This window comes from Pseudomonas sp. CFBP13509 (genome assembly GCF_005233485.1).
In the GTDB taxonomy this organism is placed as follows: Bacteria; Pseudomonadota; Gammaproteobacteria; order Pseudomonadales; family Pseudomonadaceae; genus Aquipseudomonas; species Aquipseudomonas marginalis.
The window spans coordinates 677,436-718,916 of record NZ_QGAA01000001.1; the positions used below are offsets into that span (position 1 = coordinate 677,436).

The 41,481-nt window shown below is 60.7% G+C and carries 42 protein-coding genes, 1 other RNA gene and 1 riboswitch (1 of these 44 cut by a window edge); of the genes, 17 read left to right on the forward strand and 26 right to left on the reverse strand.

The window, feature by feature from the left end; translation table 11 throughout:
- The 7 genes from PspCFBP13509_RS03220 to rsmI form a co-directional block, all read right to left on the reverse strand.
- Nucleotides 1-1,407, reverse strand: the 5' portion of a protein-coding gene (locus PspCFBP13509_RS03220) for a UDP-N-acetylmuramoyl-L-alanyl-D-glutamate--2,6-diaminopimelate ligase (protein ID WP_065924259.1). It extends 57 nt beyond the left edge of the window; 1,407 of the gene's 1,464 nt are visible here — the first part of the coding sequence; its start codon is at nucleotides 1,405-1,407; the stop codon falls past the left edge of the window.
- The gene (locus PspCFBP13509_RS03225; protein WP_162844256.1) at nucleotides 1,407-3,149 is read right to left on the reverse strand and encodes a peptidoglycan D,D-transpeptidase FtsI family protein; all 1,743 of its coding nucleotides are present in this window, start codon (nucleotides 3,147-3,149) and stop codon (nucleotides 1,407-1,409) included. Before PspCFBP13509_RS03225 ends, PspCFBP13509_RS03220 begins: the two co-directional genes overlap by 1 nt.
- Nucleotides 3,149-3,442, reverse strand: a complete 294-nt coding sequence (ftsL, locus tag PspCFBP13509_RS03230) for a cell division protein FtsL (RefSeq protein ID WP_003216203.1) — start codon at nucleotides 3,440-3,442, stop codon at nucleotides 3,149-3,151. The genes PspCFBP13509_RS03225 and ftsL overlap by 1 nt, the downstream gene beginning before the upstream one ends.
- The gene (rsmH, locus tag PspCFBP13509_RS03235) at nucleotides 3,439-4,386 is read right to left on the reverse strand and encodes a 16S rRNA (cytosine(1402)-N(4))-methyltransferase RsmH (RefSeq protein ID WP_010213048.1); all 948 of its coding nucleotides are present in this window, start codon (nucleotides 4,384-4,386) and stop codon (nucleotides 3,439-3,441) included. Before rsmH ends, ftsL begins: the two co-directional genes overlap by 4 nt.
- Nucleotides 4,383-4,838 carry a division/cell wall cluster transcriptional repressor MraZ gene (gene mraZ / locus PspCFBP13509_RS03240; RefSeq protein WP_003171868.1) on the reverse strand — a complete coding sequence of 152 codons (456 nt, stop codon included), beginning with the start codon at nucleotides 4,836-4,838 and terminating at the stop codon, nucleotides 4,383-4,385. The genes rsmH and mraZ overlap by 4 nt, the downstream gene beginning before the upstream one ends.
- 354 nt (nucleotides 4,839-5,192) lie before the next feature.
- Nucleotides 5,193-5,546, reverse strand: an RNA gene (gene rnpB, locus PspCFBP13509_RS03245) — RNase P RNA component class A.
- 96 nt (nucleotides 5,547-5,642) lie between these two features.
- Nucleotides 5,643-6,515, reverse strand: coding sequence for a 16S rRNA (cytidine(1402)-2'-O)-methyltransferase (rsmI, locus tag PspCFBP13509_RS03250; RefSeq protein ID WP_027604767.1), 873 nt, complete (start codon nucleotides 6,513-6,515; stop codon nucleotides 5,643-5,645).
- 209 nt (nucleotides 6,516-6,724) lie between these two features.
- On the opposite strand from rsmI, the gene PspCFBP13509_RS03255 reads away from it, so the two are divergent.
- From PspCFBP13509_RS03255 to PspCFBP13509_RS03270, 4 genes are all read left to right on the forward strand, one after another.
- Nucleotides 6,725-8,536, forward strand: coding sequence for a penicillin-binding protein activator (locus tag PspCFBP13509_RS03255; protein WP_137211549.1), 1,812 nt, complete (start codon nucleotides 6,725-6,727; stop codon nucleotides 8,534-8,536).
- Nucleotides 8,536-8,907, forward strand: a complete 372-nt coding sequence (locus PspCFBP13509_RS03260) for a YraN family protein (RefSeq protein ID WP_137211550.1) — start codon at nucleotides 8,536-8,538, stop codon at nucleotides 8,905-8,907. Before PspCFBP13509_RS03255 ends, PspCFBP13509_RS03260 begins: the two co-directional genes overlap by 1 nt.
- Nucleotides 8,908-8,999: 92 nt before the next feature.
- Complete coding sequence (locus tag PspCFBP13509_RS03265) at nucleotides 9,000-9,593, forward strand: phosphoheptose isomerase (RefSeq protein WP_007904374.1); 594 nt, start codon at nucleotides 9,000-9,002, stop codon at nucleotides 9,591-9,593.
- Entirely contained in the window at nucleotides 9,590-10,171 is a 582-nt protein-coding gene (locus PspCFBP13509_RS03270; protein WP_027604770.1) for a BON domain-containing protein, read from the forward strand. Before PspCFBP13509_RS03265 ends, PspCFBP13509_RS03270 begins: the two co-directional genes overlap by 4 nt.
- A 68-nt stretch (nucleotides 10,172-10,239) precedes the next feature.
- Here PspCFBP13509_RS03270 and PspCFBP13509_RS03275 read toward each other — a convergent pair whose 3' ends face one another.
- The 4 genes from PspCFBP13509_RS03275 to PspCFBP13509_RS03290 form a co-directional block, all read right to left on the reverse strand.
- Nucleotides 10,240-11,013 (reverse strand): OmpA family lipoprotein, encoded by a 774-nt coding sequence (locus PspCFBP13509_RS03275; protein ID WP_027604771.1) that lies wholly within the window; start codon nucleotides 11,011-11,013, stop codon nucleotides 10,240-10,242.
- A gap of 217 nt (nucleotides 11,014-11,230) precedes the next feature.
- On the reverse strand, nucleotides 11,231-11,875 hold the full coding sequence (locus PspCFBP13509_RS03280; RefSeq protein ID WP_065924263.1) for an MBL fold metallo-hydrolase: 645 nt from the start codon (nucleotides 11,873-11,875) through the stop codon (nucleotides 11,231-11,233).
- A gap of 161 nt (nucleotides 11,876-12,036) precedes the next feature.
- A complete protein-coding gene (locus PspCFBP13509_RS03285) occupies nucleotides 12,037-12,816 on the reverse strand; it encodes a hypothetical protein (protein WP_065949005.1) in 780 nt (259 codons plus the stop codon).
- Entirely contained in the window at nucleotides 12,795-13,826 is a 1,032-nt protein-coding gene (locus PspCFBP13509_RS03290; RefSeq protein ID WP_137211551.1) for a hypothetical protein, read from the reverse strand. Before PspCFBP13509_RS03290 ends, PspCFBP13509_RS03285 begins: the two co-directional genes overlap by 22 nt.
- A gap of 345 nt (nucleotides 13,827-14,171) precedes the next feature.
- On the opposite strand from PspCFBP13509_RS03290, the gene PspCFBP13509_RS03295 reads away from it, so the two are divergent.
- The 4 genes from PspCFBP13509_RS03295 to PspCFBP13509_RS03310 are packed head-to-tail and all read left to right on the forward strand — an operon-like array spanning nucleotide 14,172 to nucleotide 17,617.
- Nucleotides 14,172-14,762, forward strand: coding sequence for a paraquat-inducible protein A (locus PspCFBP13509_RS03295; protein WP_027604773.1), 591 nt, complete (start codon nucleotides 14,172-14,174; stop codon nucleotides 14,760-14,762).
- Nucleotides 14,759-15,403, forward strand: a complete 645-nt coding sequence (locus PspCFBP13509_RS03300; RefSeq protein WP_137211552.1) for a paraquat-inducible protein A — start codon at nucleotides 14,759-14,761, stop codon at nucleotides 15,401-15,403. The genes PspCFBP13509_RS03295 and PspCFBP13509_RS03300 overlap by 4 nt, the downstream gene beginning before the upstream one ends.
- A complete protein-coding gene (locus PspCFBP13509_RS03305) occupies nucleotides 15,384-17,039 on the forward strand; it encodes a PqiB family protein (protein WP_137211553.1) in 1,656 nt (551 codons plus the stop codon). The genes PspCFBP13509_RS03300 and PspCFBP13509_RS03305 overlap by 20 nt, the downstream gene beginning before the upstream one ends.
- 17 nt (nucleotides 17,040-17,056) lie before the next feature.
- On the forward strand, nucleotides 17,057-17,617 hold the full coding sequence (locus PspCFBP13509_RS03310; RefSeq protein WP_137211554.1) for a PqiC family protein: 561 nt from the start codon (nucleotides 17,057-17,059) through the stop codon (nucleotides 17,615-17,617).
- Nucleotides 17,618-17,629: 12 nt separating this feature from the next.
- Here the strand turns inward: PspCFBP13509_RS03310 and PspCFBP13509_RS03315 are convergent, their stop codons facing one another.
- The 5 genes from PspCFBP13509_RS03315 to PspCFBP13509_RS03335 all read right to left on the reverse strand — a co-directional run bounded on the left by PspCFBP13509_RS03315 (nucleotide 17,630) and on the right by PspCFBP13509_RS03335 (nucleotide 26,712).
- On the reverse strand, nucleotides 17,630-20,359 hold the full coding sequence (locus PspCFBP13509_RS03315; protein WP_137211555.1) for a LuxR C-terminal-related transcriptional regulator: 2,730 nt from the start codon (nucleotides 20,357-20,359) through the stop codon (nucleotides 17,630-17,632).
- A gap of 241 nt (nucleotides 20,360-20,600) precedes the next feature.
- A complete protein-coding gene (locus PspCFBP13509_RS03320; RefSeq protein WP_065924270.1) occupies nucleotides 20,601-21,965 on the reverse strand; it encodes a DUF1329 domain-containing protein in 1,365 nt (454 codons plus the stop codon).
- 29 nt (nucleotides 21,966-21,994) lie between these two features.
- On the reverse strand, nucleotides 21,995-23,863 hold the full coding sequence (locus PspCFBP13509_RS03325; RefSeq protein ID WP_137211556.1) for a DUF1302 domain-containing protein: 1,869 nt from the start codon (nucleotides 23,861-23,863) through the stop codon (nucleotides 21,995-21,997).
- A gap of 330 nt (nucleotides 23,864-24,193) precedes the next feature.
- Nucleotides 24,194-25,876 (reverse strand): fatty acid--CoA ligase, encoded by a 1,683-nt coding sequence (locus PspCFBP13509_RS03330; protein WP_065947123.1) that lies wholly within the window; start codon nucleotides 25,874-25,876, stop codon nucleotides 24,194-24,196.
- Nucleotides 25,877-26,079: 203 nt separating this feature from the next.
- Complete coding sequence (locus PspCFBP13509_RS03335) at nucleotides 26,080-26,712, reverse strand: LysE family translocator (RefSeq protein WP_065924273.1); 633 nt, start codon at nucleotides 26,710-26,712, stop codon at nucleotides 26,080-26,082.
- A gap of 84 nt (nucleotides 26,713-26,796) precedes the next feature.
- Between PspCFBP13509_RS03335 and PspCFBP13509_RS03340 the strand changes: the two genes are divergently transcribed.
- The 3 genes from PspCFBP13509_RS03340 to PspCFBP13509_RS03350 all read left to right on the forward strand — a co-directional run bounded on the left by PspCFBP13509_RS03340 (nucleotide 26,797) and on the right by PspCFBP13509_RS03350 (nucleotide 29,636).
- Nucleotides 26,797-27,762 (forward strand): 2-hydroxyacid dehydrogenase, encoded by a 966-nt coding sequence (locus tag PspCFBP13509_RS03340; protein ID WP_065947121.1) that lies wholly within the window; start codon nucleotides 26,797-26,799, stop codon nucleotides 27,760-27,762.
- A gap of 30 nt (nucleotides 27,763-27,792) precedes the next feature.
- Nucleotides 27,793-28,791 carry a class I SAM-dependent methyltransferase gene (locus PspCFBP13509_RS03345; RefSeq protein ID WP_065947120.1) on the forward strand — a complete coding sequence of 333 codons (999 nt, stop codon included), beginning with the start codon at nucleotides 27,793-27,795 and terminating at the stop codon, nucleotides 28,789-28,791.
- A 50-nt stretch (nucleotides 28,792-28,841) separates the two neighbouring features.
- Nucleotides 28,842-28,963: riboswitch (yybP-ykoY riboswitch) on the forward strand.
- 88 nt (nucleotides 28,964-29,051) lie between these two features.
- On the forward strand, nucleotides 29,052-29,636 hold the full coding sequence (locus PspCFBP13509_RS03350) for a TMEM165/GDT1 family protein (protein ID WP_005784895.1): 585 nt from the start codon (nucleotides 29,052-29,054) through the stop codon (nucleotides 29,634-29,636).
- Nucleotides 29,637-29,777: 141 nt separating this feature from the next.
- On the opposite strand, the gene PspCFBP13509_RS03355 is transcribed toward PspCFBP13509_RS03350, so the two are convergent.
- From PspCFBP13509_RS03355 to PspCFBP13509_RS03370, 4 genes are all read right to left on the reverse strand, one after another.
- Complete coding sequence (locus tag PspCFBP13509_RS03355) at nucleotides 29,778-30,596, reverse strand: M48 family metallopeptidase (protein ID WP_027604784.1); 819 nt, start codon at nucleotides 30,594-30,596, stop codon at nucleotides 29,778-29,780.
- A gap of 151 nt (nucleotides 30,597-30,747) precedes the next feature.
- Nucleotides 30,748-31,368 carry an SOS response-associated peptidase gene (locus PspCFBP13509_RS03360; protein ID WP_137211557.1) on the reverse strand — a complete coding sequence of 207 codons (621 nt, stop codon included), beginning with the start codon at nucleotides 31,366-31,368 and terminating at the stop codon, nucleotides 30,748-30,750.
- A gap of 36 nt (nucleotides 31,369-31,404) precedes the next feature.
- On the reverse strand, nucleotides 31,405-31,665 hold the full coding sequence (locus PspCFBP13509_RS03365) for a putative signal transducing protein (RefSeq protein WP_027604786.1): 261 nt from the start codon (nucleotides 31,663-31,665) through the stop codon (nucleotides 31,405-31,407).
- Nucleotides 31,666-31,676: 11 nt separating this feature from the next.
- Complete coding sequence (locus PspCFBP13509_RS03370; RefSeq protein WP_027604787.1) at nucleotides 31,677-31,859, reverse strand: CPXCG motif-containing cysteine-rich protein; 183 nt, start codon at nucleotides 31,857-31,859, stop codon at nucleotides 31,677-31,679.
- Nucleotides 31,860-31,991: 132 nt separating this feature from the next.
- Between PspCFBP13509_RS03370 and PspCFBP13509_RS03375 the strand changes: the two genes are divergently transcribed.
- The gene (locus PspCFBP13509_RS03375) at nucleotides 31,992-33,155 is read left to right on the forward strand and encodes a 1-acyl-sn-glycerol-3-phosphate acyltransferase (protein WP_174562722.1); all 1,164 of its coding nucleotides are present in this window, start codon (nucleotides 31,992-31,994) and stop codon (nucleotides 33,153-33,155) included.
- Between the two features lie 60 nt (nucleotides 33,156-33,215).
- Here PspCFBP13509_RS03375 and PspCFBP13509_RS03380 read toward each other — a convergent pair whose 3' ends face one another.
- Nucleotides 33,216-33,473: a hypothetical protein gene (locus tag PspCFBP13509_RS03380; RefSeq protein WP_065924279.1), complete on the reverse strand. Its 258-nt coding sequence runs from the start codon at nucleotides 33,471-33,473 to the stop codon at nucleotides 33,216-33,218.
- A 183-nt stretch (nucleotides 33,474-33,656) separates the two neighbouring features.
- Between PspCFBP13509_RS03380 and PspCFBP13509_RS03385 the strand changes: the two genes are divergently transcribed.
- The gene (locus PspCFBP13509_RS03385; protein WP_027604790.1) at nucleotides 33,657-33,866 is read left to right on the forward strand and encodes a hypothetical protein; all 210 of its coding nucleotides are present in this window, start codon (nucleotides 33,657-33,659) and stop codon (nucleotides 33,864-33,866) included.
- A gap of 58 nt (nucleotides 33,867-33,924) precedes the next feature.
- On the opposite strand, the gene PspCFBP13509_RS03390 is transcribed toward PspCFBP13509_RS03385, so the two are convergent.
- On the reverse strand, nucleotides 33,925-34,512 hold the full coding sequence (locus PspCFBP13509_RS03390) for a YajG family lipoprotein (protein ID WP_065924280.1): 588 nt from the start codon (nucleotides 34,510-34,512) through the stop codon (nucleotides 33,925-33,927).
- Nucleotides 34,513-34,706: 194 nt separating this feature from the next.
- Between PspCFBP13509_RS03390 and PspCFBP13509_RS03395 the strand changes: the two genes are divergently transcribed.
- Both PspCFBP13509_RS03395 and mqo read left to right on the forward strand, forming a co-directional pair.
- Nucleotides 34,707-34,940 carry a hypothetical protein gene (locus PspCFBP13509_RS03395; RefSeq protein WP_065924281.1) on the forward strand — a complete coding sequence of 78 codons (234 nt, stop codon included), beginning with the start codon at nucleotides 34,707-34,709 and terminating at the stop codon, nucleotides 34,938-34,940.
- A gap of 728 nt (nucleotides 34,941-35,668) precedes the next feature.
- Nucleotides 35,669-37,195 carry a malate dehydrogenase (quinone) gene (gene mqo, locus PspCFBP13509_RS03400; protein WP_137211558.1) on the forward strand — a complete coding sequence of 509 codons (1,527 nt, stop codon included), beginning with the start codon at nucleotides 35,669-35,671 and terminating at the stop codon, nucleotides 37,193-37,195.
- Nucleotides 37,196-37,324: 129 nt separating this feature from the next.
- On the opposite strand, the gene PspCFBP13509_RS03405 is transcribed toward mqo, so the two are convergent.
- The 4 genes from PspCFBP13509_RS03405 to PspCFBP13509_RS03420 all read right to left on the reverse strand — a co-directional run bounded on the left by PspCFBP13509_RS03405 (nucleotide 37,325) and on the right by PspCFBP13509_RS03420 (nucleotide 39,291).
- Nucleotides 37,325-37,612, reverse strand: coding sequence for a PA4642 family protein (locus tag PspCFBP13509_RS03405; protein WP_027604794.1), 288 nt, complete (start codon nucleotides 37,610-37,612; stop codon nucleotides 37,325-37,327).
- A 129-nt stretch (nucleotides 37,613-37,741) separates the two neighbouring features.
- Nucleotides 37,742-38,227 carry a hypothetical protein gene (locus PspCFBP13509_RS03410; protein ID WP_065924283.1) on the reverse strand — a complete coding sequence of 162 codons (486 nt, stop codon included), beginning with the start codon at nucleotides 38,225-38,227 and terminating at the stop codon, nucleotides 37,742-37,744.
- Nucleotides 38,228-38,262: 35 nt separating this feature from the next.
- Nucleotides 38,263-38,730, reverse strand: coding sequence for a WbuC family cupin fold metalloprotein (locus PspCFBP13509_RS03415; protein WP_065924284.1), 468 nt, complete (start codon nucleotides 38,728-38,730; stop codon nucleotides 38,263-38,265).
- Between the two features lie 3 nt (nucleotides 38,731-38,733).
- Entirely contained in the window at nucleotides 38,734-39,291 is a 558-nt protein-coding gene (locus PspCFBP13509_RS03420) for a hypoxanthine-guanine phosphoribosyltransferase (protein ID WP_027604797.1), read from the reverse strand.
- A 163-nt stretch (nucleotides 39,292-39,454) separates the two neighbouring features.
- Here PspCFBP13509_RS03420 and upp point away from each other — a divergent pair, with 163 nt between their 5' ends.
- Both upp and PspCFBP13509_RS03430 read left to right on the forward strand, forming a co-directional pair.
- Complete coding sequence (upp, locus tag PspCFBP13509_RS03425; RefSeq protein WP_027604798.1) at nucleotides 39,455-40,093, forward strand: uracil phosphoribosyltransferase; 639 nt, start codon at nucleotides 39,455-39,457, stop codon at nucleotides 40,091-40,093.
- A gap of 2 nt (nucleotides 40,094-40,095) precedes the next feature.
- Nucleotides 40,096-41,370 (forward strand): uracil-xanthine permease family protein, encoded by a 1,275-nt coding sequence (locus tag PspCFBP13509_RS03430; RefSeq protein WP_137211559.1) that lies wholly within the window; start codon nucleotides 40,096-40,098, stop codon nucleotides 41,368-41,370.
- Nucleotides 41,371-41,481 lie beyond the last annotated feature (111 nt).

Genomic DNA, 41,481 nt, shown 5'->3' on the forward strand with positions numbered 1-41,481 from the left:
GAAGGCATGACGCTCGCCGTTGATTTCCTGGTAATCCTCGTGCCCCTTACCAGCCAGCACAACCACGTCGTCAGCGCTGGCGCTGGCGATCAACTGGGCGATTGCCGCGCCGCGACCGGCGACGAAGGTGGCCTTGGATGCGTCTTTGAAGCCGGTGCGAATGTCATCGAAAATCCGGCTCGGGTCTTCGCTGCGCGGGTTGTCGTCGGTGACGAGCACACCATCGGCCAGGCGTTCGACGATCTCGGCCATCAACGGCCGCTTGCCGCGATCACGATCACCGCCACAGCCGAACAGGCAGAGCAACTTGCCCTTGGCGTGAGGGCGCAAGGCTTCGAGGACTTTTTCAAGCGCATCCGGGGTATGGGCGTAGTCAACCACCACCAGCGGCTGCGTACCGCCACCCAGGCGCTGCATGCGACCGGCCGGGCCTTCGAGCTTCGGCAGCACCTTGAGAATCTCGTCCAGTGCGTAATCCAGGCCGAGCAGCGCGCCGATGGCGGCAAGTACATTACTCAGGTTGAAACGCCCGAGCAGGGTGCTGCGCAAGTGGTGCTCGCCCTGAGGCGTGACCAGCGTGGCGCGCACGCCTTCGTCATTGAATTGGGCTTCGCGGCAATACAGGTACGCGCCGGCGTCTTCCAGGCTGTAGGTGATCAGGCGCGCTTCGCTGTCTTGGGCCGCCAGTTGGCGACCAAAAGCGTCGTCCAGGTTGATCACCCGGCACTTGAGGTCATTCCAGGCAAACAGCTTGGCCTTGGCGGCGGCGTACGCCTCCATGGTGCCGTGATAATCCAGGTGATCGCGGGACAGGTTGGTCATCACTGCCACATCAAAGGCCAGGGCGGTAACGCGGCCCTGGTCCAGACCGTGGGACGACACTTCCATGGCAATCGCCTTGGCACCGGCCTTTTTCAGGTCGGCCAGGGTCGCTTGCACGGCGATGGGGTTCGGCGTGGTGTGCAGGCCGCTTTGCAGCGCGCCATAAAAACCGGTACCCAGGGTGCCGACAATGCCGCAGTGCTGGCCCAGCAGGTCAAGGGCCTGGGCGACCAATTGGGTCACGCTGGTCTTGCCGTTGGTACCCGTGACGCCCACCAGATTGAGGTGGCGGCTCGGATCGCCGTAAAAACGCCCGGCAATATCGGACAGTTGCTTGGCCAGTCCCTTGACCGGGATCAGCGGCACGTCGGTGATCGGCAGCACCGTGGCGCCTTCGACTTCATAGGCCACGGCAGCCGCGCCGCGCTGCAGCGCGTCGGCGATGTGCGCACGGCCATCGTACTTGCCGCCCGGCACCGCCAGGAACAGGTCGCCAGCGCGCACGTTACGGCTGTCCAGGGTCAACTCGCGAATCAGCAGATCGCGGCCGGCGTGGGCAAAAATCTTGTTCAGGCTAAGAGACATCAGCCGCGCCCTCCATTGGCTTTTACTGCAGCGGCCGGTGGTCCGGCATTCGCTTGTTGGGTCGGCGGCAGGTTATCCGGGGTGATGTTCATCAGGCGCAGGGTGCCGGACATTACTTTGCTGAACACCGGTGCCGATACCAGGCCACCGAAGTAACCGGCCTTGCTCGGCTCATCGATCACAACGACGATGGCGTAGCGCGGATCGCTCATCGGGCCGAAGCCGGCGAACAGCGAGCGGTAGGAGTTTTCGGCGTAGCCCTTGGTGCCCACCGACGTCTTACGCGCGGTACCGGACTTGCCCGCCACGTGATACGCCGGCACCTGGGCACGGAATACGCCGCGCGGTGCTTCGATCACTTGTTGCAGCATGCCCTGCATGGTCTTGGCGACGTTTTCCGGGATCACCTGGGTGGCTTTCGGCGCTTCATCGACGTGGATCAGGCTCAACGGCACCATGCGTCCGTTATTGGCCAGCACGGAGAAGGCATGGGCCAGCTGGATGGCGGTCACCGACAGGCCGTAGCCGTAGGAAAGCGTGGCGGTCTCGGCTTTTTTCCAGTCGCGGTAGTTGGGCAGGTTGCCGACGCGCTCACCCGGGAAATCCAGGCCGGTGGGTTGCCCCAGGCCGATCTTCTGCGCCAGGTGGTAGATGGTTTCACCACCGATATCGAAGGCGACCTTACTCATGCCCACGTTACTGGAGTTGATCAGGATACCTGTCAAATCCAGCACCGGGCCTTCAGTACGGGACACGTCACGAATGGTGTATTTGCCCAGTTGCAACGTACCCGGATACACCTCGACCTTGTCGCTGGGTTTCCAGCGTCCGGTTTCCAGGGCGGCACTCATGGAGATGGCTTTCATGGTCGAGCCCGGCTCGAACACGTCGATCATCGCGCGGTTACGCATCATCGCCGGTTGCAGGTTGCGTCGGTTGTTCGGGTTGTAGGTCGGTTGGTTGACCATGGCGAGGATCTCGCCGGTCTTCACGTCCATGATCACCAGGCTGCCGGCCTTGGCACCGTTCTCGATGATCGCGTTACGCAGCTCACGGTTGGCCAAATATTGCAGGCGCAGGTCAATCGACAACGCCAAGGGCTTTCCGGCCTTGGCGTTTTTAGTGACTTGGACATCCTTGATCAACCTGCCGCGCCGATCCTTGATGACCTGTCGTTTTCCCGGTACCCCGGCCAGCCATTCATCGTAGGCGAGTTCCACACCTTCACGACCATGATCATCAATGTCGGTAAAGCCGACCATATGGGCAGTGGTTTCACCGGCAGGGTAGAAACGACGGAACTCCTCGATGCCGTAGACACCGGGGACTTTAAGGTCGAGCACCTGCTGGCCTTGTTCGGGGGTAAGGCCGCGAACGAGGTAGATAAATTCTTTATTCGCCTGGGCCTCGAGGCGCTCAGCCAAGGCTTTCGGATCCTGGCCCAGGGCGGCAGCCAGTTGCGGCCACTTGTCCTTGGCAACCTGCAATTCCTTGGCGTTGGCCCACAGGGTGGTCACCGGCGTACTCACCGCCAACGGCTCGCCGTTACGGTCAGTGATCAGGCCACGGTGCGCAGGGATCTGGATATGACGCAGGCTACGGGCATCGCCCTGGCCGATCAGGAAGTCACGGTCGACCACTTGCAGGTCGATGATCCGCCAGGCAATCGCACCCACCATCAATGCCAGCAAGCCGAGCATCAGGCGGAAGCGCCATGGGTAGAGTGCGCCTTCAAGCTTCATCATGGCGCCACCATGCGCACTTCGGCCGCGCCCGGGATGTGCATTTTCAGCTGTTCGGTGGCCAGCACTTCGATACGGCTATGGGCCGTCCAGGTGCTTTGCTCGAGGATCAACCGCCCCCACTCCGCCTGCGCCTTGTCACGCACGCTCAATTCCCCATAGAGGGTATTGAGCAGTTGGCGGTTGTAATGGGCGCTGTAGGACACCGCAATTGCGGACACCAGCACGCCGACAAACAGCAGCAACATAAAGAAGCTGCCGCCCGGGAGGGGCTTGGCGAAAAGCTTGCTCACCGCAGCTTCTCCGCGACGCGCATGACGGCGCTACGGGAACGTGGGTTGGCCTTGAGTTCGGCTTCGGAAGCGAACTGCGCTTTGCCATGGATTTTGATTTTCGGCACAAAGGCTTCGAAACGTACCGGCAGGTTGCGCGGCAGGTTGTCGGACTCGCCCTTGACCAGGCGGCGCATGAACAGCTTGACGATGCGGTCTTCCAGGGAGTGGAAACTGATCACCACCAGGCGACCGCCTACTTCCAGCGCCTCGAGGGCAGCCTCGAGGCCAGCCTCCAGGTCGCCCAATTCGTTGTTGACGTGGATACGCAGGCCCTGGAACGCGCGGGTCGCCGGGTTCTTGCCCTTTTCCCACGCGGGGTTGGCGACTTTCAGCACTTCGGCCAGGTCGGCGGTGCGCTCGAACGGCTGGATTTCGCGACGTTCCACCACGGCACGGGCCATGCGGCCGGCGAAGCGCTCTTCACCGTATTCCTTGAACACACGGGCGATTTCTTCCACCGGCGCAGTGGCAATGAACTGCGCGGCACTGACACCACGGGTAGGGTCCATGCGCATGTCGAGGGGGCCGTCGTTCATGAAGCTGAAGCCGCGCTCCGGGTCATCGAGCTGCGGCGAAGACACGCCCAGGTCGAGCAAAACCCCGGCCACCTTGCCCGCCATGCCGCGCTCGGCGACTTCGGCACCGAGCTCGGCAAAGCTGCGCTGCACAACGACAAAGCGGCCGTCTTCGGCCGCTAGCGCTTGCCCGGTGGCAATCGCTTGGGGGTCTTTGTCGAACCCGAGGAGCTTGCCGTCGGGCCCGAGCTGGCTGAGGATCAACCGGCTATGCCCGCCCCTGCCAAAGGTACCGTCCAGATAGCAGCCATCCGCGCGTACGGCGAGAGCCTCAACGGCTTCGTCAAGCAGTACGGTGATGTGGTTAAAGCCGCTATCAATAGTCACAGGATCAAATCACGCAGTTCATCAGGCATGGCGCCCGGTTGTTGAATAGCAGCCAGGTCAGCTGCAGAAACAGCATCCCAGGCATCTTCGTCCCACAATTGGAACTTGTTCAGTTGGCCGACCAGCATTGCGCGCTTATCCAGCTTGGCGTACTCGCGCAAACGCGGGGGCACCAGGAAACGACCACTGCCATCGAGCTCGAGGTCGACGGCATTACCAATCAGCAAACGCTGCAGACGGCGGTTTTCTTCACGCAATGAAGGCAAGGCACGCAACTTGGTCTCAATCAACTCCCACTCATCGAGGGGGTAAACACATAAACAAGGGTCAACGGCATCGATTGTGATGATCAACTGTCCGGAACTTCGCGAAATCAGCTCGTCACGATACCGGCTCGGCATGGCGAGACGGCCTTTTGCATCGAGACTGATAGCGTTAGCTCCGCGAAACACAGATGCGTTTCTCCAAATTTTAGCGTTTTACGTTCAAAAAACCCACTTTGTGCCACTTTCCGCCACTTGCGCACACTATAGGAATGCGCCCACCACACCGTCAAGGCGCGGATTCAAGGAAAAGCCTTACAGATCGGAGATTTAGGAGCGTAAAAGGAGGAGAAACCAGAGTTCGGCGGTGTTTTTGGCTCGACAAGCACAAATAGCTCAAAGAGCTACAGATCAAAGTTAAAGTGATTTATTAAGAGTAAGATTTTTTTGGTATTACGAAGATGCATCTGCCAATGATTTGGCAGGGAGGGATTCTTGCGTTACTACCGGTTTTCTGCCCGAGATTCGGACAGAAGGAAAAAGGTGGAGAGTCGATCTGTAAGCCGGGTTCTGTCTTGAACAGTCATTCGTCTACGATGGCCATCACTGGACATCTTTAGCAACCTACCCGGTCCCAGCGCGGGCCACGCCTTGGGACCCTATTTGGTCTTGCTCCAAGTGGGGTTTACCTAGCCACGAACTGTTGCCAGTCGTGCGGTGCGCTCTTACCGCACCTTTTCACCCTTACCGGCACCGAAGTACTTAGGCGGTTATTTTCTGTGGCACTTTCCGTAGGCTCACGCCTCCCAGGCATTACCTGGCACTTCGCCCTATGGAGCCCGGACTTTCCTCCCCCCCCTAATTTTCATAGAGGGCAGCGACTGTCCAATCGACTCTCCGCCGCGCAGGTTAACGGCACGACGGCCTCAGGACAAGTATTAAAAGTGCAGCATTGCCATCACGTTCGGACGGAATACCGGTTTACCCCCGGAACTATTCGGCTTTCTGTTTATCCAGCGCGACTTGATACAACACATTCTTGCGTACCCCGGTGATTTCCGCCGCCAACGCCGCAGCGCGCTTGAGGGGCATCTCCTTGAGCAGCAGGTCGAGGATACGCATGGCCTCGCTGCCGACGGCCTCTTCATTTTCCGGCGCGGTCCAGCCCGCCACCAACACCACACACTCGCCGCGCTGCTGATTACTGTCGCCCTCGACGAACGCGCGCAGCGCTTCCAGCGGCAGGCCCTTGAGGGTTTCGAAGGTTTTGGTCAGCTCACGGGCCAGCAGGGCCAGGCGCTCGCCGCCGAACACCAGCTCCATATCCTGCAGGCATTCAAGAATACGATGAGGCGCTTCGTAGAAGATCAGCGTGCGCGGCTCCTCTTTCAATGCCTGTAGACGCGCACGACGCCCCACGGCCTTGGCCGGCAGGAAACCTTCGAAAATAAAACGGTCCGACGGCAGGCCTGCCGCCGACAATGCAGCGATCAGCGCGCACGCTCCAGGAACAGGCACTACATTGATACCTGCGGCACGCGCCTGGCGGACCAGATGGTACCCAGGGTCGGAGATCAGCGGCGTACCCGCGTCCGAGATCAGCGCCACATCGTCGCCCGCCAACAACCGCACGATAAAGCGACTGCCTTCTTCGCGCTCGTTATGCTCGTGACAAGCCGCCAATGGCGTGCTGATACCAAAATGCTGCATCAAACGCTGGGAGTGTCGAGTGTCTTCCGCCGCAATCAATTTAACCTCGCGCAACACTTTCAGCGCCCGGGCACTGATGTCGTCCAGATTGCCAATGGGCGTCGCCACGACAAAAAGCGAGCCTGCCGTGGAATTCAAAGGACCTGGAGCAGTCAAAGCGCACACCTCGATGGTTGGCAAAAGCCATATTGTAGCGCGTAGGCGCCTTGAAAATATGCCATCACGGCCGATGGCTTTTCAGCCGTGCATGGCTGATCGCACCACTTGCACGACCTAAATCGACGGTTTCACGCCAGTAACATCGCGCCTGGGCCAGTGCTTGGGTACAATTCCACGCTAATTTGATCGGTATCAGGAACACTTACATGATCGCTTGCCTGCGGCTGCTCTCCGCCCTCTGCCTCGCTGCCTTACTGGCCGCTTGCGCCAGCTCGCCCTCGTCCAGCCTTGGCGACCTTCCACGGACCCCGGACGCCAGTATCGAGCAACTGCTCGAACAGGCCACCACCGCCAAGACGCCAGAAAAGGCCGCGTTGCTGCGCCTGAGTGCGGCAGACATGGCCTACCGCCAGAACAACCCTGGCCGCTCGTCGCAGATTCTTGCGCAAGTGTCCCTGGATGTCCTCAAGCCAGCCGCGCAAGTCTTTGCCAGCACCCTGGCTGCCGAATTGGCCATGACGCGCAACCAGCCCAAGGCCGCGTTGACCGCCTTGAACCATCCGAGCCTGCAAAGCCTGAAGGAGCTGCCGACCGAACAGCAGATTCGCACTGGCACCGTGCACGCCCGCGCTTATGAAGCCGATGGCCAGACCCTGGCCGCTGCTCGTGAGCGCGTTGCCATGTCGCCACTGCTCAGCGGCGATGCCGCTAAAAGCAATCACGAAACCATCTGGACCTTGATCGCCGCACTGCCTGCAGAACAACTGCAAGCCAGCGGCAACCCAACGCTGGACGGTTGGATCACCCTGGCCCAGGCGGTCAAGGGCGCCGGTACGCTGGAGCAACAACAGGCCGCTATCGACACCTGGCGCGCGCAGAACCCAGGCCACCCGGCCGCCGTGCAACTGCCAACCCCGTTGACCAAGCTCAAGGAGCTGGCCAGCCAGCCCTTGAACAAGATCGCCCTGCTGCTACCGCAGGAAGGCCCACTGGCCTCCGTCGGCAAGGCGCTGCGCGAAGGCTTCATGGCGGCCCACTACCAGGCTGAACAAGCCGGGCAGAAGCCGCCGGTCATCGAGTTCTATGACAGTTCGCGCCTGACCTCCATCGACGACTTCTACGCCAAGGCCCAGGCCGCCGGCGTGCAACTGGTGGTCGGCCCGCTGGAGAAGCCGCTGGTCAAACAACTCAGTGCTCGCCCTCAATTGCCGATCACCACCCTCGCGCTGAACTACAGCGAGACCGACCAGAGCCCGCCGCAACTGTTCCAGTTCGGCCTCGCCGCTGAAGACGAAGCCCGCGAAGTGTCGCGCCGCGCGCGTGCCGACGGCCTGCATCGCGCCGCTGCCATGGTGCCGCGTGGCGAATGGGGCGAGCGTGTCTACAGGGCCTTCCGCCAGGATTGGGAAGCCAACGGTGGCACGGTTGTCGGTGTCGAGTATGTCGACCAGCCGGTCGCCCTTGCCCAGCAAATCGCCGACCTGTTCCAACTGCGTAAAAGCGAAGGCCGCGCCAAGAGCCTGCAAAGCACAGTGGGCACAGACGTAGCGGCACAGCCGTCACGTCGCCAGGACATCGAGTTCATCTTCCTGGCCGTTACCCCGCAATTGGCCCAGCAGATCAAGCCGACCCTGAACTTCCAGTACGCCGGTGATGTGCCGGTGTACGCCACGTCCCACGTATTCAGCGCCAGCGGTGACAAGAACCAATACCTGGACATGACCAACGTGATGTTCTGCGAAACCCCTTGGCTGCTCAACACCACCGACCCGCTGCGTAACCAGGTTGCCGCACAATGGCCGCAAGCCAATGGCAGCCTTGGCCGCCTGTATGCGATGGGCGTCGACGCCTACCGTCTGGCGCCGCGCCTTGGTCAGCTCAAGGCACTGCCGGATACACGGGTTGACGGCCTCTCGGGCAACCTGGGCATCAGCACCAACCAGCGCGTTGATCGTCAGATGCCCTGGGCGAAGTTCGTCGGTGGCGAGATCCAACGCCTGCCGGACACCCCGCGCTGATGCCGGAGCGGTCCACCGCACAAAGCGGCAAGGATGCCGAACTTCAAGCGCTGAAGCACTTGCAACAACAGGGTCTGCGCCTTCTGGCGCAGAACTGGTTGTGTAAACGCGGCGAGCTTGATCTGGTCATGCTTGACGGCGATACAGTAGTATTCGTCGAAGTCCGCTACAGAAAACACGCACAATGGGGTAGCGCGCTCGCCAGTATCGACGGGCGCAAGCGTCAGAAGCTGATACTCGCTGCGCAGTTTTTCCTGCAAAAAGAGCATCGCTGGGCCGACGCCCCCTGCCGTTTCGATGTGGTTGCCATGGAAAGCACACCGTCTGGTCAAGTTGATCTGAACTGGCTGCAAAATGCCTTCGACAGCTGATTCGCCGGACACCTTCATCACACACTTTTGCTCTTTGCTTTGCGGGCTGCACATTCCTGTGCCAAACAGCCGCGCTACTTAAGGTCACACAGATGGACATGCAATCCCGAATTCGCCAGCTTTTCCAGGCCAGCATCGACACCAAGCAACAGGCGATGGACGTACTTGCACCGCACATCGAGCAAGCCAGTCAGGTCATGGTCAATGCCTTGCTCAACGAGGGCAAAATGCTTTCGTGCGGCAACGGCGGTTCGGCCGGCGATGCCCAGCATTTTTCGTCCGAGCTGCTCAACCGCTTCGAGCGTGAGCGCCCGAGTCTGCCGGCTATCGCCTTGACCACCGATTCGTCAACGATCACCTCGATCGCCAACGACTACAGCTACAACGAAATTTTCTCCAAGCAGATCCGCGCACTGGGCCAACCAGGCGATGTGCTGCTGGCGATTTCCACCAGCGGCAACTCGGCGAATATTATTCAAGCGATCCAGGCCGCACATGATCGCGAAATGATTGTCGTAGCATTGACCGGACGCGACGGCGGCGGCATGGCCTCGCTGTTGCTGCCCGAAGATGTGGAGATTCGCGTCCCGGCCAATGTCACCGCACGTATTCAGGAAGTCCACCTGCTGGCGATCCACTGCCTGTGCGATCTGATCGACAGCCAACTGTTTGGGAGTGAAGAATGACCGTTAACCGCCTCGGCCTTTTGGCCATTACGCTGTGCCTCGGCATCAGCGGCTGCAGCACGGCAATCACTGCGACACGTGACACCCCTATTCAGGATGACAAGGGCACCCGCACCTTCGGCAGCAAGATTGACGACTCGCTGATCGAAACCAAGGTCGAAGTCAACATTGCCAAAGCCGCCACGGACCTGGGCAACGGTGCTTCACGCATCGTCGTGACCAGCTTCAACGGCGTGGTACTGCTCGCAGGCCAAACGCCACGCGCCGACCTCAAGGCCCAGGCCGAACAGGCAGCCTCGGCCGTACAGCGGGTCAAGAAGGTCCACAACGAATTGCAGGTCATGGACCCGATCACCCTGCTGGCCATCAGCAACGATGCCCTGCTGACGACCAAGATCAAGGCACAGATGCTGACCGACAACGCGATTCCCGGTTCGCGGATCAAAGTCGTCACCGACAACGGTATCGTTTACCTGATGGGCCTGCTGACCCAGGCGGAAGCCACGCGCGCAGCCAACCTGGTGCAGGGCGTGTCCGGCGTGCAGAAGATCGTCAAGGTGTTCGAATACATCGATTGATGTAAGCGGCAGCCATAAAAAAGGGCGCCATGCATTCACTGCATGGCGCCCTTTTTAGTGGCCAGCGTTTATTGGTATTGCTGGTACGGGTTGCCCTGGAACTGGTTGTTCTGCTGCGGCGCTTGCTGCTGCGCGCCAGGCTGGCCGTACTGCTGGCCGGGGATCGGGCCGAGGTTCACTTCTACGCGACGGTTCTGCGCACGACCGTTCACGTCGGCGTTGCTGGCTATCGGGTTATCCGGGCCGGCACCGCGTGCGCTGAGGTTGGCACCATTAACGCCTTGGGAGGTCAGGTAGTTGGCCACGCTCTGGGCACGGCGCTGCGACAGGTCCATGTTCAGTTGGCGGCTGCCGGTGCTGTCGGTGTAACCCACGATCTGGATGGTGTTCTGGTTGAACTGCTTGAGGGAGTTGGCCAGGTTGTTCAGCGGCTGGTAAAAGCTGCTGGAGATCGCGTCCGAGTTGGTGGCGAAGGTGATGTTACCCGGCATGATCAGCTTGATCTGGTCGCCCTGGCGCTGAACTTCAACCCCGGTATTGGCCATGCTCTCACGCAGTTTCTTTTCCTGCTGGTCGGCGTAGTAGCCGTAACCCGCGGCGCCGGCACCCGCAACCACTGCGCCGATTAGCGCGCCCTTGCCACGGTTGTTATGGTCGATGGCAGCACCCGCCAATGCACCGGCCAGGGCACCCAGGCCACCGTACTTGGCGGTCTTGCTCATACCGCTGGATTCATTATTCGCCTGTCCCTGGCTGCCACCGCCATAAGGATTAGGTGAAGCGCAGCCGGACAACAGGGCTACGGCGGTAGCGACAACAAGCAGACGACGCGGAGTGAACATGAAGGGAGCTCCTACTTTTTTTGCATTCTGTGGTGCAAAGGACATTGGCAATGGACCCGTGCCGAGTTTGGAACGCGACAAACGGTAAAAATTCCGTGGGCGCGCCCAGAGCTGTAACAAAACATTCGGGTCTTGCGTTGCTACAGAAACCGTAGCAGACACATGCTGAACGCGGCCTGAGTTTTTGCTACAGCGGGTTGCCGTTCGAACCATTGCTTCACGCCCGCACAAATGGGTTCTCACGCATCTCGTCACCCAGGCGCGTGTCCGGGCCATGGCCGGTCACCACCGTCGCGCCTTCATCCAGCGTGTAGAGCCGTTGCTTGATCGAACGCACGATCGTCGCCTGGTCCCCACCCCACAAATCCGTACGCCCAACACCGCGCCGAAACAGCGTGTCCCCGGCAATCAGCAGCCTGGCATCGGCAAACCAGAAGCTCATCGAGCCTGGCGTGTGCCCCGGTGTATGGAGCGCCACACCGCACCCACAGGCCAACGCCTCATCATCGGCCAGCCAGCGATCCGGCGACGGCACCGGCGTGTAGGGCACACCAAACATCTGGCACTGCATCTCCAGGTTGTCCCAGAGAAACTGGTCTTCCTTGTGCAGGTGCAGGGTTGCACCGGTCTTTTCCTTCAATTGCCCCGAGGCCAGGAAGTGATCGAGATGGGCATGGGTGTGGATGATGCTCACCACTTTCAGGCCCAGGGCATCGAGGCGCGCCAGGATCAGTTCATGATTGCCACCCGGGTCGACCACGATGGCCTTCTTGGTGATGGGGTCGCCAATGATCGTGCAGTTGCACTGCAACGGGCCGACCGGGAAGGTTTCGCGGATCAGCGTGGGCTTTTCGGCTTCCATGGGTGCTCCTATAAAGCGAATGGCACATTTTTGGCACTGTGTGAAAAGCGATGACGAGTGATGTCACCTGCTTTGTTTGTAAGCATCGAGCGCATGCCCGAGGAATGCGTTCATGTGCTCGCGGTCATGATCGTTGGCTGACAGTTTTTCAGAATGTGTTCCTATTGGATTGGTGGCTGTAATCCGAAGCTCAATGTAAGACGCTCGATATAGTCCCCCAGGGCGCCTTTCAGTCCGATGGACTTGAGATCGATCTCTTCGTTCGCCAAGAGCGCCAGAAACGCCCTCATGTCGGTCTGAATGCTTTCCGGCAGGTCGATGGGGTCATCCGTCAATTGGCCGCTCAGATTCAGTACGTCATTTCGATGTTTTTTGATGTTCTTGCTGTCGACCTGTTCGCCAGCCTCCTTTCGCGCTGACAAATTGAGCCAAGCGTGCGCCTTGAGTGGGATCAGCCGGTCGGCGCCGATGAAGGTCAGAACGTCATTGCGCTGCCGGCCCTCAAGCAGGAAATGGTAGTAGGGGTCATCGAGCAAGATGGCGGACAGGCTTGATACCGATTCGTCTGTAGGAATAGAGGTCAGCGTCGCGTCCGCCGGGAGCGCGACACCCTCGGGAGCACGCGAGAACAATTCGATCTGGACGGGATAGGCCTCGTCCTCGGGGTGCTGGAACCGATAGAAAACAGGCCGCTGACCGTCAATCCCACCAACCTGCCGGATGGCGTACCGTCCGGCACGTATGAAGGCCCAGAACGCCCCGGCAAACTCGGCATTGAGCGCTTCGATAACCAGCACGATATCGAGATCCTTGGTTGCGCGGAACGATTGGCCCGCGGCATCCATCGTGAGCCAGGAGGCAACACCGCCAATCAGCACATACTGATCACGAAAATCGCTGAAGTGTTGTCCGAATACGTCTAGTCCTCTGATTTCAGCCAAGTCACTGCCTCCTTAAGTTCATCTAAAGCCAACTGGACACGTTCGTCCGGGACGTTTTCCAAGCTCAGAAGCAATGACGCTTCATCTGCGATGTTTTTTCCTTCCTTTAGGCTTCGATAAGACCATATCTCCACCCATGCCCGGATCTCATCAACCGAGTCGGTTACCTTGAATGCCAGTTCCTGGACCATGTCGTCGAACTGCTTTTTGGTCATTCCAAAAACCGGTTGTATGGGACCCGCCAGCATCGTGCATTTGGCCAGAGCGGTCTCGCCCGCGAGAAATACGCCGCCGCCTGTATGAAGCACTCGGTCGATCGCAACCTTCCGTTTAACGGGAGAGCGCATAAAGGGGCGAACATTTTTGAAGATGCTGGCCGGAGGTGCACCGAACGAATAGCAATTTTTGAACCCCTGACTTTGTGCAGGATGGACGATGCCCAGCTTCAGCAACTGATCGATCACTTTGGCAAGTGTGACGCGGCTGTATTTGAAACCGTTCATGATGCCGTTGGAGTTGAAGATCGTATCGCTGTCCCATCCCTCATACAGGCGAGCCAAGACCATCGCTTGTGCAGCAGGAAGAAGGGCTGAAACGTCTTCCTCGTTTCGGCGCGTCCGAACGGTTTCGCGCAGGTCCATCGCCAACTCTGGGATGAACATCTGATAGCCAGGCTGGATGAAATTGATGTTGTTGGCGATCAGGCTACGCCGCTCCGGCACCGACAGTGACTGGCATACGTACACAACCACCTTGTCCGTGGTTTTTTGTACCTGAGCGATGTGCTTCCCAAGCGTTACGGCTCCCGGGTACTTATTTTCCACTGGAAGCAGTAGGAGCATCGGTAGCGTTTGTTTCGCCTTCGGCCCGACCATAAGGGCCAGATAGACGAGGTTGTAGGCATCCTTGATATGAAAGGGAACCTTCAGGCCTGAGGCTGCTTGAAGGTGCGCTTCCAAGCCCACAGTGGATTCGAGGTAACCCTTGATATCATCCAGTAAAACCGGCATTTCACGCCACCTTGTTAACCACTTTTTTACACCGTAAACCATGGCGATTAACAAGTCAAAAAAGTGGTTAACACTGCAGGAGGATTACCCACCCGGTCCTCTGTAGATCAACGTGAGGGCCAGTCACTCGTCATTGCAGTTGCACTGCAACGGGCCGACCGGGAAGGTTTCGCGGATCAGCGCGGCTTTTTCAATATTCATCGATGCTCCTGCGGGCGCTATGGCATATTCCGCACAGTATGGTTGACGCGGTGCCAGACCTGAAGAGCAGCGACTGCTAAGCTTGCCCACGCCATCGAAAAACAACCCAGGCCCCCGCCACCGTGCCGCGTTGGAGCGATCCCCATGGCGAATCAACTGATCATCTGCGAGCACTGCGACTGTGTGTACGAAAAAGTCACGCTCGCCAAACATCAAAAAGCCCACTGCATACGTTGCGCAGGCGTGCTCCAGCGCTACAACGGCCTGACCGTGCAACAGCGTCTCGCCCTGACGCTGACGGCTGCGGTGCTGTGGACGTTCGCCAATTTCTATCCCGTGATGAGTATCAGCCTGCAAGGCCTGAAAAGCAGCGCCACGCTATGGGACTCGGTGGTAGCGCTGAGCCTGGGGCCGATCACGTTTATCGCGTTGGTGGCGGCCATTTCCATCATCATCGCGCCAGTGTTCCAGTTACTGCTGCTGATGTGGGTCTTGAGCTTCGCCCTCGCGGGCAAGCGCTCACCGGCGTTCCGATTGTGCATGCGTTGGCTGGAGGCACTCAGGCCCTGGAGCATGCTGGAGGTGTGTCTGCTCGGGGCAATGGTGGCGGTGTTCAAGCTGGCCGGCATGCTTGATGTGATCCCCGGCACCGGCCTGTTTGCCCTGGCCGTGCTCAGCCTGTTGCTGATCCGCATTGCCGGGCGTGATGTGCGCGACCTGTGGGACAGCGTATGAGCACACCGCCGACGGCCAGCGAGCTCGGCCTGTGCCTCTGTCACAGCTGCGGATTGTCCTGCGACATGCGCGACGGGCCGAACGAATGCGAGCGCTGCGGCGCGCCCTTGCACCGGCGCAAGGTCAGTTCCCTGACGCGCACCTGGGCCTACATGCTCACCGCGCTGGCGTTCTATGTGCCGGCCAATCTCCTGCCGGTGATGAACACCACCATGCTCGGCTCGGGGGCGGACAGTACTATCATGAGTGGGGTGTTGGAGTTCTGGCAGCACGGCGCGTGGGACATTGCGCTGATTATTTTCATCGCCAGCATCGCAGTGCCCGGCATCAAGTTTGTGTCCCTGGCCCTGCTGCTGGTCACCGTGCAGCGCAATAGCCTTTGGGCACGCAAGGAACGTTCGAAGCTGTTCCGCTTCGTCGAACTGATTGGCTACTGGTCGATGCTGGATGTCATCGTGGTCGCGCTGGTGGCCGCACTGGTGAAGTTCCAGGCCCTGGGCACCATCGAGCCGCGCCTGGGTATCCTGTTTTTCGGCCTGGTGGTGGTGTTTACCATGCTGGCCGCCATGAGCTTCGACCCGAGGCTGATCTGGGAAACCCCACACAACAAGGAGACCGCGGATGACGTCACATTCCACTGACACCCCGCAAGCCCCAGGATCGCCTGCAATCAAGACACGGCGCTTCAGCGTTTCGCTGGTGTGGATCGTGCCGATCGTCGCGGTGCTGGTGGGGATTTCGCTGGTGGTACACAGCGTCCTCCAACAGGGCCCGACCATCACCCTCAATTTCAAGACCGGCAGCGGTCTGATCGCGAACAAAACCGAGGTCAAGTACCGCAACGTGGTGATCGGCCAGGTGACCGACGTCGCCTTGAGCGACGACCAGAAAAGCGTCAACGCCACGGTTCAACTGGCCAAGCAGGCCGAAAGCTTCACCCGCGCCGATTCGCAGTTCTGGGTGGTACGCCCGCGTATCGGCGCCGGCGGCGTATCCGGCATCGACACCCTGCTCTCCGGCGACTACATAGGTGCCGACATCGGCCAATCGGAGACCCGTGCCAAGCAGTTCAAAGGCCTGGAAAACCCGCCGCCCATCACCTACGGCGAACCGGGCAAGCGTTTCACGCTGCACACGCAGACCCTCGGTTCGCTGGATATCGGCTCACCGGTGTACTACCGCAAAATCGAGGTCGGCCAGGTGGTGGCCTACGAGTTGGATGCCGAAGGCAAGGGTGTCAATGTCGAGGTGTTCGTGCATGCGCCCAATGATGCCTATGTCACCGAAAACACGCGTTTCTGGAATGCCAGCGGGGTTGACCTGAGCGTCGGCGCCAATGGCTTCGCGCTGAAGACCGAATCGCTTTCGTCCATGCTGGTCGGTGGTATCGCCTTTCGGGCGCCGCCGTACAGCCCCAACGACAAACCGGCCGACGAGGCACGTACCTTTGAGCTCTTCGACGACCAGGACAGCGCCCTCGCCCCACCCAATGGCGAGGGGCAATACATGGCCCTGCGCTTCGACCAGGCATTGCGCGGGCTCAAGGTCGGGGCGCCGGTGGAGTTCCTCGGCGTCGAGTTTGGCAAAGTGGTATCGATCAACCTCGACTTCGATGCCAATAAACGCAGCTTCCCACTCAACGTCGGTATCGTGATCTATCCACAGTTGCTCGGACAGGCCCACACCAAACTGCTCAAGGTCATGAACCATGACCCCAACGATGAGGCCGCCGGCGTACGGCTGATCGGCTCGTTCATCGAAAATGGCCTGCGCGCCCAGGCACGCAGCGGCAACCTGTTGACCGGCCAGTTATACATCGCGCTGGACTTCTACCCGAAAGCCGAGAAGGTCAAATTTGACCCCAGCCTGCGCCCGGTCAGCATTCCAACCATTCCCGGCAACCTCGAGCAACTGCAGGAAAAACTCGAGAGCATCGTCAACAAGATCAACCAACTGCCGATCGAACGTATTGCCGGCAACCTCGACAGCAACCTGGTCGAGCTGCGCAAAGGCCTGACCCAATTCAATGCCAAGACCCTGCCCGGCGTGCAGAACACCCTGGCTGACGTGAGCAAGACCCTGCAATCGGCCAGCTCCACCCTGGCCGAGGATTCACCGCAGCGCGAGCAGTTGACCCAGACCCTGGATGAACTGGGGCGCATGTCGCGCTCCCTGCGCGAACTGTCGGACTACCTGGGCCGTCACCCGGAATCGCTGATTCGCGGCCGTCCCGACAACGCCGCGCCCCTGGACCTGCAAGGACCACCGCGCAAATGACCCCTGGAGCAAACGCCATGACGTTTCCGTTGAAAATCACAGTGGTCGGCATGCTGCTGTTGCTGGCGGCGTGCAGCAGTACTCCGATTACCTTTCATACGCTGACACCGGCGCACTGGAATACGGCCACTGGGGCCGACGCGGGCAGCATCCGGATTGAAAGCATCACCGTTCCCCCCCAGGTCGACCGGCCGCAGATTGTGATCCGCCAGGGCGACAGTGGCGTGGCGATCCTGGAAACCCAGTGGTGGGCCGCGAGCCTCGCGGATGAGCTGAGAAGTGCGCTGGTGGACCAACTGGCCAACAGCAACCCTCGACAATCGATGTTGTTGCGTCTTGAAGTGCAGCGCTTTGACTCCGTACCCGGCCAGTACGCGCTGCTCGACGTCAAATGGCGCCTGCGCCCGGCCGGGGGCACCGAGCGCCCACCGCTGACCTGCCGGACCACGTTGCAGTCGCCCGCCGGGCCGAGCATCGACAACGTGGTGCTCGCCCATCAAAACAATCTCAAGCGCTTTGCCGCGCAGGTCAGCCAGGCGGTCGACAGGTCAACCGGCCAGTGCCCGACGGCACCGTAAACCGCCCGGCACTTACGCCAGCAAGCCCATCGCCTTGGCTCGCGCCACGGCCTGGGTGCGTCGCTCGACCCCAAGTTTGCTGTTGATGTGGCTAGCGTGGGTCTTGACGGTGTGCAGGGAGATAAACAGCTGGTTGCTGATTTCCTGGTTGGAGCAGCCTTGGGCGATCAGTTGCAGGACCGCCAGCTCGCGCGTGCTCAGGGTTTCGTGGCCAGTCGTGACCTCGGGCGTCACGACCGCCGGGAGAAGCGCGAGCAGGCTCTGGTGCAACACACCTTGCGGGTCCTTGCCCAATTGCTCACGCATCCAGTCCGGATGCCCGTCCAACAAGCGCTGGAACGGCTGTAACGCGCCCCCGGCGCCCGCCTCGAACGCCTGGGCCAGCACCGGCCGCGCCCTGGCTTCCTGACCGCACTCGAGCAGCAACTGGGTCTGCTGGGTCAGCGCCATCAGGGCAATCATCTGGCGCCCACTGTCGTGGGCCTGTTGCGCCAGTGCTTCGAGCCGCTCCAGCGCCGCCTGGGGCTGATGGCGCACGGCATCGAGGGCGGCTTGTTGCAGCCCGATATGTTGCGGCAAGTGCGGGTGGAATTCCGGTGCAGCGGCGGCCTGTTCGCCGTGGTAAGTCTGCCCCAGGCGCGTCAGCCAGGCATCCGCCAGGTCGGTGCGGCCCTGGGCCAGCCACAGTTCGCATTTGATCAGGGTAATCATCGCCAGGTAGTAGATCGGCGGCACATCCCAGATATGCATCAGGCGCTCGGCTTCGGCGAGTTCGGCGAAGGCTTTGGGAAAGTCATGGCGCCGCCCTTCGAAGCTGGCGATCACGCAATGGCCGATCAGCACGCTGATATCGCGACAGGCTCGCGCCTCGGCCAGGCCTGCGCGCAGGAGGGCAATGCCGGTTTCGGGCTGGTTGCGCATCAACAGCAAATAGCCTTCGTAAAGCGACAGCCGCGCACGCACCGCATACAGTCGCTGCGGTGCCAGGCCGTGCAGGCGCTGCAGGCCCTGGCGCACCTCATCGAGCGCGCGCAGGATTTCGCCACGGGCCTGCAGCACCCGTGCACGGTCGTAATGGGCCAGGGCTTCGAACAGCGGGTTGCCGACCCGCTGCGCCAGTTCCAGGGATTCGCGGTTCAGGCCACGGGCGCGCCACAAATCGCCATCGGCAATGGCCAGGTTGGACAGGGTCGACAGGCACACCAGGCGCTGGCCGTAACGCCGTTGCGGCAGGCTGTCCAACGCCTCGCTGCAATAGCGCTGCGTCAATTCACGGTCGCCGCGACCGCGGGCGATAATCCCGCTCAGCGCCAGCCACTGGGCCAGCATCGAGCGCTGTGCGGTGGCCGAGGGCGCCGGCAGGAAGCGACTGAGGTACGCGGACAGCTCCTGCGCCGCATCCAACTGGCAGGCCAGTGCCAACGCCCAGCTGTACAGCACAATCAGGCGCGGCGTGCTGATCAGCAGGCTGTCGGGCAAGTCCATTTTCCAGCGCAGCAACATGCCGACATTCTGCTCGGCCAGCAGTTGTTCTTCGGACAGGTTCTGCACCAGGTTGGCCGCCACGTCGAGGTGCCCGGCGCGCAATGCCTGCTCCACCGCCTCGTCGATCAAGCCCCGGGCGTTGAACCAGCGGCACGCGCGCAGATGCAGGCTGGCGGCCGGCAAGACATTGCTGCTCGCGCGGCGGGTGCGCAGCAGGTCGGAGAACAAATGGTGATAACGGTACCAGTGCCCCTGCTCGTCCAGGGGCACCAGGAACACTTGGTGGGCTTGCAGGTAGCGCAGGATCTCGGCGCTGTCATGGGCTTCGCGCACGGCATCGCACAGCTCGCTGCAAAAACGCTCCTGGGGCGCGGTGTCGAACAGGAACGCCTGCACTTCGGGTGGCAGGCAGTCGATCACTTCTTCCAGCAGGTAGTCGCGGATCAGCCCTTCCCCACCGTGCAGGCTTTGTGGCAAGGCGTCCTCGCTGCCGGCTTCGGAAGCCGCCAGCAGCCAAAAGCGCAGGCCGGCCACCCAGCCTTCGCTGCGGCGAATGAGATTGTCGAGGGCTTCACCACTCAAGGAGCTGCTGTGGCGATCCAGCAACGCCTGGGATTCGGCATGGGTCAGGCGCAGGTCTTGCTCGTGCAACTCCAGCAAATGCCGTGACAACCGCAATCGCGCCAGATGCCAGTCCGGGCGCTGGCGGCTGGTGACCAGCACCACCAGGCCATCGGGCAAATGGTTGAGGAAGAATTGCAGGCAACGGTCCAGCACCGGTCCCTGGGCCAGATGGTAGTCATCCAGCACCAGTAATAATGGCGCACGGGTGGACAGGTGCACGGTCAGCTCATCGAGCAGGCCGTCGAGCCACTCTTCAAACGCAAAGGGTTGATGGCGCTGGCGCATTTTCAGCAAGCCCAGGGATTGGGTGCCGAGTGCCGGGAAGTAGTGCTGCAACCCTTCGAGCAGGCGCTCAAGAAAACGCCCTGGGTCGTTGTCCCGTGGGCTCAGGCCCAGCCACAGGCTGTGCCACTGAGCCGGCAGGCCCTGGCAGAACTCCACCGCCAACGAGCTCTTGCCGAACCCGGCCGGTGCGCAGACCAGCAGCAACCGCCCCTCCAGGCCGGCGCCCAGCCGTTCACACAGGCGCGGGCGCAGCACGTAGCCATCAGGCAGCGGGGGCCTGTAGAAGCGACCTTCCAGGGTCGGGATTACCCGGCTGGCAGGCCCTTGGATTCGGGACAGATCAGTCATCGCCGGGCTCTTGTAGAAGGCTGTTGTCGGCATTGCAGATGTCCGCAGACTAGCGGTAAAAGCGGCGGGTTTGTAGATCTTTGCAACATTTGCCTGAAAAAGAACTGAGACAAGAAATATCGCCGCAAACAAAAAGTGGAAGGGGGCTTGCTCCCGATAGAGGCGGATCAGTCAATGCTGCGCTGACTGTCGCATCGCTATCGGGGGCAAGCCCCCTCCCACCTTGAGTTACTCGTGCAACTTAGCGAACACCGTCCTGGCGCAGGGCCGCCGGGGTGAAGTCGCTGGTGGTGGCGGTGAAGCCGAAGTCATAGGCCTGCTTCTCTTCGTTCTTCATGCCCAGGGCCAGGTAGCGGCCGGACTGCAGGTCGTAGAGGGTTTCCAGGGCGTACCACGGCACTTGCTTGTCGTAGTAGTTCTCGGCATGGGCTTCGGCGACACGCCACAGTTGGCCACGGCCGTCGTAGTGGTCGATCACTGCGGCTTGCCAGGTGTCTTCGTCGATGTAGAAGTCACGCTTGGCGTAGATGTGGCGCTGGCCTTCCTTCAAGGTCGCGACCACGTGCCAGACACGGCGCAGCTCGTAGCGTGCCAGGTCCTGGTTGATGTGGCCGGCCTTGATGATGTCGGCGTACTTGAGCTTCGGATCATCGATCTTGTAGCTGTTGGAGGCGATGTAGATTTCCTTCTTGCCTTCCAGTTTCCAGTCGTAGCGGTCCGGCGCACCGTTGTACATGTCGAGGTTGTCGGAGGTACGCAGGCCGTCGGCGGCGGTACCCGGCCCGTCATAGGACACTTGCGGCGCCCGGCGCACGCGGCGCTGGCCGGCGTTGTAGACCCACGCCGAACGCGGCTCCTTCACCTGGTCCAGGGTTTCGTGCACCAGCAGCACACCACCGGCCAGACGTGCCGGGGCGGTCACTTGCTGCTTGAAGTAGAACAGCACGTTACCCGGGTTCTTCGGGTCGAAGTCCTTCATCTTGTCGCGGAACACGAACTGGTCGCGGAAGTACACCAGGCTGTAGGAGCCGTTGGTTTGCGGCGTGGCCTGGGTCACCAGGCGGGTCACGCTGCCACCGCGATAACGGGTGATGTGGTTCCAGATGACTTCCACGCCGCTTTTCGGGATCGGGAACGGTATGGCGGTTTCGAAGTTTTCCAGGCCGTTGCCGCCAGACACGAGGTTGGTGGTGGTGGCGTTCTTCTTGATGGAGGCGAACACATCGGCCGGTACGGTAGCGCCGCGATGGGTCGGGTAGACCGGCATCTTGAAGGTTTCCGGGTAACGCTTGAACATCGCGTACTGCCCCGGTGCCAGCTTGTCTTTGTACTGCTCGACGTTCTGCGCGGTGATGGTGAATTGCGGTTGTTCACTGGCGTACGGGTTGGCGAGGAAACCTTTGGCATCCACAGCGCCGGCGTTGGTCGGCATCGGCGACCATTTCGGGATGGTGCCGGCCGCGTTACCGGCCATTTCCGCGCCCATCGGCGTCAGGGTCGTGCCCAGCTTGGCGGCCTCATCCGCCGACACTGCCGCCATGACATTGCTCGCCAGGATCGACAGCCCAAGCACACCCACGTGCAACAGACTTTTGGTTATTTTCATGTTCTGGTCTTCCTGAAAATACAGTGTGCTTAGAAGTTGGCGCCGAAGCTCAGGGCGACGAAGTCGCGGTCATTCACCGTGCTGAAATCACCACCGAAAAAGTTGGTGTAGTTCAGGCTGGCGGTGTAGGTGTTCTGGTATTCGGCATCCAGGCCCAGACTGACGGCTTTGCGGCCCTCTTCGAAGTTGGCGCCAGGACCCGGGGAGTACCCCTTGACGTCATGGGACCATGCCACGTTTGGCTTGAGGTTTACGCCGGCGAAAACGTCCGGGTATTCCCAGATAGCCCGACCGCGATACCCCCAGGAAGTGGCAGTGGTGAAGCCATCGTTGTTGCAGTTAGTGTTCAGTCCGTTGGCATTTGCCAGGCCGGCGCCTTGAGCCGTAGACGTGTTCAACGCCGCACAGGCATTATTCGGCAGCGTACCAGGGCCGAAGACAGGGTCACGACCGTAGCGCACATCCGACTTGCTCTCCAGACCACCCACATGGGTTACACCTACTTCACCCACCAGGGTCAAACGGCTAGCGCCCATGACTTGGTCGAAGAAGTGGGTAAATGTCGTTTGGAACTGGCTGATTTCCTTACGACGATAACCATGCAAGTCCTGGCCCGGAGCCCCGTTGAGCAACGACGCATTGCCGAGGACCGGCCCACCAATAGGTTTCACACCGGCAAACAGGATGTCGGTGGTGCTCAGTTGGACCGGGGCATTAGGACGGTAGCTAAACTCGCCGCTCCATGCAGTCCCCGTGGGCAGGGTGGTGGAGAAACTCAAGCCATAGAGACGAATATCCTCTGGGTACTCAACGAAATAATTGGAGTTACCCGCGACCACCAGCGGACGCAATTGACCAGGCACACCTGGCGTTGCGCCGGTGTATTTCGATTGCGGGGCGCCCTGGGCACTGAAGATCGGAGCGCGGCTGTGGTAGTTCATGAAGTAAGCGCCGAACTCTGTATCCAGAGGCTCGTAGTTGTAATGGAACGCGACACCGAACTGACCACTGTCGCGCGCATCACGATCCGGGCCGCGACGCACCAATACGCCCTCGTTGTTAACGTCGACGCCATTTGCGGCGAGCCCTGGCAGTACTCCGGCGGGTAGGAAGCGACGGCTGTTCAATACTCGCAAATTGTCACTGCAGCCATCGGAAATAACATCAGGCTGAGAGAAGAAAGTGCCGCAGTTATCGGTAACGGTCTGGTCCCATTCCAACTGATAAAAGGCTTCCGCCGACAAGTTATCGGTCAGGGTCTGCGACACGTAGAACATGTTGACCGGAATCAAACCTTCCTTGATTTCGGCGCCCGGACGACGGAATGCAGACACATCGATCGGGTTAATGGAGTTGATGCCACCACCGATGAAAGTACTTTCACCCCAGCTCACTACCTGCTTACCGAACCGCACGTTGCCGGGCTGATCGACAATGGAGTAGTTGTGGTAGATAAACGCATCGAGAATCTGCCCGCCAGAAGACTTGGCGCCCTCTTTGCGGTTGTTGTTGCTGATGTCCTTGAACTCGCGGCTCTCATCCTGCAGTTCGAAGTCATACCAGTACTTGCCGCGCACAAACACGCCGGTGTCGCCGTATTTCAACTCCAGGTCATGAATGCCCTTGAAAATCTTCGAGAACGTTTCGCCACGCTTGAAGTTCAAGTGGCCGTCATCGGAGGTCTGGGACAGACCGTTGCCGCCGTTGTTGGCACCGATCAGGTCCTGGTTGGGCTTGGCTGTCGACCAGCTCGCCCCCACAGAAAGCGACGAGTCAAAACTACCTTCGATTTCACCGATATTGAAACTGACGCCGAATGCGGGCCCGGCGAGCGTAGAGGCGAGACTGACGGCCAGGGGCAGTCTTGCCCGGCGCCAGAACTGGTTTACTGAGGTCATCGACGCTACTCCATGTGCATTATTGTTATGGCAGTGAGTTTGTTCTGTGATGCTTGTAACGGCCGGAATACAACGATTCCAATGCCGCCTGGCAACTGAACCTCCATGGCCCGAAGCGATGCATCCTTGAAAAACTCTGGGTGGGACTATAGCCAGCAGGGGGTATCGCTTGATCCCTCTAAAGTGTGATTTGCATCACCAACCCGTCTGCCACAGCCCTTTCGCCATGTCGGCGAAGGCCGACGCGGCAAGGATGGCTGAAAATTGGCAAATCACAAGTGAAGGCGCGAGATAGAGCATCGCCGTGCCACGAGGGCACGGCAAATCAGCTCAGAGGGTGGACAGGAAGGTGCTGTTGTTGGCCTGCCATTCAATGATGTCAATACGGATACGTTTTTTGTCGAGCTTGCCGACACTGGTCTTGGGAATTTCCGTAACAACGGCGATCTGGCTCGGAATCGCCCACTTGCTCAGATGGCCCAGTTCGACAAAAGGCTTGAGGTGTTCCTTGAGCTCGCGGGCCCCAATCTCATGGCCATCACGCACCACCAGCAACGCAAACGGGCGCTCGCCCCACTGCGGGTCGGCGATGCCCACCACCGCTACTTCGCGTACCGCCGGGTGACGGCTGACCAGGTCTTCGAGGGCCAGGGAGGAGATCCACTCGCCGCCGGTCTTGATCACGTCCTTGATGCGGTCGCGGATATCGATCACCCCAAATGCATCGAGGGTGGCCACGTCGCCGGTGTGCATCCAGCCACCCGCCCACAGCTCGGCGCCCTTCTGCGGCTCGTTGTAATACCCCTCGGTCAGCCACGGCGCGCGCAGCACCAACTCACCCTGGGACTCGCCGTCGGCGGGCAGGAAATTGCCCTCGGCGTCCATGATCGCCGCTTCCACCAACGGCCCGGGCACGCCGGCCTTGATGCGGTAGCTGATGCGCTCGTCCTCGGTGCCGGCCATCAGTTCTTCGTTGAGGTGGGCGCAGGACACCAGCGGGCCAGTCTCGGACATGCCGTACGCGGCGGTGAGCTGAATCCCACGGGCCTTTGCCGCCTCATACAGCGTGCGGTTGAGCGCACTGCCGCCGATGACGATTTTCCAGCCGCCAAAATCGACGCCTTGGGCAGCCTTGGCGTTGAGCACCATTTGCAGGATGGTCGGCACGCAGTGGGAAAAGGTGACCTTCTCCTTGCGCCACAGCTCTACCAGGTATTCCGGGTCGTAGCGGCCGGGGTAGACCTGCTTCAGGCCAAGCATGGTCGCCACATACGGCAGGCCCCAGGCATGCACGTGGAACATCGGCGTGATCGGCATGTACACGTCGTTGGTGCCCAGCAGGCGCACGCTGTCGACGCTGCCCATGATGGTCGCCACGCCGATGGTGTGCAGCACCAGTTGGCGATGGGTGAAGTACACGCCCTTGGGGTTGCCGGTGGTGCCGGTGGTGTAGAAGGTGGTGGCGACGGAGTGTTCGTCGAAGTCCTGGAAATCGTACTTCGGGCTGGCGGCGGCCAGCAGGGTTTCATACTCACCGACCAGGTTGGGCAACTCGGCGGTCTTGGCTTCGCCGTCGGTGAGCAGCAGCGTCTTGTCCACGGTGGTGAGCTGCCCGGCAATGGCCTGGTAGAGCCCCACGAACTCGCTGTTGACCAGCACGAAGCGGTCCTCGGCGTGGTTCATGGTGTAGAGAATCTGTTCCGGCGACAGGCGCACATTGATGGTGTGGATCACAGCACCGATCATCGGGATGGCGAACATGCATTCCAGGTAACGATGACTGTCCCAATCCATCACCGCCACAGTGTCACCGGCCTTGACCCCGGCTTCGGTGAGCACGTTGGCCAGGCGCGCGACGCGCTCGATCAAGGTCGGGTAGGTGTAGCGCAGCTTGTCGCGATAGACAATTTCCCGGGTCTTCTCGTAACGGGTACCGGACATCAACAGGCGCTTGATCAACAGCGGGTATTGATACGCACCTTCGGCGGGCGGAATAACACGGGTCTGCAACATACGAATCCCTTTTATGACTGCACGGTCTTGGCTTGAAGACCTGCACTGTAGAGAGGTTATGTTTCAGCTAAATCAGCCAAAGGAATGATTTGCAGAGGCTGGGGAATGCTAGCTTTGAGCCATTATTCAGGGACAATGGAGGTCAAATGTGGGAGGGGGCTTGCTCCCTCCCACACTGGATTGTGTTTACTTGAGAACAGCGTTTATTTCGCGCTGGTAAACGCCAACTTCACCCCAATCGCAATCAACACTGCTCCCATGGTCCGATCAAACCAATGCCCCATCCGTGCAAACCCGGCGCGCACGCGCTGCTGGCTGAACAACATCGCCACCAGGCAGAACCACAACGCCGTCGCCACCGCCAGGTACACGCCGTAGCCGGCCTGGATCGCCAGCGGTGTGTGCGGGTTGATCACCACGGTGAACAGCGACAGGAAGAACAACGTCGCCTTGGGGTTCAGGCCGTTGGTGACGAAGCCTGCGGTAAACGCGCCACGCGGGGTACGCTCGCCCGCTTCGCGGTGCAACTCGCCCTCGACGGCAGGCTTGGCCGGTTTGGCGCGCAGGGCCTTGAAGCCGATGTACAGCAGGTAGGCGGCGGCGGCCCATTTCAGTGCGTTGAACAACACGATGGACTGGGACACGATCAGGCCGATGCCGAGCAGCGAATAGCCCACGTGCAGGAAAATCGCCGAGCCCACGCCCAACGCAGTCCAGGTTCCGGCGCGGCGGCCGTGGGTCACGCTCTCACGCACCACCACCGCGAAATCCGGGCCGGGGCTGGCCACCGCCAGCAGGTGAATCAGGGCTACGGTCAAAAACTCGGCGGCGTACATACTCACTCCATTAAGTAACGGATTATTTCATCTGGTAGGCTCGGCAGATTACGCCTTCGAACCCTGTCGCAAAAGGTACAGTTGATGACGAACAATCGCCGCGCCGTCTTCCTTGATCACCCGTCCCTGGATCTGGGCGACCTCGATCTCAGCGAGTTGCGAGACAGTTTCAGCGACTTGCAGTTGTTGACAGGCACCACGCCGCAGAATGTGGTCGAGCGCCTGCAAGGCGCGCAGGTGGCGATCAGTAACAAAATCCCGCTCAACAGCGAGACCCTGGCGGCCTGCCCGGAACTCAAGTTGATCCTGGTATCGGCCACCGGCACCAACAACATCGACCTGGAAGCCGCCCGCGCCCATGGCATCACCGTGAGCAACTGCCAGGGCTACGGCACACCGTCGGTGGCGCAGCACACGATCATGCTGTTGCTCAACCTGGCGACGCGGCTGCAGGACTATCAGCGCGATGTGAGCGCCGGCAAATGGCAAGAGGCCAAGCAGTTCTGCCTGCTGGACCACCCGATTGTCGAGCTGGAAGGCAAGACCCTCGGCCTGCTGGGCCATGGCGAATTGGGCAGTGCCGTGGCGCGCCTGGCCGAAGCCTTCGGGATGCGCGTGCTACTCGGCGCGATTCCCGGGCGCCCCGCCCGTGCCGACCGCGTGCCGCTGGATGAATTGCTCGCGCAGGTGGACGCACTCACCTTGCACTGCCCGCTCAATGAACACACCCGGGACTTTATCGGCGCCCGTGAACTGGCGCTGCTCAAGCCCGGCGCGTTTATCGTCAACACCGCGCGCGGTGGCTTGATCAACGAGCAGGCCCTGGCCGATGCCTTGCGCAGCGGCCACCTGGGCGGCGCAGCGACCGACGTGCTGAGTGTTGAGCCACCGGTCAATGGCAACCCGCTGCTGGCCGGCGATATTCCTCGACTGATCGTAACCCCGCACAATGCCTGGGGCAGCCGTGAAGCGCGGCAGCGTATCGTCGGCCAACTGGCGGAAAACGCCCGGGGCTTTTTCAGCGGCGCCCCGCTGCGTGTCGTCAGTTGATAAACTGCGCTCCTTTTCAAGGAGCAGACCATGGATCCGCGCAGTGAAGTACTGCTTCGTCAGGCCGAACTTTTTCAAGGCAACCTGCTGCTGGTGGGTTTGCCCGCCGACGACCTGCTGGGTCGCCTGCCCAACGCCCACGGCTGGTGCTGGCATGCCGGCGACCAGGCGGCGCTCGACGCGCGCTTCCCGGAGCGCAGCCAGTTTGGGGTGAATGCGCCCGAGCGCGGGTTCGATGCGGCGGTGATCTTCCTGCCCAAGTCCAAGGACCTCACCGATTACCTGCTCAACGCAGTGGCAGCGCGACTGCCCGGCGCCGAGCTGTTCCTGGTAGGCGAGAAAAAAGGCGGTATCGAAAGCGCCGCCAGGCAAATGGCCCCGTATGGCAAACCGCGCAAGCTCGACAGCGCGCGGCATTGCCAGCTGTGGCAAATCACCGTGGCCAACGCCCCGCAAGCGGTCGAGCTGGAAAGCCTGGCGCAGGTGTTCGATGTGCCGCTGGCCGAAGGCCCGCTCAAGGTGGTGAGCCTGCCGGGTGTATTCAGCCACGGCCGTCTGGATCGCGGCACCGAGCTGTTGCTGGAACACTTGGACAAACTGCCGAGCGGCCATTTGCTCGACTTCGGTTGCGGCGCCGGCGTGTTGGGGGCGGCGGTCAAACGTCGCTACCCGCACAACAGCGTAACGATGCTGGATGTGGATGCTTTCGCCGCCGCCAGCAGTCGCCTGACCCTGGCCGCCAACGGCCTGGAAGCCGATGTGCTGACCGGTGATGGCATTGACGCTGCGCCGATGGGGTTGAATGCAATCTTGAGCAACCCACCGTTTCATGTCGGCGTGCACACCGACTATTTCGCCACGGAGAACCTGCTGCGAAAAGCGGCGAAACACCTGGCAAAAGGTGGCGAACTTCGCCTGGTGGCTAACAGCTTCCTGAAGTACCAGCCGTTGATCGAAGAGCATCTGGGCGTGTGTGCGGTCAAGGCCGAAGGCAATGGTTTTCGCATCTACCGTGCCAAACGCAGCTGATGACCATTTGAAAAAGAACGCTTGCCGAATGGATTTTGCCTAGGCAGAATCCGCTCCGTCCTAGGGGAGTAGTCTCCCACGAGCGCCACGCTCGTCCGGCATACGTCAACATACTTGGTCAACAGGCCATGGCGTATGCGACCCAGGAGTCCGCACAGACGGACCGGGGTTTGACAAGACCTATGACACGCACACCTTACCCGGGGCGGGAAGGCTGTACGTGTCATAGCCGTGTCGACCCGCCCCTGGAAACCTACCTGATGCTGGATTCATTGCTCGTTCCTACCGCAATCGTTGCCTTGGCCGAAATCGGCGACAAGACGCAACTGCTCGCGCTCATCCTTGCTGCACGCTTTCGCAAGCCCTGGCCGATCATCGCCGGCATCGTCGCTGCAACCCTGGCCAACCATGCGGCCGCCGGTGCCGTGGGGGCCTGGTTCGGGAGTTTCTTCTCGGATGCGGTATTGCACTGGATTCTCGCGGCCAGCTTCTGCGCCACCGCGCTGTGGACCCTGGTGCCAGACAAACTCGACGACGACGAAGCCAGCACCACGCGCAAGTTCGGGCCGTTCCTGACCACGCTGATTGCATTCTTCCTGGCGGAAATCGGGGACAAGACCCAGATCGCCACGGTGATGCTCGCGGCGCAGTACCCGGAACTGTGGCTGGTGATTATCGGCACCACCCTGGGCATGTTGATTGCCAACGTGCCGGTGGTTCTGGCGGGGAATTTTGCGGCGGAGAAACTGCCGCTGACATTGATTCGCCGATTGGCGGCTACAGCGTTCTTTGTCCTGGCGATTGTGGCGGTGTACAAGGCCATGCAGAGCAGTGGCTGGATATAAGCCAAACACGGAAGATGGTTTGCCCTGATGCCTGTAGGAGCGAGCTTGCTCGCGAAAAACTCACCGGCGCCGCGTTTATTCAGGCAACACGCGTTATCGTTGACGTTTTTCGCGAGCAAGCTCGCTCCTACACGGCGTCGATCAGGACTTCTTGGCCTGCTGGTAGAGCGGCATCACCTTCGGAATCGCTGCCTGCAACGAGGCGATCCGGCTGTCGGAGGCCGGGTGAGTGCTCATGAACTCCGGCGGTGCGCCTTCCGAAGCCTTGGCCATCTTGTTCCACAGCGTGATCGCCGCGTTCGGGTTGTAGCCGGCACGGGCCGCCAGTTCCAGGCCGATCAGGTCCGCTTCGTTTTCATTGCTGCGGCTGTTGGGCAAGGTCATGCCGTAGTTGGCCACGGTATCGGCCAGCGCCAGGCTGTCCTGGCCCAGGCCGAACAACGCACCGGCGCCCTGCTTGGCCATCTCGATGCCGTAGGCCTTGGACATGGCTTCGCGGCCATGCTCACGCAAGGCGTGGGCGATTTCATGGCCCATCACCGCGGCCAGTTCATCGTCGGTGAGCTTGAGGTTGTCGATCAACGCGCTGTACACGAAGATCTTGCCGCCAGGCCCGCAGTTGGCGTTCATCTCATCGCTCTTGATCAGGTTCACTTCCCACTTCCACTGCGCCGCATCCGGGCGGAAGGTCGGCGCCTGGGCGATCAGGCGATTGGCGATCGCCTGCACGCGCTTGGCATTGGCGCTGGTCTTGTCCAACTGGCCTTTGCTGCTGGCCTCGCCCAGGGTCTGCTGGTAGGACTGGGCATACATCTGGTCGACTTCCTGGCTCGACAGCATGCTGAACATATATTGCTTGCGCTCAACCCCGACCGCGCCGCCGCTGGTGGTGTTGACCGACTGACACCCGGCCAGCAACACGCCTGCCGCCAATACACTTACGGCCAATGATTTCTTCATCAATACACTCTCCCTGAAAAGACGCCCTGAAAACATGGCGCGTATCGTAGGCGCTCATTTGTATCGGCGCCAGATACAACAGACGTGTAACCGATGAATTTCGGACACATCTCACACGCCCGGCAACTTCAGTGAGCAACCGGCCTCAGGCTCAGGCCGGGGTCAGGCACTCCGGCCCGTTGAGCTTGGGATCATTGACCATGTTGGCCAGGACTCGCTCACGCAATGGGACCGGCTCACTGGCCAGCAAGCCTTGCAACACATGCAAGGGCGTCTCGGGATCGAGCCAGGCGGCCTGACCCGCCGCGTCCAGAATCAACGGCCGGCGCTGACTCTGGGCGGCCTGGGTCACCACTGCCGTACTCAGCCACACCTGCTCCTGCACCGGGTACGCCTCCCAGATCGCTGCAAAAAACAGGGTCGAGCCCTCCCCCGGCGTCAACCAGTACGGACGCTTGCGCTGGGTGCCGCGCCATTCGTAGAAACCGTTGGCGGGCAGCAGGCAACGGCGCTGGCGAAACGCTTCACGAAACATCGGTTGCTCGGCCAGGGTTTCGGCACGGGCATGGGCCGGGGTGCGGGAAAGGTCAGTCAGCCAGGGCGGCGTCAGGCCCCAGCGCGCCCGTGCCAGGGTGCGCTGGCCGTCATTGAGGCGCTGGATCAGCACCGAATCATTCGGGGAAATGTTCCACTGGGCCTGCTGGTCGGCCGGAAAGCCCGGCAGGGCAGCAAAGGTGGGGTTCCAGCGAAACAGGGCATAACGTCCGCACATGGGGCAACACGACTCTTAGGTAAACCGACCGACAGCCTAACAGACCAATACGTCGGGGAAGCTGTCGGGTTCGTCGCCGGGCAGGGGTTGCGCACCGATATAGGCGGTAATCAGCTCGCGGGCTTCAGCCGCCCGGTCGTTGTCCACTTCCAGCCCCAGCAGGCCGAAGATCGGCAACTCCCCCGTGCCGCCGAGCAAATGGCGCCCTACCAGGTGCGCCTCGATGCCCTCGCTGGCGAGCATTTGCTGCAGCAACTCGCCTTCCATCAGGTTTTCCGGTTCGTAGATTCGCTGCATGGGCGTACCTGTTATTCGTTTTCACTGCGGGTTTCGAGCATCCACTCTTCACCATGGACCTGCAGGTTGAAAATGATCGGTCGGCAACACACCTGACAGTCCTCGATGTATGTCTGATCACCGCCGGATAAATCCACCGCGGTCTCTACCGCCTCACCACAATAAGGACAATCGTACAGAGCAGTTTCCAGCATCGCAGTCTCCCAGGTGACTTGTGCGTATAATCGCCGGTCTATTTACAGGGCTATTTTCCGGCCGGGCCAATTGCCCGGACGCTCCCTGGTATTTCCTTTACTTACCCTAGCCGTTTCTAACAAGAGAGCATGATGGGCGAATTCGATACCATCCGACCTTACAACGACAGCGAAGTCCCGGCAGTGCTGGCCCGGCTGTTCAGTGACAAGGCCTTTCTGGACATCCTGACCCACTTCCGCTTCCCGCGCTTTGCCGGCGCCCTGGGCTGGCTGCTCAAGCCGATGATCGCGCGCAAACTGCGCCGCGAGTTCGCCGGTGTCACCACCGTGGCCACGCTTCAGGACAAAGTCGAGTATTACGTCGACCACACCATTGACCGGGCGACCGACGGCGTGACCTACACCGGCGTCGAACAGCTCAAATCCGGCACCGCCTACCTGTTCCTGGCCAACCACCGCGACATCGTGATGGACCCGGCCTTCGTCAACTATGCCGTCTACCACGCCGGCCTGCCGACGCCACGCATCGCCATCGGCGATAACCTGCTGCAAAAGCCGTTTGTCAGTGACCTGATGCGCCTGAACAAGAGCTTCATCGTGCACCGTTCGATCACCGGGCGAAAGGAGAAGATGGCGGCGTTCAACCTGCTGTCGGCCTATATCAACCATTCGATCCGCAACGACTGCCAGTCGATCTGGATCGCCCAGGCCGAAGGCCGCGCCAAGGACGGGGATGACCGCACCGAGTCGGCGATCCTCAAGATGTTCCATGTCAGCCGCAAGGACGAGCCGTTTGCCGAAGTGATCCAGTCACTCAACCTGACGCCGGTGTCCATCAGCTACGAGTACGACCCGTGCGATGCCGCCAAGGCCCGCGAACTGTATATCCGCGCCACCACCGGCACCTACGTCAAGGCGCAAGGCGAGGATGACGTCAGCATTGCGCTGGGCATCACCGGCTACAAAGGCCGCGTACATATCAACTTCGCGCCGCCGATTACCGAGCGTTTCGAAGACACCAAGGTCCTGGCCGTGGAAATGGATCGGCAGATTCTCGGCGGCTACCGGCTGTTCCCTGTGCACTACCTGGCGTACGCCCAGTGGAGCGATGCCGACCCGCAGTTGCAGGTGCCGAAGGCGGCCGACGTGTTCCCGGCCGATGAACTGGCCAAGGCGAAGGCGGAGTGGGAGCGGCGCCTGAACGACTGCCCGGCCGAGCACCGGCCTTTCCTGGTGGTGCAATACGCGACGCCAGTGCGCAATCAGTATCGGGTCAAGGCTGGAATCCCGCTGTAAACACCGATCAAGAAAATGTGGGAGGAGGCAAGCCCCCTCCCACATTGGTTCTGCGTTTTTTTAGATTCGGGTGCTGAGCCAGGAAGTAGCCAGCGCCAGTCCAAGGCAGGCGAACCCGATGCGGTAAGCCACACGGTGCGCCCGCTCGGTGCGCACATCCAGGAACAGCATGGGCTGGTCGATTGCGCGATCTTCACTTTGCGCCGTCAGTTCAGCCATGGCGCGTTGCTCGCGCAGGCGGGTGATGAACAGCAGCGCAGCGCCTGGGCAGGCCACTGATAAAGCCACGGCATTGATCAATAGTGCGGGCAGCGCCATCGCAAACCTCGATGAAACAGTCTGTGGGTATCGGTTCAGATACAAACCTTGACGGTAGTGGCCTCGAGCACCAAAACCGCTCCATCTCCCATGGACGGCTAATGTATCCAGTAATTTACGCCGTCACCTGAACGTCACCTTAACAAGCCACTCTGTTGCCCTTCGAACATTCAGGAGCTTGTCATGCTGCACGCGCACAACCAGGATCGGCTGTATCTGATTGCCCAAAGCGACGAGCAGGAGGCGCTGATCGGCGGCCTGGCGTTCAACGTGCAGGACCGCCACTGGCTGGTGTATTGCGCCCTTGGCGGGCACCAGCATGCGGACTTGCCCGAGGCCGATCTGTTGACGGGGGTGAGCATGCTGGACTTTTGTATCGACACGGCCGCGTGAAACTGAAGGCATAAAAAAACCGGACTCATCGCTGAGCCCGGTTTTTTTGTTTGAGCGATTACTGCGAGCTGAGCAATGAACCGATGCTTGGGTCCTTGAACAGGCGGGTCAAGGCATCGCTCAGGACGTCGCTGACCAGCCTGGTGTTGGTTTCCTGGTTAGGCGACATGCCGAAGCGCTGGTTCAGCGACGCACCGTAACGGCCGCTGTAGCGACGGGTGCCGGCGGTGACGTCGGACTTGAAGGTGGCACCAATGGACGCCTCGGTCACGTAAAGACCGTCTTTAGGCGACTGATACTTCAACTCGGCCAGGGTGATCGTCAACTGCGGAGCGCCCGGCGCGTTGGGGCTGGGGGTGAAACCCAGCAGGCGCACGGCCGCTTCCGCCTGGGCTTGCAGCTTGGGCAGCACGTCTTGAGCGTTCACCGACACCAGGGCGGTTTCCGGGTACAGGCCACCGCGCGAACCGAGTGTCGGCGACGGACGACCGTCCACCACCCGTACCGACACCGGCTGGCCATGGCCCACCGGGGCCAGCTGCGTGGTGATTTTCGGTTCCGGGGTCAGTTGCTGCGGGCTGTTGGCGCAGCCAACCAGGGTCAAGCTGGTCACAGTGATCAAACCGAACAACAGGCGTTGCAACATGCGCTTCTCTCCAGAAATCAGGTACCGACAGGCCGGCAGTATAGCGGGGCGCCCCTGCAGGGAACTAGCGTCAGTTACAACCTGTGACCCGGGGCGTCGCCTGCGGTTCGATGTCACCGATATGTCATAGCCGTTACATGGGCTCGTCATCCGAAGCAGGCATGCTTGGCCTCAATCTCAGGAGGTTGATCGCCATGCATTTTCTCTGGTCGCTGTTTACGCGCAAGCCCGCCCTTCGCCAGTTCGCCCTGCTCGATGCGCAAGGCCGTTGCCAGGCGTTCAAAGCGTGCTGCCAGCCTCCCGTCGGCGAAGGCTGGGTGGAAATCGAAGAAATTCGCCTGAGCTGGATGCATCATCCGTTGCCGGCTCGCGCCCGTGTAAGCCCACGCCCTGCGCGGTCGCTACGTCACCAGGCGTTGGCCGCCTGACCGAACGCCTAATAAAAGTCATAAAACCCGCCCATTTCCCCGGCGTTCTTCGCTACAATCTCCCCCCGATTATAAGGACGTCTCCTGATCGGGCCTCGCAGCATCGTTAATGCCTCGGTATTAACCCCAAGAATCGCCCACAGAGAGCCGCCCACACAGATCCTGTGAAGCTGGCGCGCTTGCTGTTTCCTTTGCAAACCACCCGCCTTTACCGAATCTGCCAGAGCTGCCATTGCGCTCGGCCACTTGAGTTGTTTGCCCGTTTTGCCGCGTGTCGGCAGAGGTTTGCGGGCCAGGTGCCAGGCCGGGGCAGCCCTTTTTTGAGGTTCACGTCTTCAAAAGAGCGTGAAAAAAACGGGTTTTCACAACTTCACAAGAGTGTGGCGAGCAAATGAATAGTTTGGCGTTTGTACAAGCACCATCAGCGTCTGGAACAGCCCAACCACACAGGCCCGAGTACTCCGCAAACACCGGAGCTTGAGCCTGTCCGCTACGGATTGATTGCACGAATCGCACGCTTTGACCATAAGTCGAATTGCCACAGGCGCCCATGAATGCGTTCATAGGCAGATCAGGCCGGGCAGGAAGCGTGTGCTGAATGTGCAAGGAATTGCGAAACGGACATGGCGATCCTGGCCATGGGTAACCTGGGGCAACACGTGAAACGCCCCGTCACTCCTGGCAGCCATGCCGTCAATTTGGTGCTGCAGATTTTGGAGACGCGTTAAATGGCGCATAACGAAGCAGTCGACGTAGTACTGGTAGGGGCCGGCATCATGAGTGCCACCCTGGCCGTACTGCTCAAAGAGCTCGACCCCGGCCTCAAGCTGGAAGTCGTTGAGCTGATGGACTCGGGTGCCGCGGAAAGTTCCAACCCGTGGAACAACGCCGGTACCGGCCACGCCGGGCTGTGTGAGCTGAACTACACGCCCCAGGCCGCCGATGGCTCCATCGACATAAAGAAAGCCGTGCACATCAACACCCAGTTCGAGGTGTCGAAGCAGTTCTGGGCCTACCTGACCAGGAAGGGCACCTTTGGCTCGTCCAAGTCCTTTATCAGCCCGGTGCCGCACCTGAGCTTCGTGCAGGGCGAAAAAGGCGTGGAGTTCCTCAGGAAGCGCTTTGAAACCCTCAGCCAGCACCATGCGTTCTCGGACATGCACTACACCGAAGACCGCAGCGAAATGGCCGAGTGGATGCCGCTGATGATGCCGGGGCGCCCGCTCGACGAAAAAATCGCGGCCACCCGTGTGATGAACGGCACCGACGTCAACTTCGGCGCCCTGACCAACCAGTTGCTCACTCACCTGACCAGCTCCCCGGACGCTCAGGTCAAGTACAGCAAGCGCGTGACCGGCCTCAAGCGTAACGGCGCAGGCTGGACCGTGAGCATCAAGGACGTCAACAGCGGCAACAGCCGCGAAGTGGACGCCAAGTTCGTGTTCCTCGGCGCCGGTGGCGCGGCCCTGCCGCTGCTGCAGGCCTCGGGTATCGAAGAAAGCAAAGGGTTTGGCGGTTTCCCGGTCAGCGGCCAGTGGCTGCGTTGCGACAACCCGGAAGTGGTCAAGCACCACCAGGCCAAGGTCTACAGCCAGGCCGCCGTGGGCTCGCCGCCGATGTCCGTGCCGCACCTGGACACCCGCGTAGTCGACGGCAAGAAATCCCTGCTGTTCGGGCCCTACGCCGGCTTCACCACCAAGTTCCTCAAGCACGGCTCGTTCCTCGACCTGCCGCTGTCGGTTCGCGCCGGCAACATTGGCCCGATGCTGGCCGTGGCCCGCGACAACATGGACCTGACCAAGTACCTGGTCAGCGAAGTGATGCAGTCCATGGAGCAGCGCCTGGAATCCCTGCGTCGCTTCTACCCTGAAGCGAAAGCCGAAGACTGGCGCCTGGAAGTGGCCGGCCAACGGGTGCAGATCATCAAGAAAGACCCGAAGAAAGGCGGCGTGCTGCAATTTGGCACCGAGCTGGTCGCGGCTAAAGATGGCTCACTGGCAGCACTGCTGGGTGCGTCCCCAGGCGCTTCGGTGACCGTGTCGATCATGCTGGAACTGATCGAGCGGTGCTTCCCGCAGAAAACTGCCGGTGAGTGGGCGACCAAGCTGCACGAGATCTTCCCGGCACGGGAGAAGGTCCTGGAGACTGATGCCGAGCTGTATCGCAAGATCAATACGCAGAACAACATCAGCCTCGAACTGGTTGAATCTGCCGCCGAGACCGGTAGGAGCGAGCTTGCTCGCGAAGATCGTTAACGATAACGCAGCGCATCTGGTTTAACGCGGCGTTCTCTGTTTTTTCGCGAGCAAGCTCGCTCCTACAGTAAAAAGCAAAAACGCCCCGTTCTCGCGATGAGAACGGGGCGTTTTTGTGGCCGGGAATAATCAGCCGCGGGCGTTGTCGATCAGCTCGATATAGTCGGCGGCGTTGCGCTGGTCCTTGATCAGGTCGACAAAGGTCTGGCCGTGCTCATCCTTGCCATCCAGGTCCAAACCGGCCGCCTTGAAGAAAACCAGGAAGCGTTCGAAGTCGTCGATACGCAGGCCACGGTAGGCCTTGATCAGTTTGTGCAGGGACGGGGAAGTCGCGTCAACCGGCTCGAAGTCCAGGAACAACTTGATCTGGTCGTCGCCGATCTCGTCACCAATCACCTGTTTCTTATCTTTACGCATTACCGACTCCAGCCAGCAGACATTTACACGGGGTTTGAAGTCTACCTGCGAGGCGCAGGCTTCGAAAGCGGTGAAGAACCAATGTGGACGGGGGCAAGCCCTTCCCACATTGGTTCTTCAGTGTTTTTGCTATTTGCTACGAACAGCACCGGTATGCAAATCCGCCCAGACATGCCCGTTGGCGTAACTGAGGAACTGCACATACACCGCGTCATTGCGCAGCAGGTCGACAATCACTCGGTACTGGGCCACCGGGTAGGACAGGGTCAAGGTTTTGCTCTTGTCATCGTACACCGGCTTTTTCAAGCTTTTGCTTTCGGCATCGAAGTTGAGCACCACCTGGCTGATAGTCGCGCCTTTGTTCAGGGACTTGCCCTTGAGACGGATCATCAGCGGCGAGGTCACCGGGATCGGTTGTTGCGTGGATTGACGCTGGTTGCCCACCACCACCGCATATTCGGTGACTTGCAGCAGTTGCTGCTGGTCAGGGGTTTCGGCGCGCAGGGTCAGATCGTCCGGCGGCAGGAACTGCGCATGCATCGGCGCAGGCGCCGCAGCCAGCGGCAGACTGAGGGTCAACGCCAGGGCGGCGCAGGTGCGTATCAACAGGCTCATGGGCCGCTCCGCAAGAGGTGGCCCAGCACTGTAGCTCAATCGAACTGGGCAAGCATCCAGCGTTGATACTCGGCCACATTGGCGTCGCCTTCACGGGGCGCCCAATCGGCCAGTTCGCCTTCGCCCACCGGCCGATAAGGCCCGGCCTTGCACTCGAACATCACCGTGTCGGGGGCGAGCACCACCAGGCCATGGAACACGCCGGGCGGCAGGTCGACGCCCGAGCATTCGCCGCCGGCCTGCATCACGCGCTTGGCGAGCACCTCGCCGGTGTCGCTGAACACCAGCAAGCCCAAGCGACCCTGGAGGACCAGCAAGGTTTCCGCCTTATCCGCGCTCAAGTGCCGATGTGGCGGCACATACGTGCTGGGCTGCAGGCCCACGGCCAGGCGATGGCACGGTTCTTCCATCTGATGAAAGTTGTGATGATGCCGGCCACGGGGGCTGGCGCCCGCTTTCTCGGCCAACTCGGCAAACAGCGTCTGATCAAGAAAGCGAGTCATAGGTTACATACCTTTGACGGCGTAGATTCCATTGGCGTTGCGCCAGTAGCCCTTGTAATCCATACCGTAACCGAAGATGTAGCGATCGATGCACGGCAGGCCGACGAAATCGGCTTTCAACTCGGGACGGGCCTTGCGGTCGTGGTCTTTGTCGATCAGCACGGCGGTGTGCACCTTACGTGCGCCAGCGTGTTTGCAGAAGTCGATGATCGCGCCCAGGGTGTGGCCCTCATCGAGGATGTCGTCGATGATCAGCACATCGCGGTCGATGAACGAAACTTCCGGCTTGGCTTTCCAGAACAGGTCGCCACCGCTGGTTTCGTTGCGATAGCGAGTGGCGTGCAGGTAGGACGCTTCCAACGGGAACTGCAGGTGAGTCAGCAATTTGCCGGCAAAGATCAGGCCACCGTTCATCACGCAGAAGACCACCGGGTTGGTGTCGGCCATTTCGCGGGTGATGTGTGCGCCAACCTTAGCGATCGCTGCTTCGACTTGCGCTTCGGTGTACAGGCAGTCAGCCTCGCGCATGATTTGACGGATATGCTCGAGATCAGCGGACATGGCGCTCTCCAAGGGGTGCTGTGGCAAGAAAAGCGGGCGAAGGTACGCTTCTCATGCGCTCCGAGCAAGCCTTAATGGACTAACGTACTAGATGTCTATAGGACAACACCCTCGGATAGATTAATCTAGGCCGGTTTTTTTGCCCGCCGCCGGAGCCTTTCCCATGCCCACTCGCGAGATCCGCCACCCGCTGATCCGACACAAACTCGGCCTTATGCGCCGTGCCGACATCAGCACGAAGAATTTCCGTGAGCTTGCTCAGGAAGTTGGAGCGCTGCTCACTTACGAAGCCACCAAAGATTTGCCCCTGGAAACCTACGACATCGAAGGTTGGGCAGGCACTGTCCAGGTCGAGAAAATCGCCGGTAAGAAAATTACCGTGGTGCCGATCCTGCGTGCCGGTATCGGCATGCTCGAAGGCGTGCTCAGCCTGATCCCGGGCGCCAAGGTCAGCGCCGTCGGCGTCGCCCGCAACGAAGAAACCCTGCAGGCCCACACCTATCTGGAAAAACTCGTACCGGAAATCAACGAGCGCCTGGCCATGATCATCGACCCGATGCTCGCTACCGGCAGCTCCATGGTTGCCACCATCGACCTGCTGAAAAAAGCCGGTTGCCGGGACATCCGCGCCATGGTGCTGGTGGCCGCGCCCGAAGGCATCGCCGCCGTCGAGAAAGCCCACCCGGACGTGCAGATCTACACCGCTTCCATCGATGAGCGCCTGAACGAACACGGTTACATCATCCCAGGCCTGGGCGATGCCGGTGACAAGATCTTCGGCACCAAGCAGAAGGACGCGTGAGCATGCAGGATGAATTCAACGACCCGCTTTGGCGCCAGATCCTGTCTGGCGCACAGATGCTCTTCGTAGCATTTGGCGCGCTGGTGTTGATGCCACTGATCACAGGTCTTGATCCAAACGTCGCCCTGTTCACCGCCGGCCTGGGCACGCTGTTGTTCCAACTGGTGACAGGGCGGCAGGTGCCGGTCTTCCTGGCGTCGAGCTTTGCCTTCATTACCCCGATCATTCTTGCCAAGGGCCAGTTCGGCCTCGCAGCGACCATGGGCGGGGTGATGGCGGCCGGTTTTGTCTATACCTTCCTCGGCCTGGCCGTGAAGATCAAAGGCACCGGTTTCATCGACCGCCTGCTGCCACCCGTGGTGATCGGCCCGGTGATCATTTCCATCGGCCTGGCCATGGCACCGATTGCCGCGAACATGGCGATGGGTAAATCCGGCGACGGCGCCGAGTTGATTCATTACCAGACGGCGATGATGATCTCGATGCCGGCGCTGCTGACCACGTTGATCGTCGCGGTGTTCGGCAAGGGTATCTTCCGCCTGGTGCCGATCATCTCCGGCGTGCTGGTGGGCTTTGCCATGGCGTTCTACTTCAGCGTGGTCGACACGGCGAAGATCGCCGCCGCCCCGTGGTTCGCCCTGCCCCACTTCACCGCGCCGGAGTTCAACTGGCAGGCGATCCTGTTTATCGTCCCAGTGGCCCTGGCCCCGGCGATCGAACACATCGGCGGCGTGATTGCGGTGGGCAGCGTGACCGGTCGCGACTACCTGAAGAAGCCTGGCCTTCACCGCACCCTGCTCGGTGACGGGATCGCCACCACGGCCGCCGGCCTGTTTGGCGGCCCGCCGAACACCACCTACGCCGAAGTGACGGGCGCGGTGATGCTGACCAAGAACTACAACCCAAAGATCATGACCTGGGCGGCAGTGTTTGCCATCAGTCTGGCGTTCATCGGCAAATTCGGCGCACTGCTGCAAAGCATCCCGGTGCCGGTGATGGGCGGGATCCTGTGCCTGCTGTTCGGCTCGATTGCCGCGGTGGGGATGAACACCTTGATCCGCCACAGGATCGACCTGGGTGAAGCGCGCAATCTGGTGATTGTGTCGGTGACCCTGGTGTTCGGGATTGGTGGGGTGCTGGTGGGAACCGGGACCGGTCCGGATGACTTCGGCCTGAAGGGCATTGCCCTGTGTGCGGTGGTAGCGATTGGCCTGAACCTGTTGCTGCCGGGCAATGATGGCTGGAAGAACAAGAAGCCGGATGAGCCGCTGATCTAACACATATGGCAGAACCTAATGTGGGAGGGGGCAAGCCCTAATGCCAGTCAGTTAAGGCTTTTTGTAGGAGCGAGCTTGCTCGCGAAAAACTCACAGGCGCCGCGTTCATTC

Bases quoted from the DNA above. Each gene is read 5' to 3' on its own strand.
- PspCFBP13509_RS03225 (WP_162844256.1), bottom strand. From the start codon at position 3,149: ATGAAGCTTGAAGGCGCACTCTACCCATGGCGCTTCCGCCTGATGCTC.
- PspCFBP13509_RS03255 (WP_137211549.1), top strand. From the start codon at position 6,725: ATGATCGCTTGCCTGCGGCTGCTCTCCGCCCTCTGCCTCGCTGCCTTA.
- PspCFBP13509_RS03260 (WP_137211550.1), top strand. From the start codon at position 8,536: ATGCCGGAGCGGTCCACCGCACAAAGCGGCAAGGATGCCGAACTTCAA.
- PspCFBP13509_RS03265 (WP_007904374.1), top strand. From the start codon at position 9,000: ATGGACATGCAATCCCGAATTCGCCAGCTTTTCCAGGCCAGCATCGAC.
- PspCFBP13509_RS03270 (WP_027604770.1), top strand. From the start codon at position 9,590: ATGACCGTTAACCGCCTCGGCCTTTTGGCCATTACGCTGTGCCTCGGC.
- PspCFBP13509_RS03275 (WP_027604771.1), bottom strand. From the start codon at position 11,013: ATGTTCACTCCGCGTCGTCTGCTTGTTGTCGCTACCGCCGTAGCCCTG.
- PspCFBP13509_RS03280 (WP_065924263.1), bottom strand. From the start codon at position 11,875: ATGGAAGCCGAAAAGCCCACGCTGATCCGCGAAACCTTCCCGGTCGGC.
- PspCFBP13509_RS03290 (WP_137211551.1), bottom strand. From the start codon at position 13,826: ATGCCGGTTTTACTGGATGATATCAAGGGTTACCTCGAATCCACTGTG.
- PspCFBP13509_RS03295 (WP_027604773.1), top strand. From the start codon at position 14,172: ATGGCGAATCAACTGATCATCTGCGAGCACTGCGACTGTGTGTACGAA.
- PspCFBP13509_RS03300 (WP_137211552.1), top strand. From the start codon at position 14,759: ATGAGCACACCGCCGACGGCCAGCGAGCTCGGCCTGTGCCTCTGTCAC.
- PspCFBP13509_RS03305 (WP_137211553.1), top strand. From the start codon at position 15,384: ATGACGTCACATTCCACTGACACCCCGCAAGCCCCAGGATCGCCTGCA.
- PspCFBP13509_RS03310 (WP_137211554.1), top strand. From the start codon at position 17,057: ATGACGTTTCCGTTGAAAATCACAGTGGTCGGCATGCTGCTGTTGCTG.
- PspCFBP13509_RS03315 (WP_137211555.1), bottom strand. From the start codon at position 20,359: ATGACTGATCTGTCCCGAATCCAAGGGCCTGCCAGCCGGGTAATCCCG.
- PspCFBP13509_RS03320 (WP_065924270.1), bottom strand. From the start codon at position 21,965: ATGAAAATAACCAAAAGTCTGTTGCACGTGGGTGTGCTTGGGCTGTCG.
- PspCFBP13509_RS03325 (WP_137211556.1), bottom strand. From the start codon at position 23,863: ATGACCTCAGTAAACCAGTTCTGGCGCCGGGCAAGACTGCCCCTGGCC.
- PspCFBP13509_RS03330 (WP_065947123.1), bottom strand. From the start codon at position 25,876: ATGTTGCAGACCCGTGTTATTCCGCCCGCCGAAGGTGCGTATCAATAC.
- PspCFBP13509_RS03335 (WP_065924273.1), bottom strand. From the start codon at position 26,712: ATGTACGCCGCCGAGTTTTTGACCGTAGCCCTGATTCACCTGCTGGCG.
- PspCFBP13509_RS03340 (WP_065947121.1), top strand. From the start codon at position 26,797: ATGACGAACAATCGCCGCGCCGTCTTCCTTGATCACCCGTCCCTGGAT.
- PspCFBP13509_RS03345 (WP_065947120.1), top strand. From the start codon at position 27,793: ATGGATCCGCGCAGTGAAGTACTGCTTCGTCAGGCCGAACTTTTTCAA.
- PspCFBP13509_RS03350 (WP_005784895.1), top strand. From the start codon at position 29,052: ATGCTGGATTCATTGCTCGTTCCTACCGCAATCGTTGCCTTGGCCGAA.
- PspCFBP13509_RS03355 (WP_027604784.1), bottom strand. From the start codon at position 30,596: ATGAAGAAATCATTGGCCGTAAGTGTATTGGCGGCAGGCGTGTTGCTG.
- PspCFBP13509_RS03360 (WP_137211557.1), bottom strand. From the start codon at position 31,368: ATGTGCGGACGTTATGCCCTGTTTCGCTGGAACCCCACCTTTGCTGCC.
- PspCFBP13509_RS03365 (WP_027604786.1), bottom strand. From the start codon at position 31,665: ATGCAGCGAATCTACGAACCGGAAAACCTGATGGAAGGCGAGTTGCTG.
- PspCFBP13509_RS03370 (WP_027604787.1), bottom strand. From the start codon at position 31,859: ATGCTGGAAACTGCTCTGTACGATTGTCCTTATTGTGGTGAGGCGGTA.
- PspCFBP13509_RS03375 (WP_174562722.1), top strand. From the start codon at position 31,992: ATGGGCGAATTCGATACCATCCGACCTTACAACGACAGCGAAGTCCCG.
- PspCFBP13509_RS03380 (WP_065924279.1), bottom strand. From the start codon at position 33,473: ATGGCGCTGCCCGCACTATTGATCAATGCCGTGGCTTTATCAGTGGCC.
- PspCFBP13509_RS03385 (WP_027604790.1), top strand. From the start codon at position 33,657: ATGCTGCACGCGCACAACCAGGATCGGCTGTATCTGATTGCCCAAAGC.
- PspCFBP13509_RS03390 (WP_065924280.1), bottom strand. From the start codon at position 34,512: ATGTTGCAACGCCTGTTGTTCGGTTTGATCACTGTGACCAGCTTGACC.
- PspCFBP13509_RS03395 (WP_065924281.1), top strand. From the start codon at position 34,707: ATGCATTTTCTCTGGTCGCTGTTTACGCGCAAGCCCGCCCTTCGCCAG.
- mqo (WP_137211558.1), top strand. From the start codon at position 35,669: ATGGCGCATAACGAAGCAGTCGACGTAGTACTGGTAGGGGCCGGCATC.
- PspCFBP13509_RS03405 (WP_027604794.1), bottom strand. From the start codon at position 37,612: ATGCGTAAAGATAAGAAACAGGTGATTGGTGACGAGATCGGCGACGAC.
- PspCFBP13509_RS03410 (WP_065924283.1), bottom strand. From the start codon at position 38,227: ATGAGCCTGTTGATACGCACCTGCGCCGCCCTGGCGTTGACCCTCAGT.
- PspCFBP13509_RS03415 (WP_065924284.1), bottom strand. From the start codon at position 38,730: ATGACTCGCTTTCTTGATCAGACGCTGTTTGCCGAGTTGGCCGAGAAA.
- PspCFBP13509_RS03420 (WP_027604797.1), bottom strand. From the start codon at position 39,291: ATGTCCGCTGATCTCGAGCATATCCGTCAAATCATGCGCGAGGCTGAC.
- upp (WP_027604798.1), top strand. From the start codon at position 39,455: ATGCCCACTCGCGAGATCCGCCACCCGCTGATCCGACACAAACTCGGC.
- PspCFBP13509_RS03430 (WP_137211559.1), top strand. From the start codon at position 40,096: ATGCAGGATGAATTCAACGACCCGCTTTGGCGCCAGATCCTGTCTGGC.